This window comes from Ramlibacter rhizophilus, assembly GCF_004681965.1.
Taxonomy (GTDB): Bacteria; Pseudomonadota; Gammaproteobacteria; order Burkholderiales; family Burkholderiaceae_C; genus Ramlibacter; species Ramlibacter rhizophilus.
In genome coordinates, this window is record NZ_SMLL01000002.1 from 223,927 (window position 1) to 278,595 (window position 54,669).

The 54,669-nt window shown below is 64.3% G+C and carries 55 protein-coding genes and 2 pseudogenes (2 of these 57 cut by a window edge); 25 read left to right on the forward strand and 32 right to left on the reverse strand.

Annotation, left to right across the window (positions count from 1 at the left end; translation table 11 throughout):
- Together dndC and dndB are read right to left on the reverse strand one after the other, a co-directional pair.
- A protein-coding gene (gene dndC / locus EZ242_RS05720) for a DNA phosphorothioation system sulfurtransferase DndC (protein WP_205960599.1) crosses the window boundary here: on the reverse strand, positions 1–1,114 show its 5' portion. 401 nt of this gene lie to the left of the window's left edge; the window shows 1,114 of its 1,515 coding nt (coding positions 1–1,114); its start codon is at positions 1,112–1,114; the stop codon falls past the left edge of the window.
- A 16-nt stretch (positions 1,115–1,130) separates the two neighbouring features.
- Entirely contained in the window at positions 1,131–2,234 is a 1,104-nt protein-coding gene (gene dndB, locus EZ242_RS05725) for a DNA sulfur modification protein DndB (RefSeq protein ID WP_240787000.1), read from the reverse strand.
- A gap of 86 nt (positions 2,235–2,320) precedes the next feature.
- On the opposite strand from dndB, the gene EZ242_RS05730 reads away from it, so the two are divergent.
- The 5 genes from EZ242_RS05730 (at position 2,321) to EZ242_RS05750 (ending at position 8,397) form a co-directional block, all read left to right on the forward strand.
- Positions 2,321–3,829: a DNA-directed RNA polymerase subunit alpha C-terminal domain-containing protein gene (locus tag EZ242_RS05730; RefSeq protein ID WP_135284181.1), complete on the forward strand. Its 1,509-nt coding sequence runs from the start codon at positions 2,321–2,323 to the stop codon at positions 3,827–3,829.
- Positions 3,830–4,065: 236 nt separating this feature from the next.
- A complete protein-coding gene (locus EZ242_RS05735) occupies positions 4,066–5,775 on the forward strand; it encodes a DEAD/DEAH box helicase family protein (RefSeq protein ID WP_205960600.1) in 1,710 nt (569 codons plus the stop codon).
- A complete protein-coding gene (locus tag EZ242_RS05740; protein WP_135284183.1) occupies positions 5,765–5,959 on the forward strand; it encodes a hypothetical protein in 195 nt (64 codons plus the stop codon). Before EZ242_RS05735 ends, EZ242_RS05740 begins: the two co-directional genes overlap by 11 nt.
- Entirely contained in the window at positions 5,959–7,932 is a 1,974-nt protein-coding gene (locus EZ242_RS05745) for a hypothetical protein (RefSeq protein WP_135284184.1), read from the forward strand. Before EZ242_RS05740 ends, EZ242_RS05745 begins: the two co-directional genes overlap by 1 nt.
- A gap of 3 nt (positions 7,933–7,935) precedes the next feature.
- Positions 7,936–8,397: a hypothetical protein gene (locus EZ242_RS05750; RefSeq protein WP_135284185.1), complete on the forward strand. Its 462-nt coding sequence runs from the start codon at positions 7,936–7,938 to the stop codon at positions 8,395–8,397.
- Between the two features lie 1,773 nt (positions 8,398–10,170).
- Here EZ242_RS05750 and EZ242_RS22210 read toward each other — a convergent pair.
- A complete protein-coding gene (locus tag EZ242_RS22210; protein WP_205960601.1) occupies positions 10,171–10,389 on the reverse strand; it encodes a hypothetical protein in 219 nt (72 codons plus the stop codon).
- Between the two features lie 542 nt (positions 10,390–10,931).
- Positions 10,932–11,303 (reverse strand): hypothetical protein, encoded by a 372-nt coding sequence (locus EZ242_RS05765; RefSeq protein ID WP_135284187.1) that lies wholly within the window; start codon positions 11,301–11,303, stop codon positions 10,932–10,934.
- 95 nt (positions 11,304–11,398) lie between these two features.
- Between EZ242_RS05765 and EZ242_RS05770 the strand changes: the two genes are divergently transcribed.
- From EZ242_RS05770 to EZ242_RS05795, 6 genes are all read left to right on the forward strand, one after another.
- Complete coding sequence (locus EZ242_RS05770; RefSeq protein ID WP_135284188.1) at positions 11,399–12,211, forward strand: NYN domain-containing protein; 813 nt, start codon at positions 11,399–11,401, stop codon at positions 12,209–12,211.
- Positions 12,212–12,299: 88 nt separating this feature from the next.
- On the forward strand, positions 12,300–12,542 hold the full coding sequence (locus tag EZ242_RS05775) for a hypothetical protein (protein WP_135284189.1): 243 nt from the start codon (positions 12,300–12,302) through the stop codon (positions 12,540–12,542).
- A gap of 144 nt (positions 12,543–12,686) precedes the next feature.
- Positions 12,687–12,941 (forward strand): hypothetical protein, encoded by a 255-nt coding sequence (locus tag EZ242_RS05780; RefSeq protein ID WP_135284190.1) that lies wholly within the window; start codon positions 12,687–12,689, stop codon positions 12,939–12,941.
- A gap of 651 nt (positions 12,942–13,592) precedes the next feature.
- On the forward strand, positions 13,593–13,913 hold the full coding sequence (locus EZ242_RS05785; protein ID WP_135284191.1) for a hypothetical protein: 321 nt from the start codon (positions 13,593–13,595) through the stop codon (positions 13,911–13,913).
- A gap of 14 nt (positions 13,914–13,927) precedes the next feature.
- Complete coding sequence (locus tag EZ242_RS05790; protein ID WP_135284192.1) at positions 13,928–14,749, forward strand: ParB/RepB/Spo0J family partition protein; 822 nt, start codon at positions 13,928–13,930, stop codon at positions 14,747–14,749.
- Positions 14,750–15,454 (forward strand): ParB/RepB/Spo0J family partition protein, encoded by a 705-nt coding sequence (locus tag EZ242_RS05795; RefSeq protein ID WP_135284193.1) that lies wholly within the window; start codon positions 14,750–14,752, stop codon positions 15,452–15,454.
- Positions 15,455–16,440: 986 nt separating this feature from the next.
- Here the strand turns inward: EZ242_RS05795 and EZ242_RS05805 are convergent.
- From EZ242_RS05805 to EZ242_RS05820, 4 genes are all read right to left on the reverse strand, one after another.
- Positions 16,441–17,277, reverse strand: a complete 837-nt coding sequence (locus tag EZ242_RS05805; RefSeq protein ID WP_135284195.1) for an STAS-like domain-containing protein — start codon at positions 17,275–17,277, stop codon at positions 16,441–16,443.
- 274 nt (positions 17,278–17,551) lie between these two features.
- On the reverse strand, positions 17,552–18,076 hold the full coding sequence (locus EZ242_RS05810) for a uracil-DNA glycosylase family protein (RefSeq protein ID WP_135284196.1): 525 nt from the start codon (positions 18,074–18,076) through the stop codon (positions 17,552–17,554).
- Between the two features lie 325 nt (positions 18,077–18,401).
- On the reverse strand, positions 18,402–18,935 hold the full coding sequence (locus tag EZ242_RS05815; protein ID WP_135284197.1) for a hypothetical protein: 534 nt from the start codon (positions 18,933–18,935) through the stop codon (positions 18,402–18,404).
- A 221-nt stretch (positions 18,936–19,156) separates the two neighbouring features.
- Positions 19,157–19,993 carry a hypothetical protein gene (locus tag EZ242_RS05820; RefSeq protein ID WP_135284198.1) on the reverse strand — a complete coding sequence of 279 codons (837 nt, stop codon included), beginning with the start codon at positions 19,991–19,993 and terminating at the stop codon, positions 19,157–19,159.
- A gap of 334 nt (positions 19,994–20,327) precedes the next feature.
- On the opposite strand from EZ242_RS05820, the gene EZ242_RS21945 reads away from it, so the two are divergent.
- Both EZ242_RS21945 and EZ242_RS05825 read left to right on the forward strand, forming a co-directional pair.
- Positions 20,328–20,492 carry an AAA family ATPase gene (locus tag EZ242_RS21945; protein ID WP_167784660.1) on the forward strand — a complete coding sequence of 55 codons (165 nt, stop codon included), beginning with the start codon at positions 20,328–20,330 and terminating at the stop codon, positions 20,490–20,492.
- Between the two features lie 175 nt (positions 20,493–20,667).
- A complete protein-coding gene (locus EZ242_RS05825; protein ID WP_167784661.1) occupies positions 20,668–21,927 on the forward strand; it encodes an ATP-dependent nuclease in 1,260 nt (419 codons plus the stop codon).
- Here EZ242_RS05825 and EZ242_RS05830 read toward each other — a convergent pair.
- Entirely contained in the window at positions 21,826–22,620 is a 795-nt protein-coding gene (locus EZ242_RS05830; protein ID WP_135284200.1) for a hypothetical protein, read from the reverse strand. The genes EZ242_RS05825 and EZ242_RS05830 overlap by 102 nt on opposite strands.
- 472 nt (positions 22,621–23,092) lie before the next feature.
- A complete protein-coding gene (locus EZ242_RS05835; protein ID WP_240787001.1) occupies positions 23,093–24,319 on the reverse strand; it encodes an MFS transporter in 1,227 nt (408 codons plus the stop codon).
- A gap of 188 nt (positions 24,320–24,507) precedes the next feature.
- Between EZ242_RS05835 and EZ242_RS05840 the strand changes: the two genes are divergently transcribed.
- The 4 genes from EZ242_RS05840 to EZ242_RS05855 all read left to right on the forward strand — a co-directional run bounded on the left by EZ242_RS05840 (position 24,508) and on the right by EZ242_RS05855 (position 29,262).
- On the forward strand, positions 24,508–25,323 hold the full coding sequence (locus EZ242_RS05840; RefSeq protein WP_135284202.1) for an AraC family transcriptional regulator: 816 nt from the start codon (positions 24,508–24,510) through the stop codon (positions 25,321–25,323).
- Positions 25,324–25,411: 88 nt separating this feature from the next.
- Positions 25,412–26,977 (forward strand): ABC transporter permease/substrate-binding protein, encoded by a 1,566-nt coding sequence (locus EZ242_RS05845; protein WP_135284203.1) that lies wholly within the window; start codon positions 25,412–25,414, stop codon positions 26,975–26,977.
- Between the two features lie 208 nt (positions 26,978–27,185).
- On the forward strand, positions 27,186–28,751 hold the full coding sequence (locus tag EZ242_RS05850) for a sialidase family protein (RefSeq protein ID WP_135284204.1): 1,566 nt from the start codon (positions 27,186–27,188) through the stop codon (positions 28,749–28,751).
- Positions 28,752–28,839: 88 nt separating this feature from the next.
- Positions 28,840–29,262, forward strand: a complete 423-nt coding sequence (locus tag EZ242_RS05855) for a P-type ATPase actuator domain-containing protein (RefSeq protein ID WP_240787002.1) — start codon at positions 28,840–28,842, stop codon at positions 29,260–29,262.
- Here the strand turns inward: EZ242_RS05855 and EZ242_RS22645 are convergent.
- On the reverse strand, positions 29,172–29,465 hold the full coding sequence (locus EZ242_RS22645; protein ID WP_420821232.1) for a GNAT family N-acetyltransferase: 294 nt from the start codon (positions 29,463–29,465) through the stop codon (positions 29,172–29,174). The genes EZ242_RS05855 and EZ242_RS22645 overlap by 91 nt on opposite strands.
- A 322-nt stretch (positions 29,466–29,787) precedes the next feature.
- On the opposite strand from EZ242_RS22645, the gene EZ242_RS05865 reads away from it, so the two are divergent.
- Positions 29,788–30,729, forward strand: coding sequence for a GSU2403 family nucleotidyltransferase fold protein (locus EZ242_RS05865; protein WP_135284205.1), 942 nt, complete (start codon positions 29,788–29,790; stop codon positions 30,727–30,729).
- 3 nt (positions 30,730–30,732) lie between these two features.
- Here the strand turns inward: EZ242_RS05865 and EZ242_RS05870 are convergent, their stop codons facing one another.
- From EZ242_RS05870 to EZ242_RS05900, 7 genes are all read right to left on the reverse strand, one after another.
- The gene (locus EZ242_RS05870) at positions 30,733–31,707 is read right to left on the reverse strand and encodes a Bug family tripartite tricarboxylate transporter substrate binding protein (RefSeq protein ID WP_135284206.1); all 975 of its coding nucleotides are present in this window, start codon (positions 31,705–31,707) and stop codon (positions 30,733–30,735) included.
- Between the two features lie 59 nt (positions 31,708–31,766).
- The gene (locus tag EZ242_RS05875) at positions 31,767–32,651 is read right to left on the reverse strand and encodes a VOC family protein (RefSeq protein ID WP_167784662.1); all 885 of its coding nucleotides are present in this window, start codon (positions 32,649–32,651) and stop codon (positions 31,767–31,769) included.
- 22 nt (positions 32,652–32,673) lie between these two features.
- A complete protein-coding gene (locus EZ242_RS05880; RefSeq protein WP_135284208.1) occupies positions 32,674–33,933 on the reverse strand; it encodes a carboxylesterase/lipase family protein in 1,260 nt (419 codons plus the stop codon).
- A 3-nt stretch (positions 33,934–33,936) separates the two neighbouring features.
- On the reverse strand, positions 33,937–34,941 hold the full coding sequence (locus EZ242_RS05885; protein WP_135284209.1) for an amidohydrolase family protein: 1,005 nt from the start codon (positions 34,939–34,941) through the stop codon (positions 33,937–33,939).
- Positions 34,938–35,513, reverse strand: a complete 576-nt coding sequence (locus tag EZ242_RS05890) for a 3-hydroxyanthranilate 3,4-dioxygenase (RefSeq protein ID WP_135284210.1) — start codon at positions 35,511–35,513, stop codon at positions 34,938–34,940. Before EZ242_RS05890 ends, EZ242_RS05885 begins: the two co-directional genes overlap by 4 nt.
- 4 nt (positions 35,514–35,517) lie before the next feature.
- Positions 35,518–35,958: a RidA family protein gene (locus tag EZ242_RS05895; protein ID WP_135284211.1), complete on the reverse strand. Its 441-nt coding sequence runs from the start codon at positions 35,956–35,958 to the stop codon at positions 35,518–35,520.
- 118 nt (positions 35,959–36,076) lie between these two features.
- Complete coding sequence (locus tag EZ242_RS05900; RefSeq protein ID WP_167784663.1) at positions 36,077–37,057, reverse strand: LysR family transcriptional regulator; 981 nt, start codon at positions 37,055–37,057, stop codon at positions 36,077–36,079.
- A gap of 172 nt (positions 37,058–37,229) precedes the next feature.
- Here EZ242_RS05900 and EZ242_RS05905 point away from each other — a divergent pair, with 172 nt between their 5' ends.
- A complete protein-coding gene (locus tag EZ242_RS05905; RefSeq protein WP_135284213.1) occupies positions 37,230–37,433 on the forward strand; it encodes a DUF3820 family protein in 204 nt (67 codons plus the stop codon).
- A gap of 5 nt (positions 37,434–37,438) precedes the next feature.
- Here EZ242_RS05905 and EZ242_RS05910 read toward each other — a convergent pair whose 3' ends face one another.
- From EZ242_RS05910 to EZ242_RS05920, 3 genes and pseudogenes are all read right to left on the reverse strand, one after another.
- A complete protein-coding gene (locus EZ242_RS05910) occupies positions 37,439–38,437 on the reverse strand; it encodes an alpha-ketoacid dehydrogenase subunit beta (protein ID WP_135284214.1) in 999 nt (332 codons plus the stop codon).
- An 11-nt stretch (positions 38,438–38,448) separates the two neighbouring features.
- Positions 38,449–39,411, reverse strand: coding sequence for a thiamine pyrophosphate-dependent dehydrogenase E1 component subunit alpha (locus EZ242_RS05915; RefSeq protein ID WP_135284215.1), 963 nt, complete (start codon positions 39,409–39,411; stop codon positions 38,449–38,451).
- A gap of 169 nt (positions 39,412–39,580) precedes the next feature.
- Positions 39,581–40,729, reverse strand: a pseudogene (locus EZ242_RS05920) (YcjF family protein); the annotation flags it as partial.
- Between EZ242_RS05920 and EZ242_RS05925 the strand changes: the two are divergent.
- Complete coding sequence (locus EZ242_RS05925) at positions 40,679–41,104, forward strand: PACE efflux transporter (RefSeq protein WP_135284217.1); 426 nt, start codon at positions 40,679–40,681, stop codon at positions 41,102–41,104. The pseudogene EZ242_RS05920 and the gene EZ242_RS05925 overlap by 51 nt on opposite strands.
- A 13-nt stretch (positions 41,105–41,117) precedes the next feature.
- Positions 41,118–41,597, forward strand: a complete 480-nt coding sequence (locus EZ242_RS05930) for a GNAT family N-acetyltransferase (RefSeq protein ID WP_167784664.1) — start codon at positions 41,118–41,120, stop codon at positions 41,595–41,597.
- Positions 41,598–41,832: 235 nt separating this feature from the next.
- Here EZ242_RS05930 and EZ242_RS05935 read toward each other — a convergent pair whose 3' ends face one another.
- Both EZ242_RS05935 and EZ242_RS05940 read right to left on the reverse strand, forming a co-directional pair.
- Entirely contained in the window at positions 41,833–42,141 is a 309-nt protein-coding gene (locus tag EZ242_RS05935; protein ID WP_135284219.1) for a YdhR family protein, read from the reverse strand.
- Positions 42,142–42,155: 14 nt separating this feature from the next.
- Positions 42,156–42,428, reverse strand: coding sequence for a DUF2164 domain-containing protein (locus EZ242_RS05940; RefSeq protein WP_135284220.1), 273 nt, complete (start codon positions 42,426–42,428; stop codon positions 42,156–42,158).
- Between the two features lie 56 nt (positions 42,429–42,484).
- Between EZ242_RS05940 and EZ242_RS05945 the strand changes: the two genes are divergently transcribed.
- Together EZ242_RS05945 and EZ242_RS05950 are read left to right on the forward strand one after the other, a co-directional pair.
- A complete protein-coding gene (locus EZ242_RS05945; protein ID WP_205960602.1) occupies positions 42,485–42,994 on the forward strand; it encodes a hypothetical protein in 510 nt (169 codons plus the stop codon).
- Positions 42,995–42,997: 3 nt separating this feature from the next.
- Positions 42,998–43,240: a hypothetical protein gene (locus EZ242_RS05950; protein WP_135284222.1), complete on the forward strand. Its 243-nt coding sequence runs from the start codon at positions 42,998–43,000 to the stop codon at positions 43,238–43,240.
- A gap of 21 nt (positions 43,241–43,261) precedes the next feature.
- Here the strand turns inward: EZ242_RS05950 and EZ242_RS05955 are convergent, their stop codons facing one another.
- Complete coding sequence (locus EZ242_RS05955; protein WP_135284223.1) at positions 43,262–43,735, reverse strand: acyl-CoA thioesterase; 474 nt, start codon at positions 43,733–43,735, stop codon at positions 43,262–43,264.
- A 345-nt stretch (positions 43,736–44,080) separates the two neighbouring features.
- Between EZ242_RS05955 and EZ242_RS05960 the strand changes: the two genes are divergently transcribed.
- Entirely contained in the window at positions 44,081–45,127 is a 1,047-nt protein-coding gene (locus EZ242_RS05960; protein WP_135284224.1) for a class I SAM-dependent methyltransferase, read from the forward strand.
- A 5-nt stretch (positions 45,128–45,132) separates the two neighbouring features.
- On the opposite strand, the gene EZ242_RS05965 is transcribed toward EZ242_RS05960, so the two are convergent.
- The 5 genes from EZ242_RS05965 to EZ242_RS05985 are packed head-to-tail and all read right to left on the reverse strand — an operon-like array spanning position 45,133 to position 50,631.
- Positions 45,133–46,515 (reverse strand): CoA-binding protein, encoded by a 1,383-nt coding sequence (locus EZ242_RS05965; RefSeq protein ID WP_240787003.1) that lies wholly within the window; start codon positions 46,513–46,515, stop codon positions 45,133–45,135.
- On the reverse strand, positions 46,496–47,581 hold the full coding sequence (locus EZ242_RS05970) for an NAD(P)H-dependent flavin oxidoreductase (protein ID WP_135284312.1): 1,086 nt from the start codon (positions 47,579–47,581) through the stop codon (positions 46,496–46,498). The genes EZ242_RS05965 and EZ242_RS05970 overlap by 20 nt, the downstream gene beginning before the upstream one ends.
- A gap of 5 nt (positions 47,582–47,586) precedes the next feature.
- On the reverse strand, positions 47,587–48,564 hold the full coding sequence (locus tag EZ242_RS05975; RefSeq protein ID WP_135284225.1) for a tripartite tricarboxylate transporter substrate binding protein: 978 nt from the start codon (positions 48,562–48,564) through the stop codon (positions 47,587–47,589).
- A gap of 37 nt (positions 48,565–48,601) precedes the next feature.
- The gene (locus EZ242_RS05980) at positions 48,602–49,765 is read right to left on the reverse strand and encodes an acyl-CoA dehydrogenase family protein (RefSeq protein WP_135284226.1); all 1,164 of its coding nucleotides are present in this window, start codon (positions 49,763–49,765) and stop codon (positions 48,602–48,604) included.
- A gap of 20 nt (positions 49,766–49,785) precedes the next feature.
- Positions 49,786–50,631 (reverse strand): IclR family transcriptional regulator, encoded by an 846-nt coding sequence (locus EZ242_RS05985; protein WP_420821233.1) that lies wholly within the window; start codon positions 50,629–50,631, stop codon positions 49,786–49,788.
- Positions 50,632–50,755: 124 nt separating this feature from the next.
- Between EZ242_RS05985 and EZ242_RS05990 the strand changes: the two genes are divergently transcribed.
- Positions 50,756–51,967 carry a CaiB/BaiF CoA transferase family protein gene (locus EZ242_RS05990; protein ID WP_420821234.1) on the forward strand — a complete coding sequence of 404 codons (1,212 nt, stop codon included), beginning with the start codon at positions 50,756–50,758 and terminating at the stop codon, positions 51,965–51,967.
- A gap of 21 nt (positions 51,968–51,988) precedes the next feature.
- Here EZ242_RS05990 and EZ242_RS05995 read toward each other — a convergent pair whose 3' ends face one another.
- The 3 genes and pseudogenes from EZ242_RS05995 to EZ242_RS22650 form a co-directional block, all read right to left on the reverse strand.
- Positions 51,989–52,648 (reverse strand): DUF1294 domain-containing protein, encoded by a 660-nt coding sequence (locus EZ242_RS05995; protein ID WP_135284227.1) that lies wholly within the window; start codon positions 52,646–52,648, stop codon positions 51,989–51,991.
- Positions 52,649–52,836: 188 nt separating this feature from the next.
- Entirely contained in the window at positions 52,837–53,823 is a 987-nt protein-coding gene (locus EZ242_RS06000; protein ID WP_135284228.1) for a hypothetical protein, read from the reverse strand.
- Between the two features lie 109 nt (positions 53,824–53,932).
- A pseudogene (locus tag EZ242_RS22650) lies at positions 53,933–54,669 on the reverse strand (restriction endonuclease) (it continues 124 nt past the right edge of the window).

The following is a 54,669-nucleotide window of genomic DNA, read 5'->3' on the forward strand; positions in this document are numbered from 1 at the left end:
ACTCAACTCGGATCTGCTCCAGCTCATCGTGCGTGATGAGCTCGTAGGCTTCGCCAGGATTATTCTCGTTAACCAGCTTCTGGTTCTCCAGCAGCTGCTTGAGCAGCTTTTTGCGAACCTCGAGCCGGTAAGGTCCAAGCACATGCTTTTCTTCGACAGGCTTTCCGGGCTCGCCAAGCTTGCCAGGCTTGTCTTGCTTGAGCACGACGGTGACAGAGCCATCGCGACGGCGCGCGCTGCGGTAATTCTTCTTCTGGTCCGGAAGAGTGGTCTCATAAAGCTGATTTCGAAACTGCTGGAGCGGAATGAGCCAGGTATGACCGGTCTCGATCAGACCGTCCATCGCCCGATCCTTCGTGACGACGGTGCACACCCAGCATCCGAACCGAGAGTTGCCGCACGAGGGCGTCGACGAGTCAATTACGAGGGGGCACTCCCCCGCGTTTGAGTCCTTGTACAAATCAAAGAGCGCTTGATGATCGCCCCCCCAGGGAGCGGGTCCGGAAAATAGGTACTCCCAAACGTCGTCCGCGGACCATTGGTCGATGGGCGTGAAGACGTAAGCGTTAGGAAGCGTCGTGTGTCGTGCCAAGCGCGAGCCCTGAATGCGATGCTTTCGCATCACTTGCGCGCGTGAGGAGGACTCCTCAAGTCGAGACCCAAGTACAACGACGACTTCGCCGAAGGCGGCTACCTTTTCGGTGATGAACTCGCTGACGGGGTCGATCTTCATGCGTTCAGTGCACCACCTGAATTGTCGTGTCGGCGCAGGATAGCCTTTGCCAAGCAGATTGACCCAGAACGTCTGATCAAGCCTTGGAACCACTGGCTTGGCGACATTGAGGGGGAGCTTGAGCCCTTCGGCGGCGTCGTGCATGCTCGCCAATGTGTCTTTGATGAGATTGACGACCAGCGGAGTCTCAACCAAGGTGTCGGAAGACACCACAAAAACCGGCTTAAGCCGCTTTTCCTGCGGCAGCTCCATCAGCGCCTCAAAGACAAGCCGCACAACGGCGGTGGAATCTTTGCCTCCGCTATAGCCGATGACCCAAGGCCTCGCATCAGAAAGGTAGATGGACGCAATGTCCGTCTTCGTTTGTTCAAGGTGCTTCAAGGACCCTCCTGCAATATTAAGATTTTTCGAAAGCGAGGTCTTCCGGCGAGAGCTTTAGGCCGTAGACCGTTTTGATGGAATTCGCGGTCAGCTGCACACTGGTATTTGCCTTACTCAGGCGGCCGTTTTGAAGCGCCCTGCCCTCCCAAAGGCTGGCGTTTCTTCGTGACCAATCGACCTTGCGCAAGTGCTTTACACGGCTTCGCCAATCCTTCGGGTGCGCAGCAAGAAGCGCGGAGCCCGCGATGCCTAAGGCATGAAGCGTCACACCATGTGCATGTACAAACTCTTGGCGTAGCTCCGCTGTCGAGATTTGGCGGCTGCGCGCGCGCTCCCAATCAGGAATGCTTTCCCCGACTGCTTCCCAGTAGCTTTGAGCAAGCAGCTTCTCCTCAGTGCTGACAGTCTGCCGGGAGCTGGGACCGAGCAGCGCACGGCTCGCGTGTTTGATCCCGCTTAATGTGAAAAGCTTCGTCGAGCGATTTGATATGGTTGATTTCTCCATCTCAGTGAGGCCCTTGAAAGTGACGCAGTTCGCAGCGAGGAAGCGCGCCAACTCAGACGCGGCGTCGCGATGGTCATAGAGCGTTGAGAGGGAGTGGCTTGGGCGAACTGCGTACTTGTTCAAGTCCGCGAACATCTGCTGGCTGCGCTGCAGCCCTTCGTCGGAGAAGAACAGCACCGGCACGTTCTCTTGCCCCAGTTCCGGGCGGTGCTTGACCGCTTCCTCGATCGCAGCGCGCCGATGTTGTCCATCGTTGATGAGGATGCGAGCGCCCATGGGCACTTGGAGCATCCCCAACGGTGTATCCGCGCCACTGCTGCCGACAAAATTCACAGGACCGTCGACAGACGCGGTCAGCGCTGACAAGACGTACGAGGCTGGATGAGTAACGAGGTAGTCTGCGATCTCTGGGACCCGCGCCCGGTTCAAAGTCCTCTGAGCCCGCATCTCAGGCGGAACCTCCTCCTCGTCAAAGACGAAGATCTTAGGCACCAGCCTGAGCGGACACATTGCGATGTAAAACTCCCGTCTAGCCTGAACACCGCGCACGGCAGGAAACGAGTGGAAGTAGCTGTTTTCGCTCATTTTAGCTTCCAAGCCCAACTTGGAAGTCATTAAAACACTTCCAGGACTGCAGGTCAACGGAAGAGGCACGTTACCGTGGCGGCATTGGTTACGATAGCTGAGCAGGGGCGGGACGAATGCAACAACTGACAACGCTAATAGTATCTTCGGGTTACGACGGGAGTACGCAGCGTCACGTTTTTGGAGATCAGATCCACCAGGCGGTGGTGACAGCTCTTCATTCGAGCTTTGAGCGCACAGCGATTCATGTGGGGTTTGGCGTACCGGACGAAAACGCAGTTCGCTCTGCGCTGGAGCAGTTGCCGCCGGGTGCCGTTGTCGCTTCAGATGCGGCGTGCGCCGTGTTTCAAGCTGAATGCAAGGTTGGCCAGCGGTGCGCGCTGCAAGCTTCTGGCCTGCAGTTCCACTATGTAGTGGGCTGGACGCGGGCTGAGACGTCCGAGCGGTCGCTGCCACCTTTTGCTTCTATTAGCCAGGCTCGCCATAGACCAAGGATGTCGTGGCTAGAAGCTTTGCACCATGAGCGACCGGAAGTTCACGCGCGCTTGCTTGCTGCGGGCGTGCAAGATGAAGACTCGTACGTAGAGCTCGACGCCGCCCTCCCGCTTCCTCTTCGCCTCGCCGTCGGACTGGCGCGCTATCGACATCTTGCTGGCGTAGAGGCTGACCCCGCCACGCTTCTTGATAACTTGAGTTGCGCACCACCATGGTTGCTCGCCCTTTCAGTCCACCAGCTAACGCTGAGCGTACGGCAAGCCAACGTGCTCAACGAGCACAGCGTCAAGACAGTCGGTGATTTGGCGCGCTTCGGAAACTCTGGGCTCTTGAAGCTGCCTCGGATGGGGAGCAAGTCTTTGAGAGAACTTGCCGTGTTGATCTGCAACGCAATGACCGGGCGAGCAGAGGGGGTTCAGCCAGCCGAAGCCATCAATGAGGCATTAGGTTTTGCTCCTGGCGAGACGACCTTCGCCGCAGACTTTGACGTCATTGTGCGGCGCACGCTTCCAAAGCTGGAAGCGCAGGTTGTACTTGTACGCTCCGGTCAGGTGGGCGCAGGTCAAAGTCTGCGCGAAGCAGCCTCGTACCTTGGCGTAGTGGATTTGAGGCCCCTACGGCAAGCGGAGGAACGCGCAATCTCTACTCTTACAGAGCATCCGATCTGCGCGTACGTGACCCGTTTGATCACCGAGCATCTTGCCCGGCGCGCAGCCCCTCTGGAGCTCAACGCGCTCCACGTCGTTGATACATGGCTGGGCACCAACACTCAAGATGCTGATCTCCACCGCTACTTCCTCACGAAGCTCGCGGACGATCATCTGCACTTTTGGCTGCTCGATGGTTGCTGGATAGTCAGTCGGCTTGGCAAAAGGGAATGGTATCGAGCGATCAACGCTGCGGCCTCGATGCTTGCGGACGTGCACGGCGAAGAACGGCTTCGGAGGGGACCGTCCGTCGCTCGTGCCGTGCTGCCAGATCGGGGCAGCGAGTTGCGCGATGTTCTGTTGGCGCACCTGCGCGAGCCGCATAAAGAGAGAAGTTCGCCGATTCAGACGAAGGACGCTGACCGCGAGCTCGCCTTGCGTTTGCGACGCGAAGTACTTAGACGACAGTTGGGGGTGCAATGACGCAACCCGTGTGGCGGTCTTTGAAGTCAGGGTATGCGACGCGTCACGGCTCGCTGAAACATACTTTTTTCCTACCATGCTTTACCTGGTGCACGCGCTACCGCAGAGCAGCTGGATTCTTCTCAAGCTCCGCGCTATTGACCTGGGCTGAGGGGTTCAGAAGTAATCCAAGCCAAGACCAACTACAGCTGCAGTTACTAATATCGCCCGAACTATCCTCACCCGACAAGGCGGCATTGGAGCGAACACTGGCCGAAGACCAATGCCGAGAAATCCTCACACGTAGCGCTGATCACCTGATCGAGTCGGTCCTCGCGCAATCCGGGTCCGATGTTGTCCGCGCAGATTACCTGCTCTGGTTGATTGCGTCCGGACATCTGGAGCTCCGATTTGCGATCCCCGTCCACTTAAGCAATCCAGGGATGTTTCACCAAAAAATCGGCATCTTTGACTTCGATGGAGAGGACAAGGTCGGCTTTGATGGATCTGCCAACGAGAGCGCTGGAGGTCATGAACGCAATTATGAGAGCCTGCAGGTATTTCGAAGCTGGGTCTCAGCAGATCTAGAGCGCGTGCAGTTTGTTGAGGAGGAGTTTGGCCAGCTCTGGCAAGGAGTCGACAAGGACCTGCTGGTCGAACCCTTGGGACCTTCGGTACTTGCAAAGATCAAGGAACGAGCACCAACCGCAAATCCATTTGCGCCCACGCCGCCAGCAGTGGTACAACCGCCACTCGAAGACGAGCGCTGGCGGCACCAAACGCAAGCGGCCGAGATCTTTCTTGCAAAACGCCGGGGCGTTTTGGAGATGGCGACCGGCACGGGCAAGACCAAGACGGCACTACGGATTGCGAACGAGCTCTTCGCCCGTGGAGACATCGATTCAATCATCGTCACGACTGACGGTACAGACCTGCTAACCCAATGGTTCGAGGAGCTGGCCGAGTGGAGTTCACGACGTCCGCACAAGCTCGCCGTCTACCGTCACTTTGGAGCGATGCATGAGGGCATGCGCTACTTACTGGCGTCCAGTGGCGCCGCCCTGATTGTTTCCAGGGCGCAACTCGCCAGATACCTGCCCCAGCTTACCGCAGCACAAAGCCGGCGCACGCTGGTCATTCACGATGAGGTCCACGGACTTGGAGCGCCCTCGCTCCGCGGCACGTTAGCGGGTATGCACCGCCAATACGGATATGTCCTTGGGCTGTCCGCCACACCAGAACGCGAATATGACAGCGAAGGCACCGCGTTCATTGCGAGTGAGATAGGCTCTGTCATCTTCCAGTTTCCCCTTGAGGAAGCAATCAGGCGAGGAATTCTTGTTGAATTCGACTATGTCCCACTCGAATATGAGTTGACTGAAGGTGACCGAATCCGACTGAAGGCTGTATACAGCAAGAAGGCAGCGCGGCAGGCAAACGGCACGCCGATGTCGCAGGAGGAGCTGTGGACGGAGCTCTCCAAGGTTTATAAGACAGCTGAGATGAAGCCCTCGGTCTTCGACAACTATCTGGCGGACCACGGCTCGGTGCTCCAAGGGTGCATTTTGTTCGTGGAGGAGAAGTCGTACGGCGAACGAATACTCCCCATGCTTCACCAAGCGGGAGTGAAGTACAGAACCTATTACGCGGAAGACGACCGCGACCATCTGGTGATGTTCGGTCGCGGCGAAATCGACTGCCTAGTGACCTGCCACAAAGTTTCGCAAGGCATCGATATTCGAAGCCTACGTACTGTCGTGCTCTTCTCGTCAGCCCGAGCTAAGTTAGAAACGATTCAACGGATCGGGCGCTGCCTGAGAAGCGATCCGAATAACCCATACAAGCGGGCACTCGTTGTGGACTTCGTTCTGACCGAAAACGGTGAACCCCGCGAGGGCAGCGCGGACCGGCAGCGGCTAGAGTGGTTAAGTGAGCTTTCTGAAGTGAGAAGGACAAATGCCAATTGATGAAGAACTTCGCACGGCGGTGCACCAGGCGGTCATTGCGGCACAGCAGCCGCGCTCTGTCGAAACACAGCTCCTTGCGCTACTGACCGCTTTGAGTGAAGGTGAGGTCACCGCCGAGACGCGGCTCCAGCGGGTGAACCTGCTTAAAGACGAGCTCGATTTGAGCCAGGTGCGGAGATTCTGATGGATATCAAGCTCGAGAAGTGGGCATGCAGCGGCTTCCGTTGCCCCGACATGACGATCGACCTTGTCGCTGGCGACCATGTCCCGCGAGTGGCATTGATTCAGATGCCGAACGGGACGGGGAAGACGACAACGCTGACGCTGCTGAAGGCAACGTTAACGGGGACGGCGTCAGAGTGGACGCCTACCCAGCTTCAAGAAATCCGTCGGGCGGGCTCCAGTGTCGGCAAGTTCTCTGTGGACTTGCGAATCAACGAGCGGCCATTGAAGCTAGAGTTGACCTGCGACTTCGAAAGCGGTGCGGTGTCCTACACGACGACCTCACCTGAGGTCGGTGGCTTCAACAAGGGCTGGGCCCCTCCTGCAGCAGTACGCCGTTTTCTGACGCGACGTTTCGTCGATCTCTTCGTGTTTGACGGCGAGTTAGCTGCGAGCCTGCTAGACGCGAGAGAGACTAAGGCCGAGGAAGCAATTGAGACGCTCTGCCAACTAGACTTGCTGGACAGTGTTTCTGCTGATTGTGAAGCAGTGTGGGAGCGCGAGACCAGGTCTGGCGCAAAGAATGAAAAGGGCTTGGCTCGGTATAAGAATATCGAAGGGAAGCTAGTGCTGAGACTTGATCTTCTCAGAAAGAATGTCGATTCAATGCGCCAGGAGTTAGCCGCAACGACAAAGAGGATCGAAGACCTGAACGCACAAGTTAAACGACTGGTCGAGCAGAACGGCCGCAACCGCGAGCTTTGGCATGAGAAGAACGGGTTGAAGCTTGAGAAAGAGCAGGCGCTTAGCGACGAACTCCGTATGCTAATGGCACACATGAGGCGTCCTGAGGCGCTGTGTCCTGACTTCGGCGGCTCGCTGCAAACCCTGAAAGCCAGCCTTGACAAGGTAAAGCTTCCAGACAGCACATCACGCCAATTCTTTCTCGAACTGTCCAAGGAACCGCTCTGCATTTGCGGGCGCCCAATCGGCCATGAGCAGAAGGAGACGATCCTTGGTCGCGCAGAAGAATTCCTTGGCGAAGAGCTCGCCGGAGTTCTAAACGCATTCAAGCAAGAAGTTGATCTGCTGGAGCCGCAGAGTCGATCGCTCGAGCTTCAGAAATCAAGCGAGAAGATTTCTGAGCTGCGACACGCAATTGCGACGCTCATTTCCGAGATGACCGCGATTGAGAAGCTGTCACTTGCCGCGGCGGGGGAGGATCCAGAGAGCTATCGGCAGGAACTGATTCGATATGAGAGCAAAGCGCAGGAGCTAACTGATCAGCTTGAGGTACTCACCGGCACGGCCGCAGCCAAAGACACCGCAATGCTCACCTCGCCGACAGAGGTGGACGATCTATTCGAGGTCGCGGCGGTGCAGCGCCAACTCAAACTCGTTCGAGAGGAGATCAGCCGGATCAACGGCACTCTAGAGCTCAGGCAACGGCTGGACCTCCTCAAGGAGATCTGCAAAGGCGCGCGAGATACGGCCAAGCTCATGCTCAAGAAAACGATTCTCGAGCGGGCTAATCATCGATTGCAGCAGGTCCTGAAGGGAGATCCGATCCAGATTAAGGACATTGATCGCTCTCTCGTTCTAGATGGACGCTCCTCCGGAAGCGCCGGGCAGAATCTTGCGATTGGGTATACGTTCTTGGCGCAGGCGCTCCACAAAGGCTCGCACGAATTTCCTTTGGTAGTTGATAGCCCCGCTGGCCCGCTCGATCACGACGTGCGACGAGAAGTGGCCTCCATGGTGCCTGGGTTGTGCAATCAGTTTGTAGCGTTCACTATTTCAACTGAGCGGGAAGCTTTTCTCGAGCCACTGGAGGCTAGCGCCGAAGGCGACGTGAAGTACATCACCGCATTTCGTAACTCTCCCGGAAACGCCTACCTGATGGCCAGATTACCTCCAGACCACGTCACCAATGGGCAGTCAAGTGTGGTGGAAGGCCGCGACTTCTTCGTCCAGTTCGCCGTCAAGGAGGAGTGACACATGTCTTTCAAGCTTCGCACAGAAGTCGACGATTGGTTCTCTCGCATATACAAGGCGAAAGACTCGCCACTGTCGACAAAATTTGACTATTACTACTTGTGCCTGATGATGGGCTTTTCGCGAGGCAAGGCGACCCCCGTCACGAATGCGGTCGAATTTGTACAAAACTTTGTTCTCGATTACCGCTCAGTACAAAGCCAGATCATCGGTCTTCTGATCGCAACAGAGGCGCGCGCGCTAGGCATTGAGCTAACTAACCGGGCGCGCATCAAGGACCTGCTTTCTCGATACGTAAGTCCGGAGGCATCCGTTGCATTGACCCCTAAAGGATTTGAGAGGTTGAATGACTATGCAAATGGCGGGTTCAACGCGATTGTTGCGAGCTACCCTGAGGAACAGCCCTGGATTGCCAGCGATTTCATGCAATGGTATCAGCGAGCCATTTCAGCGCCCGTTTCCTGAAGTCAAGGAGTTACTCGCCAAACAGGAGCAGTGTGGAGAAGGATTGCAGCAACGGACTCCCCCAATGTCCTGTGGCATCTCCGCCATCGATAGTTCGTTGCCAGGCAGGTCGACGGGCGGCGCTTCACGCTCGCGCCTCCTCCATTCGCACCAGCTGCTCGCGTAGCAGAGCGGTCAGCTGCTCAACATCGGACATGTTTCGGACAGCGCCAGAGAAGGTCACGCTTTCGCGCCCGATTCGTCCGCTGACGTTCTCGTTGGCGAAAGCTGCGGGATCATAGCCACTGAGTCCGCATAACAACGAGGTCAAGATCTCCCGATGCCTAGCTAAATCGCTGCCAAGGCCCCTTCTCTCCGAGCGGATTTCCTCCCCAACCCAAGAGTCAGCAGCAGCGAAGCTCCCCTCCGAAGTCGGCTCAAAACGCACGGCATAGCAAAACCACCCCTCCGAGTTCGGCCGCCAAATCTCCAACCATGGAGGGCGGAAACACGACGACCATTTTTCACTTTGCTCTGCGGACTCGTAGCCCTGAGTCAGGCGATAGAACGCCTCTGCCGGCATCAGAAAGCGGACTCCTAAAGGCAGCGGATTTCTTGGTAGTCTGTCCATCACGGGGTCAATCATCGCATGGCACGGCGATCGACGGCTACTCGTCACAATCGAAGTTTGCTGCGATCCTTGGGCTCGTTCTGCAGCGCCCAGCCCTGTCCTCCCGACGGGTTTGCAGTCGCCTTGTGCGCGTCGACTGCCTTCTCGCATGCGGAGCACTGAGGTTCGACTGGACCTGCAATCCGCCGCTTCAGCGACACGGGTCGCTCCTACACCGCTGCCTCCGATCGACCAGCGGACGGGCCGACCGGTGATGACGTTCACATTCGCGACTGGTGGTCGCGATCCTGCAAGAGGCGAGAATCATTGGGTGTGGACGATGCGACCGCACATTGCTGAAGGCCTGCGTTTGGCGCAAATACTGTAGTGTGAGCGGGGGCCAATAGAAGCGCACATTGATTGAAGCTACATGACGCACTATCGATCGGCGACGGTCTTCGAAAGCTTTAGAATGACGCCTGTTTGACACCCATTGACTGCATGCCTAATCGGAACGACTTCAAGGAACAAATCTTCGCGTGCACCTGCAGCCGCTGCCGCGCGATCGTCGAATTGGTCAAGCGTGGGGCCGTGCTTCAGTTTTCCCGTAAACGTGCAGGGCGACTGTGTGAAATTGCCGTAGTGGCGGCCACAGGAGCCTCCGGGCTGCCGGAAAGCGACGTCGTCGCTGCCAGACGCGAATATGCCAAACATCTGCGCATTGAGCTCGCAGGGCCTACCCAGGACGGTGACACCCCTGGGCACATCGAATGGGCTGTCAAGAGTAACAACCACGTCCCCAACGCACCTCAGCCTATCAACTTGGGATCGGCCACCCCGCGCAAGCGAGACGGCCGCTTCTTCATTAGCTGAAGGGGATCCGTGCCGCAACTACATCGCTCCTGGCGAGTACTTCATCCCAGTGGCGGCGGAGGGTCAGGCTCGCACCATTGATTGAGGCAAGATAGCCGGCCGTTGGCTGGGCCTTTCTTCCAAAGCCCTACATATACAAGTGGAAGCCTTTGTGACGTGTGACAGTCAGCCACCGGCACGAGGTCAGCAATCCCAGAAATGTACAAAGCGTACGCACCCGGTGCACTGGGCCTGACGAGGGCCGGCTAAGAACCTCTTGTCGACTCCCTAGCTTGGACCGGCGGTCCAGAGTGTCCTTAACGTAAGTCGACTCAGCTTACATTTGGTGGTGCGGAGACGCCCGACGCGTCCAAGCGTTCGCGCGAAAGACGTACCGCCGCTTCAGAGAAGTTCTCAGGATGCCTGAGCACAACCGCCTCGAAAGCGAGATCCAACAGGTGCATCCTGGCAAGCGCATTGAAGCCGGAAGAGTCAGCCCGGTTCGTCACGATCCTCTCGACCGCGGCCACAATCCCGTGCCGCTTGATCATCTGCCACGTTCGTGAGGCAGGTTGGCGCCGGCCGCGTTCCGCTGAAAGCACTTCTTCGTACGCGTAGACAGCTTCAAGGCATTCTCGTTCCAAATCGCTTGCAGCACCAAGAGCCTCTGCTCTCAGTTGAACAGCTCGCCTCCTCGCGGCAAGAGCAAGTGCACTCTCTCCCCTCGCGAGCGCATTCACTTCGAAGTTGGAGCAGTCCTCAACTGTCTTTAGTCGAGCAATATGTGGATCCACGCGCGGCCCCCCCTGTGCATCTGCTCCCAATTATCTTCGACCAGCGCGAAACTGGGAACGCCGACCCCGCAGAGTGCCACTCCTGGTAGAACTCATCCTCTGCCGCCCACCGGACCCAGCTGAGAAACTCGAGGCTCCGCTCGCCGTCGCAAGGCAGCATCGCCGGACGGATAGTCCGACGGCCGCTCGCAGGACTCACTGTGCTTCATCCAAATGGATCAGGAAACCCAGCAGTCTCGCTTTGGCTGGGGAGTAGACGGGGACCTGGCCTCGTCGCCAATTGCCAAGAGCCCGCTGGCTCAGAGAAGCTCTGACTCTTCAAGTTCAACGCTCTTGATCACCCAAGCGGCCGCCCATGAATGTCCAGCCTTTTTCATGGCTTCTCTGACGCGCTGCAGACTGGTGTAGCGAACGTTGCGTACATTGATTCGTACCGGATAAGCGTCCGGTCGGCCAGGCCACGGCTTCGCCCTATCTGGCGCGAACTGCCCACTCGCCGCGTCCGCGACGAGTGCCTTCAGAGTCTTGGCCTTCGAGGTCGGCACGACTACCACGATCTCGAAGTCATCGTCCTTGGCACGTTTGTAAACCTCGGTGCATCCGTTCCTCTCAACAGCTTCAATATCCGGCAAGTTGTCGTACCTGTGGATGATCGCTTTCTTCCTAGCCATGTCGCCCCCCCCTGTAGTCCTCTATTGTCCTTAAGCCTACGGCCAGGTCAAGCCAGTTGAGGGGCGCTACCATTGTGGACACTAGGAGGGGACAGATGGAAAACACTCAGACGCAGACGGATCCGCGCGTTGCTGTACTAGTGGACTGTGACAACACCACCCCAGAGGTGCTGGAACACGCGCTTCGTGTGGTCGCGCAGTTCGGTCGGGTGGTTTTGCGTCGTGGCTACGGCAACCACACGACACTGGCAAACAATTGGCAGGACGCATTGGTCCGGTTAGCCTTCACGCCTTGCCTCCAGTATCAGTACGCGGCCGGCAAGAACACGTCCGACATTGCCTTAGCGCTGGACGCCATGGAGGCGCTGTTTGACCAGCGTGCCGACACGTTTTGCCTGGTCACCAGCGACTCCGACTTCGCCTATTTGTGCCGCAAGCTTCGCGAGCGCGGCGCCACTGTACACATCGTGGGTGAGACAAAGACGCCAGATGCGCTTCGAAATGCCAGCGATCAGTTTTTTGAGTGGGTGAAGCCGGCGAGCACACCTGAAACCGCCGGCAGTGCCACGATCCCGATAACGAAGCCGGCTGATGCGCGGTCGGTAGCGCCCAAGCTGGAACCGACCAAGCCCGCGACGAAACGTCGGCCCCTGATGGTGGTGGAGGCCGTCAAGCTCATGGCGGTGGATACTCCCGAAGGCAAGGTTCACCTCGGCCCCTTGGGGCAGTATCTGAAGCGCGCCGACCCTGCATTCTCTCCCCAGACTTACGGCCACTCCGGTCTGCTGGATATGCTGCGCACGTACGACCTACTGGCGGTGCAGCAGGAAGAAGGTCACTATTGGACAGTGCGCCTGACACAGTCTCACGAGGCGGGAGCGACGGTTAGTACTGCGGCCGCCGACTAACGTCAGGCAAGGCAGATGGATTCGCTCTGAGGAAATCGCGCCTTGGTGAGCGGCCGCTGATGGACCAAACTTTTCTAGGAGCAGCTGAATGAATCATCTAGAGAATAAAGGGCGCGAGTACCGGGTTGGCGAGCTCGAACTTATCTTGAGCCTACCGCCCACGAAAACGAACATCGCTCACTTAGCCACTTCGCTCGGCAGGAGTGAAAGTGCAATCTCGATCGTATACAAAATCGCGTACCAGCCGGATGCTCCGTTTGGGTCCAACGCTGACATTCAGCGGCAGAAGATCGAGGCCGCCAAGACACAGCTTGGCTTCATGAAGTTCTGAATGCCCGTCGCGAAAGTTTCTAGGGTGAAAATCCGTGCGTCGTGGCTGTGACCTGTGCTCCGGCACGGGCTATAACGTGAACTGGTGGGAGGCGCTGCTTCTCGCAACCACATGGTTGATGCCCCTTGCACGAAAGGAGCCTTCATGGCGACACGGAGCGAACTTCAGGACTGGGTAATCCAAGCGCTGAAGGCTGCAGGCGGTGCAGCGAGCATCGTCGAAGTGGCCAAATACATTTGGGAGCACCACGAGTCCGAGCTCAAATCATCAGGCGATCTTTTCTATACGTGGCAGTACGACATGCGATGGGCATGTACGAAGTTGCGGGAGCGAAAGATCGTTCAAGCGGCGGAAATGTCGGATCGCGGCGAGTGGCGCCTTCAGCCTAAGCTCGATTAGTTGCAAGGCAAGTCTCTGTGGCGCAGGCGGTCCCGGAGCAGAGCCGTGGCAACACTTCCAACTAGAGCGGCCACGAACAGGCTCCGCCCGCGCGGGCGACGTGGGAACCGCCCGCTCCGCGGCTGCGCCGTGTAAGGCCGGATGGGACACCCTAATCGCTTGGCCGCACTGCCTCCGCCCTAGCCTTTCCACCCGCATGGGACCTGGCGTGCAAGCCCGCCGTTAACATCACCTCAACTCGGAACTAGGTCTTGGGTCTTAGACGGAGAATGCAAAGGCCGATGGCAACTCGGCTCAGTGACCAGCGCTCCGCAGGCAGGGTGGATCAGCCACGCGGCCTGATGCCTTGAGCTCCTGGTGTCAATGTAGAAGAACACGGACGTCGGAGCTGGGCCGTTTCCGCACTTCGATAGATCCAGCGCAACGCCTAGGAGCAGACTACGTTCGGACTGACAATCCGCTATTCATTTCAGCGGCCTGCGGTTCGCTCCGCTGCTTCACACCGCGAGTACACATTAGTGCGACCGCCCCCTGCCCAGTCAGGATAGGTCGAAAGCAATCAATGATGGCGCGACGATCTGCCGGAGCCCGGGCCACGAGTCTGGCAGCGCGTTCCAACTGCGGTTAAGCTTAAGCAGCCTGGAGCTCTCCTTGAACGATAAAGCTAACCCTGGACTTGTTGTTTTCGACATGCCCCAGTTCGACCGTTTTCAGGCCACGCAGGCGCCCAAGCTCTTGGAAGTGGTATCACCACCATACTTGGTAGCGACTCGCATGGGCTACGCTCCTATGCTGGACGTGGAGTTACCAGGAGGCGTGAGGTACACACTTTTGATTTCATCCGCCAGTTTGACGGCGGGCCTCGAAAAGTTGCGAGTGGCTAACCGAGGCCAGTTGAACAATATTCGGTTCTGGATCTCACGGGAATCGCCGGATCCGAAGTCGAAGTACATGATTTTGCCAGCCACCTGAAATTGGAGATTCTTATGGCCACGAAGGCACGTATCGAATCAGTGAAGGATATTCCGCTTTCCGCGCTGACTATCGGCAAATCACAGGTTCGCCTGAGGGAGGTCAGCAAGGATCTGGATGAACTGGCTGACAGCATCAGCAAGGTCGGACTGCTGGAGCCGATCGTCGTCGCGCCCCTGGGGAACGACAGATACGAGATAGTCACTGGGCAACGCCGATTCCTGGCGCATCAAAAGCTGAAGAAAGACTCGATCATGTGCGCCGTGTTAAGTGGTGCCGTCGAAGAGATCGACGCAAAGATCATCTCAGTAACTGAAAATCTAGTTAGACTCGATCTCAACCGTGCTGATCTTATCGACGTATGCACTAGTCTCTACAAGAGATACGGTTCGGTCGATCTGGTAGTTCAAGAGACAGGATTGCCTAAGGCGAAAGTACAGGAATACGTCAAGTACGACCGCTTGGTTCCTGAGTTGCGCCAGCTGGTGGATTCCGGCGACATGGATATCAAAGCTGCGCTTCGCGCACAAGACGCGGCAGCTGCATCTGGTCAGTTCGACCCTAACCAAGCAGTGAAGTTGGCGAGAGAAATGAGGCTCATGTCGGGCGCTCAGCAAAGGAAGGTCGTTGACACAATTAAAGATGAGCCTCGACGAGAAATTGAGGATGTAATCGAGGCGGCGAAATCAGGCGACAAAATCGTACAGATCACGGTCACGTTGGGCATTCGGGTACATGAGGGCCTGAAGAAGTACGCTAAAGATGAAGACACATCTATGGACGATGCGGCAGCATCTCTCATCGAGGAGTCCCTAGGTCAGAAGGGTTTTTCTTAAATGCTCGATGGAGCAGAGTGGCGCAACCTGCTGCTTTCCGTTGGCACACACCAAGGTAGTAGGCCGCTTTCTCCTATTGAAGTTGCCGAGTTCATTCAGCGTCTCGTAAGGGCCGGTGAGACTAAGGCGACCATTGCGTCGAAGCTTCATCTTAACGACGCATCTATGGTCGCGAAGTTTTTGACTCTGCTGAATCTGGCCGAAGATGTGCGTCCATTAGTCGACTGGGGTTCGAAGCAAAAGCTTCTAAGCATGTCCTCTGCCCTGGAAATCGCGCGACTGCCGGAAAATGAGCAGATTGCACTGAGCGCTGCCGTTCTCAAGCATCAATTGAACAAGAGCGAAACTCAGCAAGTCGTACAACTCAAGCTGCGGACTGGCCGTCAAGTTGGCGCGTGCGTTGATCAGACTCTTGCCATGCGTCCGACGATCACCGTTCGGGAGGTGCTCGTGGGCGCAATACAGGACGAATCCGTCCAACACGCGCTGCTTCAGCTCGTCCAAACGGACCGAGACGAGCTGCTCCGGCGGTCGCTGCTTGGCCTCGGCATATCAGGTGCGGCCGTTCGGCTCCAGCCGAAGAGATTCGTGATCTCTGGTTCTCAGCAAGTAGGGGATCAAGTTCGGAGTTTGCAGCCCGACTTCGAACAGGCCGTCTGTCAGGCTATCCAACAGAACCTGTGTAATGGTTATGCCCCTTCTTGATGCCGTAGATGTGGGCCCGCTCGGGGGCGTTCGCCTTGGGCCAGATGTGATCTGCGACGGCTTCCGGCGTGACTGTACGGTCCGAGTCCAGACACACGTACATGCAGACCACTTGCATGATTTCGAGACCAGCAAGGGGTACCAGGAGATCATCACCAGCCCCGGCTCGTATGACCTCCTCGTGACCGCAAAGAACGCTGATCTGCCATATCGCCGGAACTTCGCCGCGGTGCCATTCGGAAAGAGTATACGATTTGGCTCTTCAACGATCACCTTGCTCCCTACAAATCACATTCTGGGTGCGGCACAGGTGCAGGTTGTTGTTGATGATGGAAGGCGGCTCGGATATTCGGGAGACTTTCAATGGCCGATGGATTCAGTTATTAGCTGCGACTGTCTAGTTCTAGATAGCACTCATGGTTCTCCGCGGTATCAGAGACAATATCGGCAAGACCAGGTCGATTCGCAACTGCAAGAGCTTCTACTCCGGCAACTGCGATTTGGCCCAGTTGCTCTCCGAGGCCACACAGGCCTATTACAGCGGGCGATAACTCTGCTGTGCGGTCAAGCTAGTGTGCCCGTATTCGCAAGCGATCGGACAATAAAGGAATATCGAGTTTACGAAGCTCACGGTTATCCGCCTCAAGAGCTGAGCGCTTTCCCGGCCACGACTCGATTTCCCGGGGTAGGCCTGGTGCTGCTGCGCATGCATGAACGCCCACCAGCGTTCATTGATTCAAATTTCACGAGGATCACACTTAGTCAGTACATCAGTGACCCGAGGGAGCCGCTTCTTAGATTCAGTGACAAGGACTTCCGCGTTGCAATGTCAGACCACGCGGAGTTCGCGGGCATCCTCGAGTACGTCTCGGCAGTCGCTCCGAAGCTGGTCCTGACAGACAACAGTAGAGGGGGTCATGCAGTCGAGCTGGCTAGGGAAATATCAGTCCGTCTCGGCATTCCTGCCGTACCCTCGACGTTCTCACTCAACCGTGAGTGGGGGGGTTAACGCGACTCGTCACGTGCCGGATGACCCGCTCGACTTCAGGAGAGGCATTTACAAAATCCAGCGAAATGCCCTGATGCTGGAGCGCGAAGACGCGGAAGACCTGATCTGCAAATCCCTGGCCGATATGAGTGACACCAGCGAAGTCTAATACTGCGTGCTCAAACCTGTCGATCCGAGCAAGGAATCGTTTTGCCTGAGATCTTGACACTAGGTTATGACCGGCTTCTTTCGCCAGGCGCACAGGTACAACCGTTCTGTTAAACCGAAGGTCTCCATCATCGGACTCGTACGCACTAAATACATCAACGGTGCGCTTTGTCGTCGAGTTAGAGAGCTCCATTATGACTGCGGTCCCGTGCGTGTGCTTGGCGCGAACCAACCAGTCGTCTTCCAACCTGGCGTCATGGACAAAAACAAGCCCCCGGGACAGGATCGAAAACGTGTCCATCAGCCGTGACGAGAAGAAAATGCCCTCGCCCGAGTGGTTTGAAGGATCTGTAGTCAATTTGCCTTTTGACAGTTCGAAGAGTGACTCCCGAGGGTCTGAAAGTCCTAAGAGGCGTTGAATGCGGCGGAATATGCCTTCTCCATCATCGCCCACAATGATTCTCGTATGCCTCGGAAGCCGAAGTATGGAGCTCCATATCACGGTTCCTTCTGAGTGGTCCATACTGTTATTGAACATCTCGGTGAAGCAGTAGCTCCAGGTGTTCGTCACGTTTTCAGGAAGGTCCTGGAGGACAGGAAGGACGTCCCGCTCCCACACACTGTGCTCTTCTAGAGTCGGTTTGATCAGGTAGTAATGTTCAGTCATAGCCGCTTAAGCTGAAGAGTGCCACTCGATGGGCTCGCGATCTGTCAGGTTGTATCACCTGCCGGCGGGAGTCGCCTTTCAGCGACGCCTGCTCGCCTCGTCAGACGCACGGCATCGTCGGTCCCGCTCCTGGCTAGTGCCTGGCTTTGAGGATGTAGCCTCTGCATGTCCAAACAACGTCGTGCTGATCGGGTCTGAGAGTCCGCAGGTGCCGGATGGGAAGAGCCTCCCCGGCCCCGCGTCCAGCGGCGGGCGCTTCTGGCCGAAACCGCCCTCACCCACGCTCAACAGGGAGTTGCTCAAGAAGGCACTGCGCCCAAGCGCGTATTCGCAGCGCACGTCTTGCCTCCGGTGTCGCTCCGCCTTTGGAAGCGGCATTGTGTTTAGACACCAGACCTCGATTACCCGTATGTGAACAGCGGACCACCTGGAAGCCAGATTCACGCAGCACATCTGCCAGGTACGCAGCCTTCGCTCCACACAGCACGACGAGTGGAATGCCCTTCAGCTCCTGCTTTACGCGCAGGACGTTCTCAGGACTGAGAATCTCCTCGCGAGTAGCCTCGGTTCGGCGGTCGCCAAGACTTCTCGCTAGTGGCGTGGCGAAGGCGTTAGTGATTCTGTAGTCGTACCTTGTACGTGAAGGAAAAACGTCGGGTCGAGCGTCGGCCAAGTACGCAAGTGCTTCTTCGAGGTTCGTACCGGTATCACCGGTGACAGGCTTGCCGCTGGCCTTTTCTTTTGCTCCAGGTGCACTGAAGATGAAGGCAGTCGGATGGCGCCCGCGATGGAAGTGCATGACTGTGTCTGTTAGAAGGCTCTAGTCGTGGCTCGGCATGGTACGTCGGCTTTCGACCCAAGCGGACATATAGGGCCTAAGAGTTCCCGCTTCCGCTGTTTTCGCGCCCTCCTAGCTTGGCTCAGGCCGACCGCCCTTCCCCTGCGGCAGCTGCAGCGGCCAGCTGGACGTGCAATCCGCCGCTTAGCGATGCAGCGCGTCCGCTCATGGAATGCCTCAATGCCTTGCTAGAGAATTGCGGCGCATCGGCGCTGTTGATGCGCTTCCTCGTGGAGAACAAGACAGAGCGCCCTTCTCTGCTCAGGTGGACGAGACAGAACTTCCGTCAATGCGGAAACCCAATCGCAAGCCACGCAGACACAGCAATGCTTAGTAGAGTCGTCCCAAAGACCAGCCACATCTGCCAGCTCTTTGCCGATTTGTCGTTGGCCTCGTAGTGCGCCTTGCGCAGCCTCTCGATGTGGCCAAGCCCCCATTCGAGTATTTTTAGATCAGATTTCTCGGCCCACGCTTCTGCGCGAAACTGACTTCGAAATCCATCATCCCGGTCTAAGTTATTTATCGTCGCAATCCTATCAGACGGGTCCATTTCACGAATCCACACCGGAATACGCTTGCCCGCCAGCATGCTCTCCTTCCAGGTTTCGAGCTGACTTTTTGGAATACCCAACCGGAACAGGTCGCGTCGCTTCCGGATCAGCGCTCGAATCGGAAAGTCGTCCTGCAAGTCCAATCTCTTGACCAAACCCTCATAAGTGATCACGTTGTTCTCGTCATTACTAGCCAGGACCCAAGCCGCCGAGAGGACGTCGAAGACGTCTGGTTCAAGAAGATGGAACTGCTTCCGGTTAATCGCCATGCTTCACCTCACTGCTCTACCCACCCCCACCGCCATCACCACCGCTCGAAGAAACATACCGGTGGGACCCACGTCTAAGTTCAGTCGCCCGTGAGTGGAGGTTGATTGCAGTATCCACCAGTGTGTGCACGCAGCAGCAGGGCACCGCGAAGTCTCTTCATCTAGCGGTCTCGCACCGCTGCAGGTGCGTGTTCGTCTTGAACGGTCTGTTATGCCGCATCTCACCCCCGCTGTCGCTGTGGGCCAGGTGGCAGCCAATCATCAGAATCTCTCTGAACCGCGGTCCAATCATCGCCCGCGGGCTCGGATGCTTCTACCCTTAATGTCCGAAACGCCATCGCATGGCGCTCCAGAACGGCCGCATCTCTCGTCCAGCTGGATCGACGGCAGAGGAGAAGCTCCATGAAAAGCTGCCAGAACGGTACGCCAGCTTTGAACTGCCCTGGCGCGATCTGAGGGACTTTTCGCTTCGCGTCGCGCCATCGGCCGGTTTTACCAAGCAGGTCGTCGACCGCAATGAGGGTCGCACCATGAAAAGCTTCGGCCGGCCCGAGACCGACAAAATGATCGTGCTGCTCATAGGTGCCGAACCCGTAGCCATTTCCATTGAGCAACTCACCGGGAATGTATATCAGGAGGAACGCGAGATCTCCAGCCACGTCACGTGCAGCAACTAGTTGCCTCCGGAGCTTTTTCCATCCAGCCGTGGTATCGCACCGTAGCTTTTTCGAAACCGGATCGAGGACTTTCGCCTGAATCAGGCAGCGCTTCGACCCGAGTGGACTTGAAATAAGAAGCTCGAGGTCGGCACCATTCTTGACCTCTTCCGCCGTTGTCGTTTTTGACAGCGTTAGAGTGAAATCCTTAACCGATTTCGGACTCCGACGCGTTTGCATACCGAGCCAAATGCACATCATGTCGCAGAGCTCGTCCGTCAGCGTTCGCTCGTCCGTTTGGAAGATCTGCAGCTTAGCCGCCAGGTGGGCGCCGACGGATTGCGCAGGGGCAGGTATATCCGCGACCGAGAGTCGTTGTGTGAAGCTGAAGGCCGTAGTCATCACAAGCGCCGTGCGGCATATTTGGACGGCAGCCGCGGAGCTGTTATCTCGCAGCGGAGAATGGTCAATCGATGCCCATCTGGCGCGTGGATATTGTCCTCCAAGCCTCCTCCTTGACTTCATGCGGAGAACCTGCTCCCCGCGGCCATCAACGCACACTCGCTTTTCTCCCCAGCCTCCGCGGAACCTTCATCCAAGTCGAAGTTGCGCGATGTAGTTCGGGTGAATGAGGCTGTTTGCTATCGCAGTGTAATTCTAGGGGCGAGGCGCGCCGTCTCCAAGGAAAACGGGCCGAGATGCTTATGAAATATCATGTGAACGCACATTGACGGCAATGAAGCGCGAGATGCAGATTCGGCACCTCAGGGTGGAGAACTTTCGGGGAATCGCGACGCTCGATTGGGCGCCTGGCGCGGCGTTCTGCTGCTTGATAGGGCCTGGCGACGCCGGAAAGTCCACCGTTCTCGACGCCATCGAGGCCGCGCTCTCCTCGCGCTGACTGTTTTTCGGCGAGCAGGCGGAGACACTTCCAAGGCCATCCTCGTCGAAGTCACGGTGGGCGAGTTGTCCAAAGCGTTGCGGTCAGACGAGCGCTCGGGCTCTACATCCGCGGCTGGACCGCCGACGACCAGCTTCGGGACGAGCCGGAAGGCGACGACGAGGCGGTGCTGACGGTGAGACTGACCGTCGACGCGACGCTCGAGCCTGTGTGGCAGATCATTTCCGAGCGCGCGGACGAGCCGCGCACGATCTCCAACCGCGACCGCGCGCTGTTTGGCCTTGTCCGGCTTGCGGGCGACGACGCCAGGCACCTCGCTTGGGGGCAAGGCTCGATCCTCTCGCGGCTCACGGGAGACTCCGACGAGGCGGCCGCCAGGCTCGGGGCGGCGTACAAGGCGGCGCGAGATAGCGCGAACCTCTCGGAGATCGAAGCCCTTGCGAACGCCGCCGGCGCCGCGGAGCGCTTCGCGAGAAGCCTGGGCGCCTATGTCGAGAGCAGCTATGGGCCGGGCCTCGAGCTAGGACGCGGAGGCGTGTCGACAGGGTCGATCGCGCTGCATGACGGGGGCGTGCCGCTGCGGCTCGCGGGGCTGGGCTCTCGCCGGCTGGCCACCCTTGCGATTCAGAAGTCCGCCATCGCCGAAGGCGCCATCGTTTTGGTCGACGAGATCGAGCACGGCTTGGAGCCGCATCGCGTGATGGGCGCCATCTCCCAGCTTCGCGCCGATCAGGCGCGCGCTCAGGCGGACGGAAAGCCTAACGGTCAGATACTGCTCACGACGCACTCCGAGGTGGCCTTTAGCGAGGCGGGCGCGCCGAGTCTTCGCGTTTGCCGCACTAGTCGACCCGATCGAGTGACCACGATCGTGAAGCCTGGCGCGCCGGAGCCGATTCGCGCCTTGATGCGACACGCGCCGCGAGCGCTCTTCTCGCGTCGAATCATGATCAGCGAGGGCATGACCGAGGTCGGCATCCTCAACGGCGCTCGCGAATTCTGGCCTCCGCTGCACAGTGGCATGCCGATAGAGCACGTTCGCGGCTTCATCGCCGACGGCAACGGCGCGGAGGCGCCTGCGATCGCCCTTGGACTGCGTGAACTCGGCTTTGACGTCGCCCTCTACCGCGACTCGGACACAGCCTTGCCCCAGGCATTCCCGAGCAGCTTGCCGCGGCTGGCGTGCCCGTCATCGAGTACGGTAATGGTCTCGATGTGGAGCACGCCATCATCTCGCAAGCCGACAACGCGCAGATGCAGCGCTTGCTCGATCACCTTCGAGCGGAGCGCGGCGAGGGCAAGATCAACGAGAACTCGCGAGCTTCCCTCCAACGAATCACGCGATCCGTTGCAACGCCCTGGTGGTGACCAGGCGCTCGTAGACCATCGAACATGTCGCCGCCATCCGAACAACTTTGGGAGAGCTGGGAGCGCCTAGCTTGTTGGCGGCGTAAGCGCCAAGCGCAATCCATCCGACAGGGCCGAGCACGACACTTAGCGCCGTAGAAGCAAAGGTGTAGGCGCCGAAAGACAGGGTGCCGAACGAGACAGCGCTGAGCAAGGTCGACATCAACGTGTACGTCGCGAAGCCACCCGCGTTCCCAAGGGCCAGCAGTGCTGCTCCCTGGCTGACACTGACAAGCCCATTGTCCTTTGCAAGCTTGTCGAGCTCCGCGTCAACTTTCCGACGTTGATCAGCTGTTAGTCCCGTATAGAGATCCACCATGAGCTTCGACAGAAGCATCTTCTGATGGTCCTTGATGTATTCGAGTACAGCAATTTTCCGATCAGCCTGTGTGACACCATCCGGCACCTTCGCCGTGCTGCGATCGGCATCAGCAATACAGACCCCATGCGCCGGCGAACTGAAGTAGCTCCGGCGCCCCTCTACCTTCAAAGTGTCGCAGGCGTCTGAAAGCATTTCCGCGTAGGAGATACCTTCACCACCTCGAAGCGCATTGAACACGCTGTGCCCCGCTGCTAGGGACATCTGCTTTTTTAGCTCTCCCGGGGGGAGCGGCACCGTCGCTTCGCTGTTCACCACTTGTGTGAGCGCGAGGCGCTCCTCGCGATCCGCCGCGGTCAGTAGCTTGTCGAAAACGTCGTTGGAAATGTAGTGCGACAAAGCCACCCCTCGGAGTACAGGACTACCTCAACTATAGCCCGACCGCCCTCCTGCCAAGTCGAAGGTAACTGGCGATGCCGAGTTCGGAGGGCTGTGACCGTTCTGCGCCGGCAAGAGCATAGCGAGCGAACTTGGTGTAATCTGGCGTCTAGTGGTGTCCAGATACGCTGACAGGTGGGCTGATCGGGCCTGTTAATCCGTAGGTCCCTGGTTCGAGCCCAGGTCGGGGAGCCAAATTTGGCAAGGGTTTGCTGCTACGAATAGTGCAGCAAACCCTTTTTCCTTTGGGGCCAAGAAGCCACCCTGTAGCTGCCGTGCTCGGGTTTTTCGATTCAGGCAGCCGCCGCTGGGCACGTGCCGACTCGGCACTTGGCACCATGGGCGCCCATCGACGCCCCACTGGTCAAGCGCCACCCGGCGAATCGCTGAGTCCGCGTCACGTCGAAGTCGGTGGCTGCGACCTGTACCAATCCGCGGTTCAGGCCTGATCGGACCGACGCCCCGGGGCGGGCGTCGACGGCAACTGGCTCAGGGTAAGCAGCGTCACCACGGACGTTGCAGCCATCAGTCCCAGGAGCGCGGTGAAGCCCGCCTGCTTCACCACGGGGCCGATCAGCCAGACCGCAATGGAACTGGCACCGAACGACACCGCCATTCGCATGCCCGACACGCGGGATCTCATGCTGTCGTCCACGAAGCGGACGACCATCGCGTCGGTGAACGGGATGGCCCCGAAGATCATCGTCATGAAGAAGAACAGGGCCGCGAAGAACAACCATCCCTCTACCAGCATCGACAGCGCAAGAAGAACGGCCTGTGCCGCGATGATGCTTCCATACAGAGGCTTCAGCGCCACGCGGTCGATCAGATTCCCGACAAGAAGCTGCGTGAGCGAGGCAACCGCATAAACGGCGGCCAGCAGCAGGCCGATCTGCGCCGGGTCCTGGAGGATTCCACGCAGGCGGTCGGTGAGCAATTCGAAGTTGCTGTTGGTGGAGAAATTGAACAACAGGCTGCCGCTGGTGGCGGCCATGGTCATCACCAGGAACAGCCTGGCCATCGAGACCCCGGGCGGTGGCTTCGACGTCGCCTTCTTCTTCGCCGGCGCACCCTGCTCGCGCGTCGCCACCAGGGCGAAAACCAGGCCGATCAGCAGGCAGATGACGCCGGGCACGGCAAAGGCCATGCGCCAGCCGAAGTACTTCACCAGGAAGCCCGTGGCGACCGCTGCCACGGCCACGCCCAGGTTTCCCACGAGGCCGTTGATGCCGATGGTCCAGCCGGGCCGCAGCGCGCCCTGCACGAGCATCGGAATCCCCACGGGGTGATAGATGGATGCAAAGCAACCCAGCAGGGCCAAGGCCAGCGCCATCTGCCACGGCGACTGCACCGCGCTGACCAGGAGCGCAGCAGCGCCCATGCCGAAGAAGAACACCAGCATCATGTTGCGGCGACCCCAGTGGTCGCCCAACCTGCCGGCCGGCAGGGAACCGACGCCGAAGAAGAAGAATGCTGCAACGCTGTAGGGCATCAGGTCTTCCCAGCGCGCAACCTGGAAGTCGCTCGCGATCGTCGTCACTGCTGTGGCGAAGATCAACAGGAACATGTGGTCGATGGCATGGCCGATGTTCAGCAGCCATCGAGTGGCCATCGAATTGCCCGCGCGGGCCGTGGCTGGCAATGCATCAGCGCTCAGGGTGCTCATCTCAGTTCTCCGTGGCGCGGGTCTCGGACGCGGGTGGGCAAGTTCTGCCGAACGGCGAGCTGACGGCATTGATGGCCGTGGCGACCTCGCGGCCGGTGGGAGTGAGGGGCATATCGGACTGCAGGGCTTCGGGGCGATCGGCCTGGATTCTGTGCAAGACTGGCTCTCCTGTCTCGCGCCAAACGTCCATGAACCATCGCAAAACGGACACGCCATCCACACAGGCCCCGCCACCGCTGCACCAGGTGTTGAAGGAGATCGAGGCGGTGTCCTCGCCGGTCGCCGGCCGTGCGACGGACTACCCGCCGGGCTGGCACATCGCGCCGCACACGCACACCAAGCACCAGCTGATCTACGCAGTACGCGGCGTGATGGTGGTGCAGGCGGACGCCGGCCACTGGGTGGTGCCGCCGACGCGGGCGATATGGATGGAGGCCGGGATGACCCATGCCATCCGCTGTGTCGGCGCGGTGCACATGCGCAGCCTGATGGTGGCACCTGAGGCCGCACCGAAGCTGCTGAACGGCACGCAAGCGGTCGGCATTTCGACGCTGCTGCGCGAGTTGATCCGCGCCGCGATGGACGTGCGGCAACCCTATGTGGCGAACAGCCGCGATGGGCGCCTCATGCGCCTGATCCTCGATGAGCTGCGAGCGCTGCCTGTCCTGCCACTGCACCTGCAGATGCCGAGCGACGCGCGGCTTGTCCGGATCTCGGAGGCGCTGCAGCAGAACCTGGGCGATGCATCCACGGTGGCCGACTGGGCTCAGCGCCTGCGGGTCGATGCGAAGACGATCCAGCGGCTGTTCGTGAAGGAGACCGGCATGACCTTTGGCCAATGGCGGCAGCAGGCGCGATTGCTTCGGGCGCTGCAACTGCTCGCCACCGGGGACAAGGTGATCGATGTAGCGCTTGCGCTCGGCTACGACAGCCCGAGTGCGTTCGCCTCCATGTTCAGGAAGCAGCTCGGAGAGACGCCGAGCGCATTCTTCGCCGAGGTCTAGGCGAGTCAGACGTCATGTGCCGCTCCCGGAACGTGGGAATGACGCCCTCATGCCCTTGCCGCGGAGTGGCCCATACTCCGCCACTGAGATGATCCTCGCTCCCCTCGTCATCGCCTTCGGCCTGCTGGGCGCCTGCCTGCCGGCACACGCGTCCGACCCCGTGGTCGTCGGCTCCAAGCGCTTCACCGAAAGCTATGTGCTCGGCGAAGTGCTGCGCCAGACCCTGGAGGACGCCGGCGTGCCGGCCCTGCACCGCCAGGGCCTGGGGAACACGGCGGTGATGGAGCAGGCACTGGCCAGCGGTGCCATCGCCGTGTATCCCGAGTACACCGGGACCATCGTGCGCGAGCTGCTGAAGAAGGAAGGCGCGCAGGCCGCCGCTCCCCCGCTGGAGCAGATCAACCGCTGGCTCGCCCCACGCGGGCTGAAGGCGGCGGTGCCGCTCGGTTTCAACAACAGCTACGCGCTCGCCATGCGCGAGGACGACGCCGCGCGCCTGGGCATTGAAACGCTGTCGGACCTGGCGCGGGCTGGCGCTTCCTTGCGCTTCGGCCTGTCGCATGAGTTCCTGCAGCGCGCCGATGGCTGGAATGCGCTCAAGGCGGCGTACGGCATGCCCTTCACGCCCGGCAGCGGCCTGGACCACGGGCTGGCGTACCAGGCACTCGCGCGCAAGCAGGTGGACGTGATGGACGTCTACACCACCGACGCGCAGATCGCCCGGCTGGGCCTGCGCGTGCTGCGCGACGATCGCAACTTCTTTCCGCGCTACGACGCCGTGCTGCTGATGCAGGCGCAGCTGGACGAAGCTCCGCTCGCCGCGGCGCTGGCCGGCCGCATCGACGAACGCACGATGCAGGCGCTGAACGCCGAAGCGGAGATCGACGGCAAGAGCTTCGAGCAGGTCGCGCGCGACTTCATCGCCCGCAACAAGGCAGCCACCGGCTCCGGCCCGTCCGCTGCCGTGCGCTCGGCCCCGGCCTCCCACGGACAGCGTTTCCTGGACCGCCTGCTGGCGCCGGACCTTGGGCGCCTGCTGCGCGAACATGTCACGCTGGTGGCCGCCTCGGTCGCCATCGCCGCGGCCATCGGCATTCCGGCGGGCGTGCTGGCGGTGCGGCGGCCCCGCCTGGGTCAGCCGCTACTGGCCGCCATCGGCATGCTGCAGACCGTGCCCTCGCTCGCGCTGCTCGCGTTCCTGATTGCGCTGGTGGGCGGCATCGGCTTCGTGCCGGCCCTGCTGGCGCTGTCGCTCTACGCACTGCTGCCGATCGTGCGCAACACGCACGCGGGGCTGGTCTCGCTGCCGCCCGGCATGCGGCAGGCAGGACTGGCGCTGGGGCTGCGCAGTGGCCAGGTGCTGCGCGGCATCGAGCTGCCGCTGGCCGCGCCGACCCTTCTCGCCGGCATCCAGACGGCCGCGGTGATCAACGTCGGCGTGGCCACCATCGCGACCTTCATCGGCGCCGGCGGCCTGGGGGAGCGGATCGTGGCCGGCTTGGCCGTCAACGACACGGCGTACATGCTCGCAGGCGCCGTGCCGGCGGCAATCCTCGCCTTGCTGACGCAGTACCTGTTCGATGGCCTCGAATGGGCGCTGCTGCGCAGGCGCAGCCACGCCGCGGGGTCCGCTCGCGCCGGATCCGGCCGCTGACTGGCAAGGACGAGGAGCGCGGCAGGCGCCGGGCTCGCCTCCCGAGCACCTCGCGGTGCTGCTGTGCGCCGGCCAGCTCCGCGGCAGTGAGTGCAGTTGCTACACAACTTACCCGCCTGCGGCGTTCTGTCACCCGCGCAGCGCTTGTCCCGCCTCCGGATGTCGCTGCACGATGGCCGCGCCATGTTCCTCGCTTCGGGGGTACGCCATGTTGTCCATCAGCTCGCGGCCACGTGCGTCCGCACTCGTCGCAGGTGCCTGGGTCGGCACCTGGATCGTGGCCGGTGCTGCCGCCGTACTACCCGCGCAGGCGGAGGTTCCGATCAGCGGGCTGAGCCCCTACCTCGTCGATGGGAGCGAGAGCGATTTCGCCGCGGTGACGCGGTGCAACGGCGCGCCGCAGGCAGGAAACCTCTTCCGCAACAGTGAAAGCGAGCCGCACCTTGCGGTGAATCCGGTCAACCGGGCCAACATGATCTCCAGCTGGCACCAGGACCGGTGGAGCTCGGGCGGCGCCCAAGGCCTGGGCGCCGCGTACACGATCGACGGCGGCACCACGTGGCAGCCGGTGACCATCCCGTTCACCCGCTGTTCCGGCGCGCAGGCGCGCTCCAGCGGCGACTACGAGCGCGCTTCCGATCCGTGGGTCAGCTTCGGCCCGGACGGGACCGCGTACCTCATGGGGCTGGTCACGGACAACTCGGTGAACGAAAACGCCATGGTGGTCGCGCGTTCGTCGGACGATGGCGTGAGCTGGTCGGCGCCGGTCGTGATCGTGCGTTCGCCGGCCCAGGACCCGACGCTGAGATCCCTGTTCCACGACAAGAACTCGATCACGGCCGATCCCTTCGACCCGAACTACGTCTACGCCACCTGGACGGTGTTTCGCTTGCGCTCGTGGTCGGTCATGTTCTCGCGGTCCACGGACAAGGGCCTCTCATGGAGCGCGCCCCGTCCGATCGCCACCTTGAATGTGGAGCAGCCACCCGAGCAGGCGTACTTCCGGCAAGGCGCGCAGGTCATCGTCCTGCGTGACGTTGGAGGTAACCCGACGCTCCTGAACGTGTACTACCGCCTTGTCTTCAACCCCAGGACCGGCGAGGAGCGCACCGAGCAGTCCGTGCTGCGCTCCACAGACCAGGGCAAGAGCTGGTCGCGGGTGGACCTGCCCATCGCGACCTTCCGTGGCGCGACGGCCGTGGACATCGAAAGGGGAATCCCCGTACGCGACGCGGGCACGCTGCCGAGTGCCGCAGCCAACCCGACCACCGGCTACGCCTACGTTGCGTGGCAGGCGAGACGCAGCGACGGCCGCGTCGGCGTCAACATTTCCGTCTCGTCGGATGGTGGCAGGCAGTGGTCGGCCCCGGTCCGGGTGAACCAGGGCTCGGCCGAAGACGTGCAGGCGTTCTTGCCGATCGTCGCCGTGAACCAGGACGGAACGGTCGGTGTGCTGTTCTACGATTTCCGCAACGACCAGCCTGGCGACCCATCGCTGAGCACGGATGTCTGGCTGTCGGTCTTCACGCCCGAACTCGGCTTCGTGAGGGAGTGGAGACTGACGTCGTCTTCGTTCGACATGCGCATGAGCGCCCTGACCCAGCGCGGCTACTTCCCCGGCGACTATGTCGGACTGGCGAGCGACGGCGAGGATTTCGTCGCGGCATTCACCAGGACGAACAACGTCGGCACACCGGCCGCCTGGCCGCCGGGGTCCGGCGTCGTCGACCCGCGCGACAGGCAAAGCATCGTGTTTGCCCGGCAGGCGCCTTGATCGCCCGCCAGCAGTCCCTTGCAGGACCACTCCCGCCGGATAGTCAGCGATCCACGCGCCCTGGGGAAAGAAGGAGCGACCGCCCGATGTGCACTGGGGCACCGCAGGGACCCGCCTCCTGACCGGCACGGCATGCCTGCGGGTCATCGCCATCGGCGCGCAAATCCGCTATGGCGAGATCGCGCGCGCGGCGGCCGCGGGCGGCCACGCCGCGACACCGCTGCAGCAGGCGATCGGGCGCCTCGTCGTCGTCCTGCTCGGCGCATCCGTCGCGCTGTGCATCACGCTGGCCGCGGTGCGGATGCGCCAGGGCCACGGCTGGATCGGCGCCCTCGTGAGCGCCGCGACCTGCCCACATCGGTCAACTTTCCCAGCTCCCCACGTGACGTCCAAGCAATTCCTGTGCTTGGATCTTTGCGTTCATGGCTCGTCGTTCGAGGTGAAGTACTCGAGTATCTCGTCACCGGCAGCGTCGATCTGTCCGGTCGAGCGCCAGCCCAGCCGACGATAGAACCCATACGAGCGACTGTTAGGGTCCGTGGAGCAACCCAGGAACAAACGCGCCAGGCCCAGCGTCGCAAGTTCTTCGATGGCCATTGCCAGCAAACGCTTGCCAATACCGCGACCTTCCCACTCGGGCAGGATGGCAAGCACGACGATTTCCCCGACATCCGTTCGGCGAAGCAGTAGCCGATGACTTGGCCGTGCACGCAACAGACATGGCCCGACAGTGCGCCCGTCTCGACCGCGGCACGCCAGCTCTCGCGCGTAATGCCCAACGCTCGCAATTCCTCGATCGAGAACGCGTTCTCGCGCGTTCGTCCTCGCACCTCGATGCAGGCGTCAATGTCCTCGGGAACAGCGGGCCGTAGCGAGTAAAGCATTCATGCATTCCAAAGTTCGCGTCCTAAGGGTCGTTCTTTTATGAATGCGGGACACACCTGCTAAAGCAGAAAGCAACCCTCGCGGCGAACGCGCTGCGCCAGACTCGCCCCACATTGGCCGTATAAAATCGGGTTTTGATGTTTTTACGGCCATGGACTACCTCCCCCTCCCCGACAACGCGGCCCGGCAACTCATCGACTCGACCGCGGTCTTCGATGAGTTCCGTCGCGTGAAGGCGGAAGCGGGGAAGTACGCCGGCGGCATGTACTGGAAGCGGCAGGGCGACTACGAGTACCTGGTGAAGACCAGCCCGGACAATCGCCAGCAGCGGATCGGGCCGCGCTCGCCGGAGACGGAGCGCAGCTACGAAGTGTTCACGCGCCACAAGCAGGAGGTCGAGCAGCGCCTGCGTTCACTGCGCGAGGCCATGACGGAGGCGCAGCGGCTGAACAAGGCGGTGAAGCTGGGTCGGGTGCCGCCCCTGGTGGTCACGCTGCTGCAGACCCTCGACGACGCGGGGCTCGGGCAGCACTTCGTGGTCGTAGGCACGCATGCACTGTATGCCTACGAAACGGCAGCGGGCGTTCGCGTGGTGCAGGGCGCGCTGGCAACGCAGGACGTGGACCTGCTATGGGACGCGCGCCGGCGCGTGCAGTTCATCAGCGACCTGCGGCGACTGGATACGTCGATGCTGCGCTTGCTCCAGGGCGTGGACCCTACCTTCCGACGCAAGGAACTGCACAACGAAACGGCCATCAACGACCGCGGATTCCAGATCGATTTCCTGCGGCGCCAGCCGGTGGACGGTGACCCTCATCCCTTCCGCTTCTCGGAGGACGAGGAAGACCTCTGGCCGGTGCAGGCCGTCCGCGCTTCGGTGCTCACCGACGCGCCGCGCTTCGAGCACACCGTCGTATCCAGCACCGGGCGCATGGCGTTGATGCGCACCATCGCGCCGGAGGCCTTCGTGTCCTTCAAGCTGTGGATGGCCGAGTCCGCCCGCGGCCGACCCGCAATCAAGCGCCGGCGTGACAAGCGGCAGGCCGAGATCGTGCGCAGCCTGCTCGACGAAGGCCTGCTGCTCGGGAGTTGAACCTCACTCCACCTTGATCCCCGCCCCCTTGATCACCTCGCCCTTCTGCTTGAAGTCCTTCTCGATGAAGGCCCCGAAGTCCTTGGGCGCGCTGCCCACGCGCTGGTAGCCCTTGCCGGTGATCTGGGCGGAGTCGAAGGCCGGCTCGGCCATGATCTTCGCGACGTCGCGGCTGATCTTGTCCAGCACGGGCTGGGGCGTGCCGGCCGGCGCGAGGATGCCGAACCAGGCCTGCGGGCCGATGTCGGGGAAGCCCGCTTCCTGCAAGGTGGGCACGTTCGGGTGCAGGGCGCTGCGCTTGGGCGCCGAGATGGCCAGCGGCTTCATCTTGCCGGCGGAGAAGTACTGGCCGGTGGTGGCCGCGCCGCCCAGCGTGGCCTGCACCTCGTTGGCGAGCGTGGCCTGGATGGCCGGGGCGATGCCCTTGTACGGCACGTGCGTCATGTTGATGCCGGTCTGCAGCTTCAGGCCCTCGAAGAGCAGGTTGGGCTGGCTGCCGGCGCCGTAGGAGCCGTAGTTCATCGGCGTGGGCTGCGACTTGGCGAGCTCGACGAACTCCTTCATGGTGTTCGCCTTGACCGAGGGATGGACCACGACCATCTGGTACAGGTCGATCAGCTGCGTCACGGGCACCAGGTCCTTCATCGGGTCCAGCGGCATCTTGGCGTACAGGTGCGGGTTGCTGGTGATGCTGGAGTCGCTCGTGAACAGCAGCGTGTGGCCGTCGGGCGTCGCCTTGGCGACGTGGTCGCTGCCGATGATCGTGGCGGCTCCGGCCTTGTTCTCCACGATCACCGGCTTGCCCCAGAGGTTGGAGAGCCGTTCGGCCAGGGGCCGCGCCAACCCGTCCACGCCGCCTCCGGGCGGGTACGGCACCACCAGGCGCACGGGCCCGCTCGGGAAGTCCTGCGCGGCGGCGAACTGGCACACGCCCGCCAGCAGGGGCACCAGGATGGCGCGGGAGATGGACTTCTTCATGGCTTGTCTCCTAATTGACGTTTGCACAGGGTCGGATGCGGCGAATGCCTGGCGCGCGCTCACCGCTTCTCCAGGGGCTCGAACACCACCGCGATGCCACTGGCCTCTTCGGCCGGCACGACCAGCCGCCCTTCGGCGGTGGTGGCGAAGGGAATGCGCCGCGCGCGCAGGCGCTGGGCCTGCGCCGGGACATCCGGGCAGCGAAAGCCCACCGCCGCGATGCCGGGCAGCGGCGGGTAGAGCGTCCCGGGCAGATCGCGCAGGGCGCGCGCGGTGTCCATCAACACGAGGCGGGAACACAGCGCGAAGTCGAAGATGGCGGCGCCCTCCTCCAGCCTCGGGCGCAGGCCGGTATAGACCTCGTAGCGCTCACGGAAGCGCCGCAGGTCGTCCACCACGACGTAGCCACTCGACAGCTCGGTGCAGCCGTTCTCGTGGCCCGTGTAGCGCGGCTGGTAGATGTACTGCGGCGTGAGGTGCCGCGCCGCCTGGATGTAGCCTTCGGGCGATTCGTCGGGGGCGAACTGCGCGCGCTCGAACTTCGCCGTGCGAACGCCCTCGGGCGTGTCGATCTCGCGCTGAAGCGGCAGCACGCCCGAGGTCTTCAGGCCGCTGTCCGTGATGCGCCGCTCCACCGAGGGAAGGTTCTCGGAATTGAAGCAGATGATGTGCCCGCCCTGGTGGTGGCGCAGGTACCCTTCCAGCCGGGCGCTGGGCTGCGCCGCGTCCTCGTTGGCCAGGATCTCCAGGTAATTGCGCCCGAACATCACGCAGCGGTTGCCCGAGCCCAGGCGCTGCACCGGCTCGCCGGGCTTCCACGCGCCCGAATGCGGCGAAAACGGCGTGAGCGTGAAGCCCAGGGCCTCGTAGCGCGCGCTGGTCGCGGCCAGGTCGCGCGCGACGATGCCCACGTGGTTGATGCTGTCGATATCCGGTTCGCTCACGTCGTCTCCAGTGGGTTCTCGTTCAGGCAAAGACCTTCTGCTGCGGCCATTCAGGCCACCCCGGATCGCCATCGCGGATGAAGCCGATCCAGGCCTGCTGCATCTCGGTCACCAGCCGCACAGCCTCCTCGGGTCGAAGGCCCTGCAGCATCGGTGCGTCCTTGAAAGCCTCCACGGTGCCGAAGACGAAGGGCAGCTCGATGCAGTGGCAGGCCCCGAAGCGCTCGTTGGGTGCGTGGTCGAAGCGGAAGCTCCAGGCCCGGCGTCCCTGCGCCGCCGCATCGGCCGCCCAGCGCCGGGCCGGTGCGCCGAACACCTCGTCACCCAGGCCCGGCGCCGACGGTGTCGGGAACGCGTTCATCTCGTCAGCCGTGTACCCCGCGACGGAATCGACCCGGCCGCTCGCGCGCTTCAGCGCGGCCTGCTCGTCGGCGGGAAGCACCTCGCCATCGGCCACCGGACCGAAGAGCGCACGGTGGGCGTTCTCGGCGGCGAGCCACGCGAGCACGTCCGGGGCTTTCTGCGCCTCCAGCAGCGCCGCCACGGGCAGGCGGCGTGCCTCTTCCACGTTGTGGGCGCCTGCCGCCCGAAGGAAGATGCGGGCGATCTCGGCGGCCTGCGCGGCGCTGCGCATGCCGCGTCCCAGCGAGGCGCTTTGCAGGACGGCGCGCTGGAACTTCGGCTGGCCGCGCATCAGCAGGTTGGCGATGGACATGCCGCCCGCCGACTGGCCCATGACCGTGACCCGGTCGGGGTCGCCGCCGAAGGCCTCGATGTGCCGCGCCACCCAGTCGAGCGCAAGTTCCTGGTCCAGGATGCCCAGGTTGGCCGTGCCGCCTTCGGGCGCGAGCCAGCCGAGGCCGGCCAGGCGGTAGTTGGGCGCAACCACCACGATGTCGCCCCGCACCGCGAGGCGCGCACCGTCGTACCAGTCCACCGCGCCGCCGCCGCTTTGCCAGGCGCCGCCGTGCAGCCACACGAGCACGGGCCTTCGCGCGCGGTCGGGGGCGGGCGTCCAGACGGTCAGGTGCAGGCAATCCTCGGACTGCGGCGCCGCGAAGTCGCCCATCGCGCCGCGCAGGCGCGATGGAAGTTGCGGCGCAACGGGGCCGGGCCGCGTGGCATCGAGCTCGCCCTTCCATGTCGCCGGCAGCGGCGGCTTGAAGCGCAGTTCGGCCACCGGCGCTTGCGCATACGGGATGGCACTGAAGCGGCAGCACGCCGCCTCGCGCAGGCCGGTGACGGTGCCTTGCGGCATGGTGGCCCGGACAGTCGGAGACATGATTCAGTCCAGCCGGCCGGCGCCAAAGAATTCCCGGGCGCTGCCTTCCAGGATGCGTTGCTGCGCGTCGGCGCTCAGGAAATCACAACCCCGCACCAGCGCACCCGGCTCCTGGTCACCGAGCGGGAACGGCGCATCGGTGCCGAACATCACGCGCTCGGTCCCCATCACGTCGGTGAGCAGTCGCAGCGCACCGGGGTCGAACACGGCGCTGTCGGTGTACATGCGCCGGGCATAGGTCGAGGGCAACTCGGGGCAGTCCTGTCGCACGATGTCGCGGTGCCTCCAGGCGTTGTCCACGCGGCCCAGGGTGTAGGCGAAGCTTCCGCCGCCGTGCGCGAAGCAGATCCTGAGCGATGGCGGAATGCGCTCCAGCGCACCGGAGAGGATCAGCGACAACATCCCCAGCTGCGTCTCCGCCGGCATGGCCACCAGCCAGGGCAGCATCCACTGCTTCATGCGGCCGGCACCGCCCATCATGTCCCAGGGATGGACGAAGACCGGAATGCCCTGCTCGGCGCAGAAGGTGAGGAACTCCACCATCTGCGGATGGTCCAGGTCCTTGTCGCCCACGTGGTTGCCGATCTGCACGCCGATGCAGCCGCTGGCCACCGCCCGGGCCGCTTCGTCGCAGGCCAGGCGCAGGTCCTGCAGCGGCACCTGCGCCATGGCCTTCAGGCGCGTGGGGTGGCGCGCGCAGAAGGCCAGGGCCTTCTCGTTCATGCGCACGGCCCACTCGGCTGCGCGTTCGGGCTCCCAGCCGTAGCCGAACATCACCGGCGTGGCGCAGACGACCTGCAGCGCGATGCCCGCCTCGTCCAGCTCGCGCACGCGCGCATCGGGGTCCCACAGTGCGTCGTGCACGGGGCGGAACGGCCGCTCGCCGAGCATGACCTGCCCCGTGCGGCCGTCGCCGTCCACGCGCAGCCACGGCGCGCGCTCGGCATCCACCGCGTAGGCCTCCGCCTGGCTGGTCGCCGGCAGGAAGTGGGAGTGCATGTCGATCATCGGGCCTCCTGCGCGCGTTCGAGCTGGGCATGCCAGGCGGGGTAGTCGCGGCCCGGATGAACGACGCCGCAGGCGCTGCATCGCCGTGCCGCCTCGTCGCTGGCATAGAAGCGTTCATAAAGCGGCGGCAGGTCGTCCACGATGCTTTGCAGCAGCACCTCGTGCCGCTGGATCAGCTGGCCGCAGTTCGCGCAGTGCCACTGGAACGCGTCGCGCTCACCCGCGGGGCGCTGGCGCTCGATCACCAGGCACAGGCTGCCCGCCTCGGGCCGCTGCGGCGAATGCAGCACATGCGGCGGCAACAGGAAGATGTCGCCCTCCTTCAGGTCCACGCGCTCGAAGCGCCCCCGGTCCCAGATCAGCAGGTAGGCATTGCCCTTGAACTGGTAGAAGAACTCCTCGGTCGGGTCGTCGTGGAAGTCGCTGCGGCCGTTGGGCCCGCCCACCACGGTGACCATGAAGTCACCGTCCTGCCAGACCTGCTGGTTGCCCACGGGCGGCTTGAGGCGGTGGGCATGCTCGGCCAGCCACCGGTTGAAGTTGAGCGGGTTGCCGTACTTGAGTTCGAGCATGGTGCTACTCCTTCGCGCGCAGCGGCTTGTACGCCACGGCCTTGATTTCGATCAGCAGGTGCGGGTGCGGCAACTGGTGCACGGCCACGGTGGTGCGCGTCGGACCCTCGTGGTCGAAGTACTCGGCCCAGGCCTCGTTGTAGCCGCCGAAGTCGTTCATGTTCACGAGGAAGCACTGCGCCTCCACCAGGTCGCCCAGGTCCGCGCCCGCACTGGCCAGGATGTCGCGGATGTTCTCGATCACGGCGCGGGTCTGGGCGCGGATGTCCAGGTCGGTGACGCCCAGCGCGTCCACCTTCACGCCGGCGAAGCTGTTGTCGGGGCGCCGGGAGCTGGTGCCCGAGACGAAGAGGAAGTCACCCGCGCGCTTGAGGTGCGGGAACCGCCCGCGAGGCGTTGCCTTGCCGGGCACGACCTTCGCTTCAGTACTGGTGCCGGATGCCATGCCCGAAAGCCCCCTTGCTCGTTTTCTGCCGCGGCTGCGGCGTGCAGGCCAGTCTAGTCAGCGGATCTATTCTTGACCAATGACTTCTTCGGCCTGAGCTATAACCCGCAGGACTACATCAGCGAGGGCGGCGCAGCGCGCGCGCAGCCTCCTGCAAGGCCTGCAGGAAGCGCTCCGTGGCCGCGGTGGGCGCGCGGTCGGATCTCACCGTGTAGCCCACCTCGCTGAAGGGGCTCAGGCCTTCCACCGGCAGGGCGCAGAGCAGTCCGGCATCGACGAACTGCGCCGCTGCCGATTGCGGCATCAGCGCCGCCATCGAACTGCTGCCGAGGAGCTCCAGGTTGGTCAGCATCGAGATCGACTCGATGGGGTGCCGCGGCAGCGGCAGGCCGTGGTGCTCGAAGAACGCGGTCACGTGCGGAAAGGCGACCGAGTCGGTCGTGGGAACGATCCATTCGAGCTCCCGCAGCTCGGACGCCTTGATCTTGCGCCGGCCGGCCAGCCGGTGCCGGCTGCCCACGACCACGCGCAGGGCCTCCTCGTACAGGCTCACGTGCCTGAGCCGGGCGCCCTCGGCGTGCGGGAGCCCGCGCTGCGACTCAAGCGGCAGGAAGCCCACCACCACGTCGAGCTCCCCCCGCGCGAGCGCTGGAAAGAGCAGGGAATTCGGCCCCACGCGCACGGTGACGGCCACGTTCGGCGCGGCCGCGCGCAGGCGCGTGATGGCGTGCGGCAGCAGGGTCGCCGACGCGGTGATGAGGGTCCCCACGATGACGTGGCCGGAGCTGCCCGACTGCGCGGCGTTCAGGTCTTCCGCCAGGTAGCGCAGCTGCGCCAGCATCGTCCGGGCATGGCGCTCGAACACCTGGCCGAACTCCGTCAGCACCACGCCGTACTTGCCGCGAACGAACAGCGGCGCGCCCAGCTGCTCCTCCAGTTCGTGGATGGACTTGCTGGCCGCCGGCTGGGTCATGGCCAGCTCGCGCGATGCCGCCAGGATGGAGCCCGCCTCGACCACCTTCTCGAAGATCACCAGCTGCTGCAGCCGCAGCCGGCGGGCGAGCGAAAGGCGGGTGTGCGGGGACGACGGAGGGCTCAAGGCGATTCTTCGAAACCGCGCCCCGGGGCGGGGCACGCAGGGATCGCGCGATGGTAGCGCGGTGCTTGCCATCGCCCACGCAGGGCTGGCGCCCGTGGACTGCGTTCGCTTTTTATCCCAGGTCGGGCCGCTGCCGGCACGGCAGCCTGCCGCACCGCGAGACAATCGGCCCATGACCGACTCGCTGGAGCTCCTGGTGCGCACCCGCATGCCCTACGGGAAGTACAAGGGAACGCCCATTGCGGACCTGCCGGGCAACTACCTCAACTGGTTCGCCCGCGAGGGCTTTCCCGCGGGCGAACTGGGGCGACTCCTCGCGCTGATGCACGAGATCGACCACAACGGCCTCAAGCACCTGCTCGCGCCGCTGCGCTGATCGGCTCAGGCGAATTGCGCCTGCTCGCCCTGCCTGGCGGGCGAGCCCTGCATCAGCGTCCTCGCCGCGCTCACGATGCCCGCGGCCTGCGGCATGAAGGCCTGCTCCAGCATGTAGCTCGATGGCGCCGGCGCGTCCGGTCCGGTGACCCGCAGCACGGGCGCGCGAAGCTGCGAGAAAGCGTGCTCGGAGACGATGGCGGCCACCTCGGCGCCCACCCCGCACATGCGGCTGGCCTCGTGCACGACCAGCACGCGGCCGGTCTTGCGCGCCGAGCGCAGGATGGTCTCCTCGTCCAGCGGCTTGAGCGAGCGCAGGTCGATCACTTCGGCGGACACGCCCGCGTCGGCCAGTTGCGTGGCCGCCTCCATGCAGGTGCCGACCATCTTGGCGTAGGAAATGATCGTCACGTCCGTGCCTTCCCGCAGCACGTTCGCCTTGCCCAGTGGCACGACATGGTCCTCGTCCTGCGGCACCTCGCCTTCGGTGGGGCCCAGGGCCATGTCCACGAAGAACAGCACCGGGTTGTCGTCCCGCACCGCGGCCTTCAGCAGCCCCTTGAAGTCGGCCGCGCTCGAGGGCATGACCACCTTCAGTCCCGGGCTGTGGACGAACCAGGCTTCGAGGTTGTGGTTGTGCTGCGCGCCCACGGTCCAGCCGCTGCCCGTCATGGCGATGACGACCATGGGAAAGGAGAACTGCCCGCCCGAGACGTAGCGCAGCTTGCCCGCGCTGTTGACGATCTCGTCCATGGCGTAGCAGAGGAAGGGCGCGAACAGCAGGTCCACCACGGGGCGCAGCCCCGTCGCGGCGGCGCCGGCCGCGGTGCCGGCGATGATGCCCTCGGCCAGCGGCGTGTTGCGCACGCGCCGGGCGCCGAAGGCTTCGACCAGCTCGGGGCGCTTGGTGGCCACGCCTTCGCCGAACATCACGACGCGGCTGTCGCGCCGCATCTCTTCGGCCAGCGCCTGGCCGATGGCTTCATTCACGGTGATCCGGTTCATGGTGCTGCTCCTCAGGCGTAGACATCGGTGGTGAGTTCGCTCGCGTCCGGGAAGGGCGAGGCGCTCGCGAAGGCAAGGGCCTGCTCGATCCGGACCGCGACCTGCGCCTGCAGGCGGGTCCAGTCCTGCGCGCCCAGCAGTGCTTCGTCCTGCAGGCGGCGCTGCATGAGCACGATGGGGTCGCGGGCGCGTGCGGCGGCGAGTTCGTCCTTGTCCACGTAGGACTGGTCGTCCGGCTCGAAGTGGCCGCGCAGGCGATAGGTATTGAGCTCCAGGAAGTAGGGGCCGCCCTCGCGCAGCATGTGCGCCCGTGCCTCCTCGGCGGCGGCCGCGACGGCCTCCACGTCGTTGCCGTCGATGCTGCGGCTGGGCATGCCGTAGCGCTCGGCCCAGGTGGCGATGCTGTCCGTCAGCATGGTTTCGCGGCGGTGCACGAAGGCCTGCCACTGGTTGTTCTCGCAGACGTAGAGCACCGGCAGCTTCCACACCGCCGCCAGGTTCAGCGACTCGTGGAAGCGCCCCTCGCAGGCCGCACCGTCACCGAAGAAGCAGGCCGCGATGCCGTCCTGCGCCAGCATGGACATCGACAGGCCCACGCCCGTGGCCAGGGACAGCTCGCCGCCCACGATGGTGGACGTGAGCACCACGCCGAGCTCCTTGACGGAGACGTGCAGCGAGCCGCTCTTGCCCCGGCAGTAGCCGGTGCTGCGGCCCATCACCTCGGCCATCATGCGGCCCGCATCGGCGCCGCGCGCCAGCAGGTGGCCGCCGCTTCGGTGGTTGGTGAGGATGCGGTCTTCCGGCTGGAGCGCCTGCACCACGCCCACGGCGCAGGCCTCCTGGCCCACCGAGGTGCAGGTGCCGGGCAGGCCCTGCGTGGCGTGCAGCTCGGCGAGCTTTTCTTCATAGGCGCGGATCAGCAGCATGCGCTCGAGCATGCGCACGCGGCGCGCTGCGTGGGCGTCGTTTTCCATCGTGGTTCCTTCGTCGGGTGGGGTGGCGTCGATGCGCAGCGGAGGACCCGCAACGCAGGGACGCGAGTGTCTGCCCGACGCGGCCCGATGGAAACACCGATCCGGCCGCTTAGCGTTTATTTAATGAACCGCAAGCGGAGATTTAGGAAAGCGCGCGCTGCGGCGCCTCTCAGGCCCGGCCGCGCACCATCGCCAGCACCTTGCCCGCGTCCAGCGTGCGCGCCTGCTGCTCCATCTGCGGCAGGTAGCGGCCGTGCAGGCCCTGGGCCTCGTTCGTGATGCTGGCGTAGGTCTCCTTCAGCATCTGCGTGGACAGGGTGCGGCCACCGGCGTAGTAGCGCTTGGCGACGTGACCGAGTGCGAAGGTCGCGGCGAAGCTCATGCCCGAGCTCACCGCCTGCTTGCCCAGGCCGCCCATCAACCCGCCGCCCATGCGGCCCAGCAGGCCGCCCAGGAGCTTGCGGCCGGCCTGCTCCAGGTACTGCGAGGTCAGCCCCACGCCCAGCGTGGCGAGGAAGTCCTTCACGTGGCCGGCGTCCAGCTCGTAGCCATAGGACTGGCCGATGCGGTAGACCAGGCGCATCTGCAGCGGAATGATGGCCATGGTCGAGAGCGTCTCGGGCAGCAGCTCCAGCGCGCCGTTGGTGATGGCGGCGTTGAGGATGGACTGGTCCAGTTCCGCTTCGCTGACCTGCGGCGTGCGCGCGCCGGCACCAGCCGGCGGTTGCGCCGGTGCAGGAACCGGCCCGGCGGCCGCGGCGGCGCCGGCCGGGGCGGGAAGGGGGCCGTCGATCGGCGCGGCCGCCAGGAATTCGGCATCCTCGGTGAACTGGCGCGCCAGGCCGGCATCGAGCCCGAGCGTGCTGCGCAGTTCGTTCAGGAAGCGCTGTTCGGGCACGGACTGCGCGCCGTCGGCGTCGCACACGCACACGGCCATCTCGTAGGCGAGCTGGCGCGCGTCCGCCGAGCGCAGCGCCCCGGCGGCGGTGGCCAGGTCCACCTTCTTCATGAGCACGTCCTGCACCAGGCTGGGCAGGTGCACGGCGTCGGACTGCGCGAGCGCGTCGGCGATGCGCCGGACTTCGGCGCGCTCGCGGTCGTGCTTGTCGCCGTCCACGAAGGCGGCCATGAGGGAGAGGGACACGATGGCTTGCGTTTCGGTTTGGGACATGGGGAGGCCTGCGGGTGGGGGTCGGGTGGAACGAGCATTGTGGAGTGGCGGCAGGCTCATCGGGTTCCCCGCCACGGCCTGCCTAGAATCACGTCGGTGCAGGGACTCCAACGCAAGATCGTCTACATCATCAGCTTCGAGGCCATCGCCATCGCGCTCGCCACCGGCCTGCTGCGGCTGCTGTCCGACAGCCCCACCGGCACGGCCGGCATCACCGCCGCCGCATCCTCGGCCATCGCCATGGCCTGGAACTACCTCTACAACAGCCTCTTCGAAGCCTGGGAGGCCCGCCAGGCGCGCAAGGGCCGCAGCCTGCTGCGGCGCGCGGCGCATGCCGTGGGCTTCGAGGCCGGCCTGGTCACCCTGCTGGTGCCGCTCTTTGCCTGGGTCCTGGGGGTCAGCCTGCTGGCTGCGCTGGCGCTGAACGCGGCCATGATCGCGTTCTTCCTGGTGTATGCCTTCGTGTTCAACCTGGCGTTCGACCGGCTCTTCGGCCTGCCCGCCTCCGCGCAGGCGCGCTGAGCGGCACACTGCGATGTCCGCCGTCGTCTCCGTTCGCCTGGCACGGCCCGCGGATGCCCGGGCCATCGCCGGGATGTCGCGCGAGCTGATCGAAACCGGCCTGCCCTGGCGTTGGCGCCCCCAGCGCGTGCTTGCCGCCATCGCCGATCCGCAGACCAGCGTGGCCGTCGCGGAACTCCAGGGCGAGCTCGCCGCCTTCGGCATCATGGAATTCCTGGACGACGATGCCTACCTGTCCCTGCTCGCCGTTCGCAGCGCCCGGCAACGGCAAGGGTTGGGCAGCGCACTCCTGGGCTGGCTGGAGGCATCGGCCCGCGCCGCGGGTGCACGGCGCATCCGCCTGGAAACGCGACGCGACAACGCGGCCGCCCGCAGCTTCTACAACGAGCTGGGCTTCCATGAAGTCGGCATCCGGCGTGGCCGCTATGGTGCGGGGGTGGACGGGTTGCTGCTGGAGAAGTGGTTGCAGGTGTCGCGCGCGCCGTCTGATTGAGCCCCACCCCGCGAGCCCTTCGACAGGGTCTCAACAAAGAGCGAATCCACGGGACCCCGTCGGGTCCCAACCGTTCGGGCTGAGCCTGTCGAAGCCCATCGCGCGAGACCGCCACGCGAGCCCTTCGACAGGCTCAGGGCGAACGGATGTGTTTGATCGGCAGTGCCTTTCACCGCGGCCCCGGCTGCGGTGATTAACCGCTCAGGGCGAACGGAGGTGTTGGACCCCAGCGCGGCTACTCGACGACCTTGCCCAAGGCGTTGTCCACGACCAGGGGCGTGTCGAAATAGCGGATGCGCGGCTCGCTCCCATACGCGTCGCGGATGCGCTGGCGCCAGGCTTCGTCGTGGGCGGCTTCGGCGCTGGCGCGGTCGGTCCACAGGTAGAAGGCACCGGCCTCGTTGGCCTGCGCGTCGAACACGAAGGTCTTGCGCACCAGGTTCGGCTCGCGGCGCCAGCGCGGGGCCACCTCGCGCATGCCCGCGACCACCTCGTCGCGGGTGATGCCGGGCGGCAGCTTGAAGAGCACGTATTCGGTGATCACTCGCGGTCCTTTCTTCAGCGGCGCCTGCCGGCCTTGTTCTCGAACTTCTTCCAGTAGGTGAACTCGTCTTCGTTCACTTCGAGGTCCACCTCCTCCACCCGCAGGCGCAGTCGCTCCTGCACGTCGCGCACGGCCCGGTTGTAGATGGCGGGGCCGATCTCCTCGACGAAGAAACCGAGCAGCCCACCTGCCGCGATGTTGCCGATCTTCTCGTCCATGTTCTCGCGGAAGTAGCGCTCGATGGACGCGACCGCCTGGTCGCGGACGTCTTTGGGGAGTTCGATCATGCAGGCATTCTGCCGACGCCCGGCCCCCCTGGGAACGGCATACGATGCAGCCCTCCATGCCCGAAGCGACCGACCTGCACCTGGAGCACACGCGTCACCTCTTCCTGAGCGAGCGCGCCCGACGCGAAACCATCCGCGGCAGCATCAGCACGCCGGTTGCCGCGATCTCCTTCGCGGTGTTCGCCCTCGGCACGCTGGCCTCCGAAATCGACGCCAGTCGCTGGCAAGAGGCGCCGGGCCTGGCCATCCTGGTGCTCGGCGCCGCCGCCATCGCCGCGCTGTTCGCCTCGGCCTGGCAGGTGCTCATGGCGGAGTGGCTGTTCGTCTATCACGAGCCGCCGCGCGTCGCGGACCTGGTGCAGCCGCCCGGCACCCCACCGGAGCAAGCGCAGGCGCGCCTGCGTGCGACGCTCACGGCGAGCTACGCGGTCGCCTACGAACAGTACCTGCGCGGCAACGCCGCGAGCTCCCGGCACCGGACCTGGGCGCTGCGGCTGATCGTGCTGTCGCTGCTGCTGCAGGCGCTCGCCTTTGCCGTCCTGCCCTTCCAGCGGGTGGCCGGCTGACGCATGGGCTGGCTGGACCGCCTCTTCACCCGACGTCGGCTGCCCCGGTTCGCCGACGTGTCCGACGGCACCCGCCTGCGGCTGGCCGGCGCCTGCCAGGAACTGGGCGAGGACGAAGATCGCGTGGCCGCGCGCCTGGGCCTGGCCAGCCCACCTCGGCTGCTGCTCGTCGACGAGGAAACCGCGGTGATCATCCTGCCCGAGCAGCGCGAAGAGATCGCGGGGCTGGCGAAGCGGCGCAGTTGAACGGCGCCCCGGCGGCGGCCTTCAGCCCCGGCCCACCGAGCTGAAGCGCGCTTCCAGCTCCCGGCGCAGCTCGCGGCGCAGCACGGCCTGGCGACTTCGCCGCTGCTGGTCGGGCGTCACCAGCTCCAGCGGTGTCACCGCCTTCTTGCGACCGTTCTCGTCCATGGCCACCATCGTGAAGAAGCAGCTGTTGACGTGCCGCACCTCGCGGGTCTGGATGTTCTCGGCCAGCACCTTGATGCCCACCTCCATGGACGAAGTGCCGACATGATTGACACTGGCCAGGAAGGTGACGAGCTCACCCACCTGGATGGCCTGCCGGAACACGACCTGGTCCACGCTCACGGTCACCACGTAGCACGCCGCATAGCGGCTGGCGCAGGCGTAGGCCACCTGGTCCAGCAGCTTCAGCAGCGCGCCGCCATGTACCTTCCCGGAGAAGTTCGCCATGTCGGGTGTCATGAGCACCGTCATCGTCAGTTCGTGGGATCGCATGGCCGGAATGCTAGACGCGTTCGAGCACTACGGCGATCCCCTGCCCCACGCCGGTGGCACATGGTGCACAGGGCCGCTGGCGCCGCCGTTCGGGTTGACGCGCGGATCGTCGTCCTCGACGCCAGGTCCCGCAGCACGTCAGCGATCCGGAGGCGATGAGCGAGGACTGACGGCAGAGCCTGGCAGCCGGGCGATGCGGACGCTGATCGGGTCCCTCAGCGGGCCGCCCACGGCTGCCCACTTGACGCGTCCGGACCTCAGGTGTTCACTTTCCTCTCCCACGGCACGGTTGCCGCGGGCCGGCCGTGCGGTGTTCCTTCGGCTGCCCGCGAGAGAGGACGACGAATGAACGAAGCCAAACTCCAGGACTTCATGGGCAAGCTGGTCGGGGACATGGGAGGGGCGGCCATGATGGCCAACGTGATCCTCGGTGAAGAGCTCGGGCTGTACCGGGCCATGGCGGACAACCAGCCGGTCAGCGCGGACGAGCTGGCGCAGCGCACGGGCTGCAACGCCCGCCTGGTGCGCGAATGGCTCAGCGCGCAGGCCGCCAGCGGCTACGTGGAACACGACAACGGCCGCTTCCGGTTGCCCGAAGAACAGGCCATGGCGCTGGCCGACGAGGACTCGCCCGTGTACGTGGCCGGGGGCGCGGTGGTGCTGGCCAGCTTGTACCTGGACAAGGACAAGATCGCGGCGGCCATGCGCGGTGACGGCGCGCTGTCCTGGGGCGACCACCACCCCTGCCTCTTCGCAGGCACCGAGCGATTCTTCCGCCCCGGTTACCGGGCTCATCTCGTGAGCAGCTGGCTTCCCGCGCTGGAAGGCGTGGTGTCCAAGCTGGAAAAAGGCGCGCTGGTGGCAGACGTCGGCTGCGGTCATGGCGCGTCCACGGTGGTGATGGCGCAGGCCTATCCCGCTTCGCGCTTCGTCGGCTTCGACTTCCACGCCCCCTCCATCGAGCAGGCGCGCCAGCGCGCGGCGGCGCAGGGGTTGGGCGAGCGGGTGCAGTTCGAGCGGGCAACGGCGCAGGACTTCCCAGGCTCCGGCTTCGACCTCGTGTGCTTCTTCGACTGCCTGCACGACATGGGCGACCCGGTGGGGGCGGCGCGCCGCGCGCATGCCGCACTCAAGCCCGGCGGCTCGGTGCTGCTGGTGGAGCCCTACGCCAAGGACGAGCTGGACGAGAACCTCAACCCCGTGGGGCGCCTGTTCTACGCGGCATCCACCTGCATCTGCACGCCCAACGCGTTGTCCCAGCCGGTCAAGCTGGCACTGGGGGCCCAGGCCGGTGAGCGGCGCCTGCGCGACGTGTTCGAGCAGGCGGGGTTCCAGAGCTTCCGGCGCGCCACCGAAACGCCGTTCAACCTGGTGCTGGAGGCGCGCAAGTAGCGCGCTCAGCGCGTGGCAGCCGCCTCGATGGCCTGCGTCGGCTCCGCGAACACCGGGCATCCCTGCGCCTGCAGCCACTCACGCTGCCCGGCGCTGAGGATGCCGCTCAGGACCAGGCGCGCCGCGCCGGCATCGGTTCGCAGCTGCGCGATGCAGTCCTGCAGCAGCGGCCACACGCCCGGCGCCTGTCCCGCGGCGGCGAGGAACACCGCCACCCGGTCGTAGCGGCCGCAGGTCGCCGCGTCGCGCAGCGCCCGTACGAGCACCTCGGGCTGCGAGAAGACCTGCCCCGTCACGTCGATCGGGTTCACGGTGCTGGCGAAAGGGATCGCGTGCGTGAGCCGCTCGGCGGCGTCGGCCGGCAGTGGCGGCAGCGCGAGCCCGAGCTCCTCGGCGCGGTCGGCCATCATGATGCCCACGCCGCCCGAGATGCTGAAGATCGCCACGGCCTGGCCCAACGCGGCCGGTGCGATGGGCGCATACGGCGCCGCCTCGCCGAAGAGGCCGGCGATCGTGGAGACCGTCCGCACGCCACAGGCGTCGAAGAGCTCGCGGTACTCCCGCGCGTCGCCGGTGTCGCTGCCCGTGTGCAACCGGGCCGCGCGGCGACCCGCCTGCGTGTGGCCCACCTTGGCGAGGGTGACCGGCTTGCCCGCCGCCCGCGCCGCGAGCAGCGCGGCGCGCAGCCGCTCCAGGTCCCGCGCGCCTTCGAGGTAGGCCAGGATGGACTGGCACGCGGGCTCGCGCGCGAGCCATGCGATGGCGTCGGCGACCTGCACCCCCGCTTCGTTTCCGGTGGTGATCCAGTGGCCGATGCCCACGCCGCGTTCGCGCGCGAGCGAGAAGGCATAGCCGCCGAAGGCGCCACTCTGGCTCACCAGGCCGACCGGGCCGGCTGGAGGCGCGCCGCCCAGGACCACCGGCGAGAAGGTGGCAAAGACGTGCTCGTGCAGGTTCATCGCGCCCAGGCAGTTGGGCCCCAGCAAGGCGAGGCCCGCCTCCCGTGCCATGGCCGCGAGGCGGTCCTGCAGTCGGGCGCCTTCCGGCGAGACCTCCGCGAAGCCGGAGGTGAAGACGACGGCCGCCCGCGCTCCGGCGCGCACAAGCTGCGCCAGGGCCGCCTCGCACTCCGCCTGCGGCACGGCCACCACCCCCAGGTCCACGGGCGCGCCGATGGCGTCCACAGACGGGAACGCCCGCAACCCCTGGATCCGGTCGGCGCTGCGGTGCACCGGGTACACGGCCCCCGCGTAGCCGTTCTCGCGCAGCAGGCGGATCGGCATGCCGCCCACCTTGTGCGGCTGCGTCGAAGCGCCCACCACCGCGATGGAGCGCGGCGACAGCAGCGCTCCGAGCCCAGGCGAAGCGTCAGGCGGCGAGGCGTTCAAGCCGCCTCCAGGCGCGCTCCATGCCAGCCACCAGCTCGGCCATCTGCGCGGCCACGGTGGTCTCGCCCCGGATGGCGAAGACGCTCTGCCCCGCCGCCTCGTAGATGAGGCGCGCGTCGTCGTGCTCGTGCATGGAGGCGAACACGTCGCCGGTGAGCACCTGCTGCAGCGGCATGTCCAGGGGCTCGGGCGCACCGGGCTGCTGCCAGGCGTCGATCCAGTCGCTGCGCACCACGCGGCAGGGCTTGCCGCTGTGCGCGCGAGTGATCAGCGTGTCCTCGCTGGCGCTGTCCACCAGGCGCTTGAGGAGCGCGGGCGGCGTGTGGTTCTCGCGCGCAGCCATCCAGAGCGTGCCGAGCCAGGCGCCCTCCGCGCCCATGGCGATGGTGCCCAGCACCTGCTCGCCCGTGGCGATCCCGCCGGCGGCCAGCACGGGCCGGCCCTCGGCCACCGCGATCACCTGCGGCAGCAGGGACAGCGTGCCGACCGGGCCGGTGTGGCCGCCCGCGTCGTAGCCCTGCGCCACCAGCACCTCCACGCCCATGTCCATGGCCTTGCGCGCATGGCGCACGGACCCCACCAGCGAGAAGGTGAGCTTGCCGCGCGCCTTGGCGCGTTCGATCAGGTCGGCCCGCAGGCCGATGGCGGTGGCCACGCCGCTGCAGTCCGAGGCCAGCACGGCCTCGATCTGTTCGTCGAAGAGCGCCTGCGAGCGCACCTGCGAGGTGAAGAAGCTTTCCTTCACGGGCGGCGGCACCTCGAAGCGCTCGCGCAAGCCCTGCACGAAGTCCACGTGTGCCGGCGGCAAGGCACCGCGCAGGTCCTCGATGCGTGCGGCCTCGGGCACCTGCGAAGGCAGCATGAGGTCGATGGCATAGGGCCGGCCCGCAAGCCGCCGCCGTGCCTCGTCCAGCAGCTGCGGCACCTCGTGCGGCAGCTCCCGCGCGAGGCCCAGCACCGGGTAGCCGCCGGCATCGGCAATCGCCACGACCACGTCGAGCGAGTGGGAGAAGCCGAAGACCGGATGCCGGATGCCCAGGCGCTCGCAGATCGGCGTGCGCACCATCACGCTCACTGCGGCTCGATGCCGGCCTGCTTGATCACCTTGCTCCACTTCGTGAACTCGCGGTCCACGAAGGCGTCGAACTCGGCACCCTTCTGCGGGGCCAGCTCCATGCCCATGCCTTGGAGTTTGGCCTTGACGTCCGGCTGCGTGAGGATGTCCGCCACGTCGGCCGAGAGCTTGCGCATCACCGGCTCGGGCGTCTTGGCGGGCGCGACCAGGCCGAACCAGGTGCCCACTTCGTAGTTGGGCAGCTTGGCGGCTTCGGCCACCGTGGGCAGCTCGGGGGCGGCGCTCGCGCGGCTGGCGGTGGTCACGGCCAGCGCGCGCAGCTTGCCGGCCTTCACGTGCTGCATGGCCAGGGCCGCCGTGAGCGGCATCAGGTCGACACGGCCACCGAGCAGGTCGTTGAGCGCATCGGGCTGGCCCTTGTAGGGCACGTGCGTGAGCTTGATGCCCGCTTCCTGCGCCAGCAGTTCGGCGGCCAGGTGATTGGAGGTGCCGATGCCGGCCGTGGCGTAGGTCATGGGCGCGCTGGCCTTCTTGGCCAGGTCGATCAGCTCCGGCATGGTCTTGGCGGGCACGCTGGGGTGCACCACGATGACGTTGGGCACCACGCCGATCCCGGCCACCGCCTTGAAGTCCCGCGTGGGATGCCAGCTCACCCCCTTCTGCAGCGTGGGCGCGACGGCATGGCCGGGGCTCACCAGCAGCAGCGTGTAGCCGTCCGCCGGCGCCTTGGCCGCCAGGTCGGTGCCGATGGCCCCACCGGCGCCGGCGCGGTTTTCCACCACCACGGGCTGGCCGTAGCGGGTGGACATCTTCTCGCCGATGGTGCGGGCGATGGAGTCCACGATGCCGCCCGCCGTGAAGGGCACGATGATGCGGATCGGCTTGTTCGGATACGCCTCCTGCGCGAACGCAGGCGCGGCGGCGAGGCCCATGGCGGCAGCGGCGGCCATCAAGGTGCGGCGGTTGAGGGTCATGGCTTGTCTCCTGGTCGTGGTGGTGGCTGGAAGGGAATCAGTCGCGCGTCGCCTGGGCCATGGTGCGCCGGGCGATGTTGGTCAGGTGGATCTGGCTCGTGCCTTCGTACAGGCGGAACAGGCGCACGTCGCGGTAGAAGCGCTCGGCCACGTTGTCGTTGATGTAGCCCTGCCCGCCGAAGACCTGCACGGCGCGGTCGGCCACGCGGCCGCACATCTCGCTGGCGAAGAGCTTGCACATGGACGCCTCCATGGTCACGTCCACGCCGTCATCGCGCTTGCGCGCGGTCTCCAGCAGCAGCGCGCGGGCGGCGTGCACCTCGGTGTTGCTCTCGGCGATCATCTGCTGCACCAGCTGGAACTCGGCGATGGCCTGGCCGAACTGCTTGCGGCTCGCGGCGCGCGCCACCATTTCCTCGACCAGGCGAATGGCTGGGCCGATGCACAGGCCGGCCAGGTTGATGCGCTGCTTGTTCAGGGCCCGCATGGCGGTGCGAAAGCCCTGGCCCTCCATGGCCGGCCCCCCCACGATGGCCTCGGCGGACACGCGCACGTTCTCCAGCACCACCTCGCCCACGGGCGAGCCGTGCTGGCCCATCTTGCGGTACGCCTCGGGCGTGGACAGGCCCGGGGTGCCGCGCTCGACCAGGAAGGCCGTGATGCCCTGGGCACCCTTGCCGTTCGGGTCGGTGCGCGCGAACACGGTGAAGAGGTTGGCGATGGGCGCGTTGGTGATGAAGCACTTGCGCCCGCTGATGACGAAGTCGTCGCCTTCCCGCACCGCCACGGTCTTCTGCGCGGTGGCGTCGGAGCCGGCCTCCGGCTCCGTGAGCGCGAAGCAGCCGGTCAGGCGCCCGCTGGCCAGCTGCGGCAGCCAGCGCTCCTTCTGCGCGTCGGTGCCGTCCACCACCAGGGACTCGGACGCGATGCCCGTGTTGCCGCCGAAGCGCGCCCGGAAGGTGGTGGCGCATTGCGACACCTCGATGTTCACCAGCGACAGCTCCTCGCTGGTGAGCCCCGCGCCACCATAGGCTTCGGGGATGCTGTGGCCGAACAGGCCCAAGGCGCGCATGCGCTCGACCACCGGCTCGGGGATGAGGTCGGTGCGGTCCACCTCGGCCTCGATCGGGATGCACTCTTCGCGCACGAAGCGGCGGACCTCGGCCAGGAGCTTCGCGAAGGATTCAGGGTTGCGGATCATGGAAGGTTCTCGGCGTCTCGTCAGTTCGTGGATCGCAGGCCGTGTGCCGCCTCGAGCTGGCGCACCGTCTCCATCAGCAGCGGCGCGACCTCGCGCGTGAGCTGGTCGCGGCGCATGCGGTAGGCGGCCAGGGTGCAGTTCATCGCCACCGGCTGCTCGCGCTGCGGCAGGCGCACCGGCACGGCGACGGCATGCACGTCCTTCTGCCAGTCGCCGCGCGAGTGGCAGAAGCCGTGCGCGGCAAAGAGCTTCAGGTCGGCTTCCCAGGCGGGGCGGTGCTGGTCGTACAGGGCGCGGTCGTGCACCTTCAGGTAATTGAGGATGGCCGTGCGCTCCGCGGCGGGCATGCCCAGGATCAGGGCCCGGCCCATGGAGGTGGCCAGCAGCGGCCGCGTGCTGCCGATGTCGGGCAGGTGCAGGTTGGCGGCGTCGGCGCGCACCGTGTCCACGTACACGATGTCGGCGCGGTCGCGCATGCCCAGGTTCACCGTGCAGCCGGTCTTGCGCGCGAGCTGCTCCATGAGCGGCCGGGCCGCCTGGCGCACGTTCAGGCTCGCCAGCAGCGGATGGCTCAGCGACAGCACGCCGCTGCCCAGGCGGTATTTCTGCAGGGCCGCGTCGCGCGTGAGGTAACCCAGCAGCGTGAGCGTGTAGGTCAGGCGCGAGACCGTGGGCTTGGGCAGGCCGGTGCGGTCGGCGATCTCGCGGTTGCCGAGCAGGGGCGCGGTGGCGGTGAAGGCGCGCAGCACCTCCAGCCCACGCGCCAGGTTCATGGAGAACTGGCGGTCGTCGGCGAGGTCGTGCGGGTGCACGAGACCGGGAAGCGCGATCGAACCCATGCTGCGTTTCGGTTTGGTGGAGGCCATGATGCGGGCTCGTGGGCAGGGTTGGAACGGGTGTTTCGCTGTGCGAAACGTGCATTGTGGGCAGCGGAACCCTCTGGCACAACCTGCGGTGCGGCCGTGCCATCGCGGCGCAAGGACTCGACCCGTGACCCCCTCCCCTACTTCCGCTGGCGCCCTCGCCGGTGTCCGCATCCTCGACATGGCCACGGTGCTCGCGGCGCCCATGGGCGCCACGCTCTGCGCCGACCACGGCGCCGACGTCGTGAAGCTGGAGTTGCCCGACGGCAGCGACGCGCTACGCGGCCTGCAGCCGGTCAAGGACGGCGTGCCCCTGTGGTGGAAGGTGGCCAACCGCGGCAAGCGCGGCATCACGCTGGACGTGCGCCGGCCGCGCGGACGCGAGATCTTCCTGTCCATGCTCCCCCGCTTCGACGTGCTGGTGGAGAACTTCCGAAGCGGCACGCTGGACCGCTGGGGCCTGGACATCGAGACGCTGCACCGCGCCAACCCGCGCCTGGTGGTGCTGCGCCTCACCGGCTTCGGACAGACCGGCCCCTATAAGGCGCGCCCCGGGTATGCGCGCATCTTCGAGGCCATGAGCGGCTTCACCAACCTCACCGGCGAGTTCGGCGGCCCGCCGCTGCACAGCAACTTCCCGGTGGGCGACGCGGTGGCGGGCCTCTTCTGCGCCTTCTCCATCGCCGCTGAAGTCGCGCGCCTGCGCGGCGACCCGGAAGCGAAAGGCGTGGAAGTGGACCTGGCCGCGACCGAGGCGCTGTTCCGCTTGCTGGACTGCCTGCCCGTGGAGCACGAGATGCTCGGCCAGGTGCGCCGGCCCGAAGGCAACCGCGCGAGCTACACGGCGCCCTCCAACATTTACCGCAGCCGGGACGGGCAGTTCTTCTCGCTGGTGGCCTCGTCCAACGCCATCTTCGCGCGCCTGTGCGGCGCCATCGGCGAGCCCGCCCTCGCCGACGACCCGCGCTTTGCCACCAACCCGGCGCGGGTGAAGAACCTGGTTGAACTCGACAACCATCTGGGCGCATGGTTCGCGGCGCATGACTACGCCACCATCGCCACCCGGCTGGAGGAAGCGGGCATTCCCTTCAGCAAGGCCTACACCATCGAGGACATCGAGCAGGACCCGCACTACATCGCTCGCGGGGCCATCGTGCGGTTGCCGGATGCGGACTACGGCTCGCTACCCGCGCCCTGCGTGGTGCCGCGCATCGTGGGCCGCGAGATGCCGGTGCCGCGCACGGGGCCGGCGGTGGGAGAGCACAACGGGGAGGTGTATGGGGAGCTGGGGATCGGTGCGGCGGAGTTGGAGCGGCTGAAGGACGAGGGGGTCGTGTGAGGCCTGGGTGACGGGGCGTGCTCAGGTCGATCGAAGAATCCACGAGATGCCCGCCGCGGCGGCAAAGTGGGTCATGACGGTGAACCAGTACGCGGTGCGAAAGCTCGCTTTGAACGACTTGTGGCGCAGCACCTGCTGCGCGAACCAGGCACCCACCCATCCGCCTGCCAGGCTCCAAAGGTGCAGGGTGTCTTCCCTCATGCGCCAGCGTCCCGTCCGCGCTGCGTACTTGTCCCGCCAATAGGCCGCGAAGGCGGCCAGGTTCAGGAGGATGGACGCGGGGAGTACCCAGGAGGGAAGCAGCCGCTGGGAGACCAACCAGGTCAGCGCCATGCCGTAGCCGAGCATGAGAGGCAGGACCCACCAGGCATCAGCACGCCGCCTGTCCGGCGCTGGCGACGACGCCGCCCTCTTCCGCGTCGATGCTGCCGGGCGAGTGAGCTCTCGGCCCGCCTTGCTCGCGAAGGCCTCGGCCGCCGGTCGCACCGCTATCGCGCGTGGCCCCTTCCCGCCGACCAGGATGTCCTCGAACGTGACACGCAGCCCCTGTCGCGGTGCTTCATCGCCGCTGGCGCGGTAGTCGCGGACATGCACGAACACGTCCTGCGCGATCGCGGGGCTGCGGATGAAGCCGAAGCCTTTGGCGTCGTCCCAGCGGATGATGGTCCCTTCTTTTCTCATGACTTCAGCGGGGTTATTTGCCTTAGTTCGATCTGCGGAGGGGCGGACCTAGTCACTGCGTACGCAGCCTCCAATTCTGAATCGCGCTCTTCTCGCGGACGCTTGTGGCCGGAACCAGCCTTCAGTATCACCATCTGAACGGAATGCTCAATCTTCGCGTGCACCAGTATTGGCCGCAAAAACACCCCTCAATACGGCGCTTCTATAGCCTCGAACGCCATTGGATTGAAGTCGAAGAGTAGCTTGACCGGACCCGGCCCGTCCGGCTGCATATAGGTGCTGTAAAGACAGCCCGCCTGGGCCCACACGAGTCGCAGGCCATCCAAGTCCGCCCACTCCCAACCGGGGCACCGCGTGACCGAGCCATCGCGCTCACTACGCAACTCGTGTTCGTCAAAGTAGCAGCCGCGGCCAACCAAATGCATCGCGCTCGTCGCATAAGCGAGCTTGCGAAGCGTCCAACGCTGGTCGATGCGGCGCTCGAAAATGGTCAGTTCATGTTCCATCCGATGCTTCACGCGGGATACCATCGTCCAACCATCGCGCTGCAGGCGCGGGTAGTAGACACGTAGGCACGACGTGTCCGAGTACTCTTGCGGCGAACACTTTCCCATGCGCTTGATGTGCGAAGAATCTTTTAGTAAGTCGTACCCGTAGCGCTGGTTTACCCACACCTCATCGTCCGAGGTGAACAGGCCACCGCCATGATAGGTGCCAACCCATCGCATTAACGTTTCCGCTTTGAGATATGGAGCACGAGCGATGGCCGTCCAGGTGGCATGTGCCGGACCATCGCACCGGCCATGCATGGCGAAGTACACCCAGTGGCGCCCGTCGGGCGATAGGTCACAGCGTCGCTCGTAAATTCGGCCGCGCAGCCATTGACCAAGCGTGAATTGATCGATCGCGCGGTTCCAGGCGATCACAGCGACATGCCGGCTCGGCCCTCGGCGAATGACAAGCGCCTGCGGCGAACCCCGCGCCAGCAGCACGTGTAGCCGCGCAGGGGGGCGCTGCCGATCAAAGCTGCCATCCGCAGACACGGAAACGTCAGCGGCGCCATGATTTCTGCTGTCCTGCATTTGTGGTATCACGCGATAGCCCTGCAGCGCTATTGCATCGAGTTCACGAAGGCCCCCCCTGCCAGCCCCGATATGGCTTCCCAATTTATGCATCGGCTGCAGTGGATGAAGGTCAGACGTTAGCCAGTCGCGGGGATCAAGCCTAGATGTGGGATCCCACACCCCGGGCAATGGCCGCTTCTGACCCCGAAGCGGACGCGTTCTACCGAGTCCCCCGGCAAGCCGGATAACGACTGCAACCCCAAAACTCACCACCGGCATTCACTCCCTTCCGCGCCGTTCGCAAGACCATTTGCGAGTTGCACTTGGGGCATAGGGGATCACTGGAGGCGACCGGCATAACCGCAGAAACGGATGGCAGTCCGACCGGAAGAACCTTGGCGTTGTTGGACGCCAGAGCCTTCTGAATCAAGTCATGCAGGCCGCTACCGTCGATCAATTCGATGTTCCTGCCAGAAGCAAAAGCCTGGGCATCAGGGGTGTACCTGCCCGAAGTCACCACGAACCCGCCTGTGGCCCCTTCAGCCGCCATGACCCCATACAACTGCCGCACCACATCCACGCCCACCCGCGTGGCTCGCCACTGTTTGCATTGCACCAGGAAGGTCTCCTTGCCGCGCCGCAGCCGCAGGTCCACGCCGCCGTCGGGGCCCCCGGCCCCGTTCTCGGTGACTTGGTAGCCGTGAACGCGAAATGCCTCACCCACCAGCAGTTCGAACTCTCGCCAGGACATGCCAGCGATGCTGCCGGGTCCACTGTCGACTCCCGTTGCGGCCGCATTGGCCACGAGTTCCTAGCGCTTTCGCCGGCGAAAATAAGACACAACCGCGGCCATCCCGCAGATAAGTGGCGCAATCCATTGGCCGGCCATTGCCACGCCGGCAATCATGGTGCCGGTCATCAGCTGTCCTATCTGAGCGGGATTGATGACCTTAGGCG

What these genes read in the sequence shown, in the direction of transcription:
- EZ242_RS05975 (WP_135284225.1), bottom strand. Translation starts at nt 48,564, where the DNA reads ATGACCCTCAACCGCCGCACCTTGATGGCCGCCGCTGCCGCCATGGGC.
- EZ242_RS05840 (WP_135284202.1), top strand. Translation starts at nt 24,508, where the DNA reads ATGAACCATCGCAAAACGGACACGCCATCCACACAGGCCCCGCCACCG.
- EZ242_RS05750 (WP_135284185.1), top strand. Translation starts at nt 7,936, where the DNA reads ATGTCTTTCAAGCTTCGCACAGAAGTCGACGATTGGTTCTCTCGCATA.
- EZ242_RS05845 (WP_135284203.1), top strand. Translation starts at nt 25,412, where the DNA reads ATGATCCTCGCTCCCCTCGTCATCGCCTTCGGCCTGCTGGGCGCCTGC.
- EZ242_RS05820 (WP_135284198.1), bottom strand. Translation starts at nt 19,993, where the DNA reads ATGACTACGGCCTTCAGCTTCACACAACGACTCTCGGTCGCGGATATA.
- EZ242_RS05740 (WP_135284183.1), top strand. Translation starts at nt 5,765, where the DNA reads ATGCCAATTGATGAAGAACTTCGCACGGCGGTGCACCAGGCGGTCATT.
- EZ242_RS05890 (WP_135284210.1), bottom strand. Translation starts at nt 35,513, where the DNA reads ATGCTCGAACTCAAGTACGGCAACCCGCTCAACTTCAACCGGTGGCTG.
- EZ242_RS21945 (WP_167784660.1), top strand. Translation starts at nt 20,328, where the DNA reads ATGAAGCGCGAGATGCAGATTCGGCACCTCAGGGTGGAGAACTTTCGG.
- EZ242_RS05870 (WP_135284206.1), bottom strand. Translation starts at nt 31,707, where the DNA reads ATGAAGAAGTCCATCTCCCGCGCCATCCTGGTGCCCCTGCTGGCGGGC.
- EZ242_RS05995 (WP_135284227.1), bottom strand. Translation starts at nt 52,648, where the DNA reads ATGAGAAAAGAAGGGACCATCATCCGCTGGGACGACGCCAAAGGCTTC.
- EZ242_RS05880 (WP_135284208.1), bottom strand. Translation starts at nt 33,933, where the DNA reads ATGTCTCCGACTGTCCGGGCCACCATGCCGCAAGGCACCGTCACCGGC.
- EZ242_RS05945 (WP_205960602.1), top strand. Translation starts at nt 42,485, where the DNA reads ATGCCCGAAGCGACCGACCTGCACCTGGAGCACACGCGTCACCTCTTC.
- EZ242_RS05940 (WP_135284220.1), bottom strand. Translation starts at nt 42,428, where the DNA reads ATGATCGAACTCCCCAAAGACGTCCGCGACCAGGCGGTCGCGTCCATC.
- EZ242_RS05985 (WP_420821233.1), bottom strand. Translation starts at nt 50,631, where the DNA reads ATGGCCTCCACCAAACCGAAACGCAGCATGGGTTCGATCGCGCTTCCC.
- EZ242_RS06000 (WP_135284228.1), bottom strand. Translation starts at nt 53,823, where the DNA reads ATGCATAAATTGGGAAGCCATATCGGGGCTGGCAGGGGGGGCCTTCGT.
- EZ242_RS05780 (WP_135284190.1), top strand. Translation starts at nt 12,687, where the DNA reads ATGGCGACACGGAGCGAACTTCAGGACTGGGTAATCCAAGCGCTGAAG.
- dndB (WP_240787000.1), bottom strand. Translation starts at nt 2,234, where the DNA reads ATGACTTCCAAGTTGGGCTTGGAAGCTAAAATGAGCGAAAACAGCTAC.
- EZ242_RS05885 (WP_135284209.1), bottom strand. Translation starts at nt 34,941, where the DNA reads ATGATCGACATGCACTCCCACTTCCTGCCGGCGACCAGCCAGGCGGAG.
- EZ242_RS05730 (WP_135284181.1), top strand. Translation starts at nt 2,321, where the DNA reads ATGCAACAACTGACAACGCTAATAGTATCTTCGGGTTACGACGGGAGT.
- EZ242_RS05795 (WP_135284193.1), top strand. Translation starts at nt 14,750, where the DNA reads ATGCTCGATGGAGCAGAGTGGCGCAACCTGCTGCTTTCCGTTGGCACA.
- EZ242_RS05955 (WP_135284223.1), bottom strand. Translation starts at nt 43,735, where the DNA reads ATGCGATCCCACGAACTGACGATGACGGTGCTCATGACACCCGACATG.
- EZ242_RS05910 (WP_135284214.1), bottom strand. Translation starts at nt 38,437, where the DNA reads ATGAACCGGATCACCGTGAATGAAGCCATCGGCCAGGCGCTGGCCGAA.
- EZ242_RS05835 (WP_240787001.1), bottom strand. Translation starts at nt 24,319, where the DNA reads ATGAGCACCCTGAGCGCTGATGCATTGCCAGCCACGGCCCGCGCGGGC.
- EZ242_RS05790 (WP_135284192.1), top strand. Translation starts at nt 13,928, where the DNA reads ATGGCCACGAAGGCACGTATCGAATCAGTGAAGGATATTCCGCTTTCC.
- EZ242_RS05980 (WP_135284226.1), bottom strand. Translation starts at nt 49,765, where the DNA reads ATGATCCGCAACCCTGAATCCTTCGCGAAGCTCCTGGCCGAGGTCCGC.
- EZ242_RS05810 (WP_135284196.1), bottom strand. Translation starts at nt 18,076, where the DNA reads ATGCACTTCCATCGCGGGCGCCATCCGACTGCCTTCATCTTCAGTGCA.
- EZ242_RS05865 (WP_135284205.1), top strand. Translation starts at nt 29,788, where the DNA reads ATGGACTACCTCCCCCTCCCCGACAACGCGGCCCGGCAACTCATCGAC.
- EZ242_RS22210 (WP_205960601.1), bottom strand. Translation starts at nt 10,389, where the DNA reads ATGATCAAGCGGCACGGGATTGTGGCCGCGGTCGAGAGGATCGTGACG.
- EZ242_RS05805 (WP_135284195.1), bottom strand. Translation starts at nt 17,277, where the DNA reads ATGACTGAACATTACTACCTGATCAAACCGACTCTAGAAGAGCACAGT.
- EZ242_RS05895 (WP_135284211.1), bottom strand. Translation starts at nt 35,958, where the DNA reads ATGGCATCCGGCACCAGTACTGAAGCGAAGGTCGTGCCCGGCAAGGCA.
- EZ242_RS05775 (WP_135284189.1), top strand. Translation starts at nt 12,300, where the DNA reads ATGAATCATCTAGAGAATAAAGGGCGCGAGTACCGGGTTGGCGAGCTC.
- EZ242_RS05815 (WP_135284197.1), bottom strand. Translation starts at nt 18,935, where the DNA reads ATGGCGATTAACCGGAAGCAGTTCCATCTTCTTGAACCAGACGTCTTC.
- EZ242_RS05745 (WP_135284184.1), top strand. Translation starts at nt 5,959, where the DNA reads ATGGATATCAAGCTCGAGAAGTGGGCATGCAGCGGCTTCCGTTGCCCC.
- EZ242_RS05765 (WP_135284187.1), bottom strand. Translation starts at nt 11,303, where the DNA reads ATGGCTAGGAAGAAAGCGATCATCCACAGGTACGACAACTTGCCGGAT.
- EZ242_RS05915 (WP_135284215.1), bottom strand. Translation starts at nt 39,411, where the DNA reads ATGGAAAACGACGCCCACGCAGCGCGCCGCGTGCGCATGCTCGAGCGC.
- EZ242_RS05905 (WP_135284213.1), top strand. Translation starts at nt 37,230, where the DNA reads ATGACCGACTCGCTGGAGCTCCTGGTGCGCACCCGCATGCCCTACGGG.
- EZ242_RS05930 (WP_167784664.1), top strand. Translation starts at nt 41,118, where the DNA reads ATGTCCGCCGTCGTCTCCGTTCGCCTGGCACGGCCCGCGGATGCCCGG.
- EZ242_RS05850 (WP_135284204.1), top strand. Translation starts at nt 27,186, where the DNA reads ATGTTGTCCATCAGCTCGCGGCCACGTGCGTCCGCACTCGTCGCAGGT.
- EZ242_RS05960 (WP_135284224.1), top strand. Translation starts at nt 44,081, where the DNA reads ATGAACGAAGCCAAACTCCAGGACTTCATGGGCAAGCTGGTCGGGGAC.
- EZ242_RS05950 (WP_135284222.1), top strand. Translation starts at nt 42,998, where the DNA reads ATGGGCTGGCTGGACCGCCTCTTCACCCGACGTCGGCTGCCCCGGTTC.
- EZ242_RS05770 (WP_135284188.1), top strand. Translation starts at nt 11,399, where the DNA reads ATGGAAAACACTCAGACGCAGACGGATCCGCGCGTTGCTGTACTAGTG.
- EZ242_RS05970 (WP_135284312.1), bottom strand. Translation starts at nt 47,581, where the DNA reads ATGGTGCGCACGCCGATCTGCGAGCGCCTGGGCATCCGGCATCCGGTC.